At 58.1% G+C, this 56,984-nt stretch carries 53 protein-coding genes (2 of these 53 cut by a window edge); 25 read left to right on the top strand and 28 right to left on the bottom strand.

The annotated features are described in order from the left end of the window. From RBB47_RS10695 to RBB47_RS10785, 19 genes are all read right to left on the bottom strand, one after another. Positions 1–118, bottom strand: partial view of a RidA family protein gene (locus tag RBB47_RS10695; RefSeq protein WP_305985781.1) — the 5' portion only. Its footprint begins 317 nt before the window's first position; 118 of the gene's 435 nt are visible here — the first part of the coding sequence; it begins with the start codon at positions 116–118; the stop codon falls past the left edge of the window. A gap of 161 nt (positions 119–279) precedes the next feature. Continuing rightward, positions 280–1,071: a TIGR01459 family HAD-type hydrolase gene (locus RBB47_RS10700; protein WP_305985782.1), complete on the bottom strand. Its 792-nt coding sequence runs from the start codon at positions 1,069–1,071 to the stop codon at positions 280–282. Next, positions 1,068–2,321, bottom strand: coding sequence for an FGGY-family carbohydrate kinase (locus RBB47_RS10705; protein ID WP_305985783.1), 1,254 nt, complete (start codon positions 2,319–2,321; stop codon positions 1,068–1,070). Before RBB47_RS10705 ends, RBB47_RS10700 begins: the two co-directional genes overlap by 4 nt. Then, on the bottom strand, positions 2,318–3,343 hold the full coding sequence (locus RBB47_RS10710) for a class II aldolase/adducin family protein (protein WP_305985784.1): 1,026 nt from the start codon (positions 3,341–3,343) through the stop codon (positions 2,318–2,320). Before RBB47_RS10710 ends, RBB47_RS10705 begins: the two co-directional genes overlap by 4 nt. Further along, the gene (locus RBB47_RS10715) at positions 3,340–4,839 is read right to left on the bottom strand and encodes a glycerol-3-phosphate dehydrogenase (RefSeq protein WP_305985785.1); all 1,500 of its coding nucleotides are present in this window, start codon (positions 4,837–4,839) and stop codon (positions 3,340–3,342) included. Before RBB47_RS10715 ends, RBB47_RS10710 begins: the two co-directional genes overlap by 4 nt. A gap of 3 nt (positions 4,840–4,842) precedes the next feature. Then, a complete protein-coding gene (locus tag RBB47_RS10720) occupies positions 4,843–5,565 on the bottom strand; it encodes a class II aldolase/adducin family protein (protein WP_305985786.1) in 723 nt (240 codons plus the stop codon). Between the two features lie 8 nt (positions 5,566–5,573). After that, positions 5,574–6,614, bottom strand: a complete 1,041-nt coding sequence (locus RBB47_RS10725; RefSeq protein ID WP_305985787.1) for a 2-hydroxyacid dehydrogenase — start codon at positions 6,612–6,614, stop codon at positions 5,574–5,576. After that, positions 6,611–8,164 (bottom strand): FGGY-family carbohydrate kinase, encoded by a 1,554-nt coding sequence (locus tag RBB47_RS10730; protein WP_305985788.1) that lies wholly within the window; start codon positions 8,162–8,164, stop codon positions 6,611–6,613. The genes RBB47_RS10725 and RBB47_RS10730 overlap by 4 nt, the downstream gene beginning before the upstream one ends. Continuing rightward, entirely contained in the window at positions 8,154–9,269 is a 1,116-nt protein-coding gene (locus RBB47_RS10735; RefSeq protein ID WP_305985789.1) for an ABC transporter ATP-binding protein, read from the bottom strand. The genes RBB47_RS10730 and RBB47_RS10735 overlap by 11 nt, the downstream gene beginning before the upstream one ends. Further along, on the bottom strand, positions 9,266–10,363 hold the full coding sequence (locus RBB47_RS10740) for an ABC transporter ATP-binding protein (RefSeq protein ID WP_305985790.1): 1,098 nt from the start codon (positions 10,361–10,363) through the stop codon (positions 9,266–9,268). The genes RBB47_RS10735 and RBB47_RS10740 overlap by 4 nt, the downstream gene beginning before the upstream one ends. Before the next feature lie 4 nt (positions 10,364–10,367). Continuing rightward, the gene (locus tag RBB47_RS10745; RefSeq protein ID WP_305985791.1) at positions 10,368–11,225 is read right to left on the bottom strand and encodes a carbohydrate ABC transporter permease; all 858 of its coding nucleotides are present in this window, start codon (positions 11,223–11,225) and stop codon (positions 10,368–10,370) included. A gap of 2 nt (positions 11,226–11,227) precedes the next feature. Continuing rightward, positions 11,228–12,151: a carbohydrate ABC transporter permease gene (locus tag RBB47_RS10750; protein WP_305985792.1), complete on the bottom strand. Its 924-nt coding sequence runs from the start codon at positions 12,149–12,151 to the stop codon at positions 11,228–11,230. A gap of 60 nt (positions 12,152–12,211) precedes the next feature. Further along, positions 12,212–13,651 carry an extracellular solute-binding protein gene (locus RBB47_RS10755; protein WP_305985793.1) on the bottom strand — a complete coding sequence of 480 codons (1,440 nt, stop codon included), beginning with the start codon at positions 13,649–13,651 and terminating at the stop codon, positions 12,212–12,214. 27 nt (positions 13,652–13,678) lie between these two features. Then, positions 13,679–14,668 carry a sugar-binding transcriptional regulator gene (locus RBB47_RS10760; protein WP_305985794.1) on the bottom strand — a complete coding sequence of 330 codons (990 nt, stop codon included), beginning with the start codon at positions 14,666–14,668 and terminating at the stop codon, positions 13,679–13,681. Positions 14,669–15,208: 540 nt separating this feature from the next. Beyond that, positions 15,209–16,759 (bottom strand): class I adenylate-forming enzyme family protein, encoded by a 1,551-nt coding sequence (locus RBB47_RS10765; protein ID WP_305985795.1) that lies wholly within the window; start codon positions 16,757–16,759, stop codon positions 15,209–15,211. 103 nt (positions 16,760–16,862) lie between these two features. Next, on the bottom strand, positions 16,863–18,425 hold the full coding sequence (locus tag RBB47_RS10770; RefSeq protein WP_305985796.1) for a cation:proton antiporter family protein: 1,563 nt from the start codon (positions 18,423–18,425) through the stop codon (positions 16,863–16,865). 314 nt (positions 18,426–18,739) lie between these two features. Further along, complete coding sequence (locus RBB47_RS10775) at positions 18,740–20,065, bottom strand: amidase (protein WP_305985797.1); 1,326 nt, start codon at positions 20,063–20,065, stop codon at positions 18,740–18,742. Positions 20,066–20,264: 199 nt separating this feature from the next. Next, positions 20,265–21,746 carry an FGGY-family carbohydrate kinase gene (locus RBB47_RS10780; protein ID WP_305985798.1) on the bottom strand — a complete coding sequence of 494 codons (1,482 nt, stop codon included), beginning with the start codon at positions 21,744–21,746 and terminating at the stop codon, positions 20,265–20,267. Next, a complete protein-coding gene (locus RBB47_RS10785; protein WP_305985799.1) occupies positions 21,743–22,732 on the bottom strand; it encodes a sugar-binding transcriptional regulator in 990 nt (329 codons plus the stop codon). The genes RBB47_RS10780 and RBB47_RS10785 overlap by 4 nt, the downstream gene beginning before the upstream one ends. A gap of 156 nt (positions 22,733–22,888) precedes the next feature. Between RBB47_RS10785 and RBB47_RS10790 the strand changes: the two genes are divergently transcribed. The 8 genes from RBB47_RS10790 (at position 22,889) to RBB47_RS10825 (ending at position 31,386) form a co-directional block, all read left to right on the top strand. Continuing rightward, the gene (locus RBB47_RS10790; protein ID WP_305985800.1) at positions 22,889–24,199 is read left to right on the top strand and encodes a sn-glycerol-1-phosphate dehydrogenase; all 1,311 of its coding nucleotides are present in this window, start codon (positions 22,889–22,891) and stop codon (positions 24,197–24,199) included. 4 nt (positions 24,200–24,203) lie between these two features. Beyond that, positions 24,204–25,025 carry an HAD-IIB family hydrolase gene (locus RBB47_RS10795; RefSeq protein ID WP_305985801.1) on the top strand — a complete coding sequence of 274 codons (822 nt, stop codon included), beginning with the start codon at positions 24,204–24,206 and terminating at the stop codon, positions 25,023–25,025. Then, positions 25,022–26,104, top strand: a complete 1,083-nt coding sequence (locus tag RBB47_RS10800) for a class II aldolase/adducin family protein (RefSeq protein ID WP_371932768.1) — start codon at positions 25,022–25,024, stop codon at positions 26,102–26,104. Before RBB47_RS10795 ends, RBB47_RS10800 begins: the two co-directional genes overlap by 4 nt. 27 nt (positions 26,105–26,131) lie before the next feature. Next, complete coding sequence (locus tag RBB47_RS10805; RefSeq protein ID WP_305985802.1) at positions 26,132–27,028, top strand: carbohydrate ABC transporter permease; 897 nt, start codon at positions 26,132–26,134, stop codon at positions 27,026–27,028. Beyond that, positions 27,025–27,903, top strand: coding sequence for a carbohydrate ABC transporter permease (locus RBB47_RS10810; RefSeq protein ID WP_305985803.1), 879 nt, complete (start codon positions 27,025–27,027; stop codon positions 27,901–27,903). The genes RBB47_RS10805 and RBB47_RS10810 overlap by 4 nt, the downstream gene beginning before the upstream one ends. A 52-nt stretch (positions 27,904–27,955) precedes the next feature. Beyond that, positions 27,956–29,461, top strand: a complete 1,506-nt coding sequence (locus RBB47_RS10815) for an ABC transporter substrate-binding protein (RefSeq protein WP_305985804.1) — start codon at positions 27,956–27,958, stop codon at positions 29,459–29,461. Between the two features lie 69 nt (positions 29,462–29,530). Next, complete coding sequence (locus RBB47_RS10820; RefSeq protein ID WP_305985805.1) at positions 29,531–30,256, top strand: SDR family oxidoreductase; 726 nt, start codon at positions 29,531–29,533, stop codon at positions 30,254–30,256. Positions 30,257–30,270: 14 nt separating this feature from the next. Then, entirely contained in the window at positions 30,271–31,386 is a 1,116-nt protein-coding gene (locus RBB47_RS10825) for an ABC transporter ATP-binding protein (RefSeq protein WP_305985806.1), read from the top strand. Positions 31,387–31,496: 110 nt separating this feature from the next. Here the strand turns inward: RBB47_RS10825 and RBB47_RS10830 are convergent, their stop codons facing one another. From RBB47_RS10830 to RBB47_RS10860, 7 genes are all read right to left on the bottom strand, one after another. Further along, complete coding sequence (locus RBB47_RS10830; RefSeq protein ID WP_305985807.1) at positions 31,497–32,147, bottom strand: GntR family transcriptional regulator; 651 nt, start codon at positions 32,145–32,147, stop codon at positions 31,497–31,499. A 187-nt stretch (positions 32,148–32,334) separates the two neighbouring features. After that, entirely contained in the window at positions 32,335–33,150 is an 816-nt protein-coding gene (locus tag RBB47_RS10835) for an NAD(P)-dependent oxidoreductase (RefSeq protein ID WP_305985808.1), read from the bottom strand. After that, positions 33,147–34,010: a hypothetical protein gene (locus RBB47_RS10840; protein ID WP_305985809.1), complete on the bottom strand. Its 864-nt coding sequence runs from the start codon at positions 34,008–34,010 to the stop codon at positions 33,147–33,149. Before RBB47_RS10840 ends, RBB47_RS10835 begins: the two co-directional genes overlap by 4 nt. 62 nt (positions 34,011–34,072) lie before the next feature. Further along, positions 34,073–35,068: a substrate-binding domain-containing protein gene (locus RBB47_RS10845; RefSeq protein WP_305985810.1), complete on the bottom strand. Its 996-nt coding sequence runs from the start codon at positions 35,066–35,068 to the stop codon at positions 34,073–34,075. A 41-nt stretch (positions 35,069–35,109) separates the two neighbouring features. After that, entirely contained in the window at positions 35,110–36,099 is a 990-nt protein-coding gene (locus RBB47_RS10850) for an ABC transporter permease (RefSeq protein WP_305985811.1), read from the bottom strand. Beyond that, entirely contained in the window at positions 36,096–37,637 is a 1,542-nt protein-coding gene (locus RBB47_RS10855) for a sugar ABC transporter ATP-binding protein (RefSeq protein ID WP_305985812.1), read from the bottom strand. Before RBB47_RS10855 ends, RBB47_RS10850 begins: the two co-directional genes overlap by 4 nt. Beyond that, on the bottom strand, positions 37,634–38,332 hold the full coding sequence (locus tag RBB47_RS10860; protein ID WP_305985813.1) for a GntR family transcriptional regulator: 699 nt from the start codon (positions 38,330–38,332) through the stop codon (positions 37,634–37,636). Before RBB47_RS10860 ends, RBB47_RS10855 begins: the two co-directional genes overlap by 4 nt. Positions 38,333–38,457: 125 nt before the next feature. On the opposite strand from RBB47_RS10860, the gene RBB47_RS10865 reads away from it, so the two are divergent. From RBB47_RS10865 to RBB47_RS10910, 10 genes are all read left to right on the top strand, one after another. Next, on the top strand, positions 38,458–39,327 hold the full coding sequence (locus RBB47_RS10865) for an SMP-30/gluconolactonase/LRE family protein (protein WP_305985814.1): 870 nt from the start codon (positions 38,458–38,460) through the stop codon (positions 39,325–39,327). A 29-nt stretch (positions 39,328–39,356) separates the two neighbouring features. Then, on the top strand, positions 39,357–40,394 hold the full coding sequence (locus tag RBB47_RS10870; protein ID WP_305985815.1) for a sugar ABC transporter substrate-binding protein: 1,038 nt from the start codon (positions 39,357–39,359) through the stop codon (positions 40,392–40,394). An 86-nt stretch (positions 40,395–40,480) separates the two neighbouring features. After that, positions 40,481–42,016: a sugar ABC transporter ATP-binding protein gene (locus tag RBB47_RS10875; RefSeq protein WP_305985816.1), complete on the top strand. Its 1,536-nt coding sequence runs from the start codon at positions 40,481–40,483 to the stop codon at positions 42,014–42,016. Then, a complete protein-coding gene (locus RBB47_RS10880; RefSeq protein WP_305985817.1) occupies positions 42,013–42,999 on the top strand; it encodes an ABC transporter permease in 987 nt (328 codons plus the stop codon). The genes RBB47_RS10875 and RBB47_RS10880 overlap by 4 nt, the downstream gene beginning before the upstream one ends. Positions 43,000–43,002: 3 nt before the next feature. Further along, positions 43,003–43,791: an SDR family NAD(P)-dependent oxidoreductase gene (locus tag RBB47_RS10885; RefSeq protein ID WP_305985818.1), complete on the top strand. Its 789-nt coding sequence runs from the start codon at positions 43,003–43,005 to the stop codon at positions 43,789–43,791. Positions 43,792–43,816: 25 nt separating this feature from the next. After that, complete coding sequence (locus RBB47_RS10890) at positions 43,817–44,311, top strand: lactoylglutathione lyase family protein (RefSeq protein ID WP_305985819.1); 495 nt, start codon at positions 43,817–43,819, stop codon at positions 44,309–44,311. Next, complete coding sequence (locus RBB47_RS10895; protein ID WP_305985820.1) at positions 44,304–45,332, top strand: C-terminal binding protein; 1,029 nt, start codon at positions 44,304–44,306, stop codon at positions 45,330–45,332. The genes RBB47_RS10890 and RBB47_RS10895 overlap by 8 nt, the downstream gene beginning before the upstream one ends. A 15-nt stretch (positions 45,333–45,347) precedes the next feature. Continuing rightward, positions 45,348–46,019 carry an RraA family protein gene (locus RBB47_RS10900; protein WP_305985821.1) on the top strand — a complete coding sequence of 224 codons (672 nt, stop codon included), beginning with the start codon at positions 45,348–45,350 and terminating at the stop codon, positions 46,017–46,019. Then, on the top strand, positions 46,000–46,920 hold the full coding sequence (locus RBB47_RS10905; RefSeq protein ID WP_305985822.1) for a 2-dehydro-3-deoxygalactonokinase: 921 nt from the start codon (positions 46,000–46,002) through the stop codon (positions 46,918–46,920). The genes RBB47_RS10900 and RBB47_RS10905 overlap by 20 nt, the downstream gene beginning before the upstream one ends. Then, on the top strand, positions 46,917–47,552 hold the full coding sequence (locus tag RBB47_RS10910) for a 2-dehydro-3-deoxy-6-phosphogalactonate aldolase (RefSeq protein WP_305985823.1): 636 nt from the start codon (positions 46,917–46,919) through the stop codon (positions 47,550–47,552). The genes RBB47_RS10905 and RBB47_RS10910 overlap by 4 nt, the downstream gene beginning before the upstream one ends. Positions 47,553–47,585: 33 nt before the next feature. Here the strand turns inward: RBB47_RS10910 and RBB47_RS10915 are convergent, their stop codons facing one another. Then, the gene (locus RBB47_RS10915) at positions 47,586–48,263 is read right to left on the bottom strand and encodes a GntR family transcriptional regulator (RefSeq protein WP_305985824.1); all 678 of its coding nucleotides are present in this window, start codon (positions 48,261–48,263) and stop codon (positions 47,586–47,588) included. A 121-nt stretch (positions 48,264–48,384) separates the two neighbouring features. On the opposite strand from RBB47_RS10915, the gene RBB47_RS10920 reads away from it, so the two are divergent. Genes RBB47_RS10920 through RBB47_RS10940 form a run of 5 tightly spaced genes read left to right on the top strand, consistent with a single transcriptional unit; the run spans position 48,385 to position 54,532 of the window. Beyond that, entirely contained in the window at positions 48,385–49,443 is a 1,059-nt protein-coding gene (locus tag RBB47_RS10920; RefSeq protein WP_305985825.1) for a substrate-binding domain-containing protein, read from the top strand. Between the two features lie 59 nt (positions 49,444–49,502). Beyond that, positions 49,503–51,008, top strand: a complete 1,506-nt coding sequence (locus tag RBB47_RS10925) for a sugar ABC transporter ATP-binding protein (protein WP_305985826.1) — start codon at positions 49,503–49,505, stop codon at positions 51,006–51,008. Then, entirely contained in the window at positions 51,005–51,946 is a 942-nt protein-coding gene (locus tag RBB47_RS10930; protein ID WP_305985827.1) for an ABC transporter permease, read from the top strand. The genes RBB47_RS10925 and RBB47_RS10930 overlap by 4 nt, the downstream gene beginning before the upstream one ends. Positions 51,947–51,948: 2 nt before the next feature. Further along, the gene (locus RBB47_RS10935) at positions 51,949–52,941 is read left to right on the top strand and encodes an ABC transporter permease (protein ID WP_305985828.1); all 993 of its coding nucleotides are present in this window, start codon (positions 51,949–51,951) and stop codon (positions 52,939–52,941) included. A 1-nt stretch (position 52,942) separates the two neighbouring features. Next, a complete protein-coding gene (locus tag RBB47_RS10940) occupies positions 52,943–54,532 on the top strand; it encodes a GMC family oxidoreductase (RefSeq protein ID WP_305985829.1) in 1,590 nt (529 codons plus the stop codon). Between the two features lie 28 nt (positions 54,533–54,560). Here RBB47_RS10940 and RBB47_RS10945 read toward each other — a convergent pair whose 3' ends face one another. After that, positions 54,561–55,469 (bottom strand): LysR substrate-binding domain-containing protein, encoded by a 909-nt coding sequence (locus RBB47_RS10945; protein WP_305985830.1) that lies wholly within the window; start codon positions 55,467–55,469, stop codon positions 54,561–54,563. Between the two features lie 133 nt (positions 55,470–55,602). Between RBB47_RS10945 and RBB47_RS10950 the strand changes: the two genes are divergently transcribed. Continuing rightward, entirely contained in the window at positions 55,603–56,262 is a 660-nt protein-coding gene (locus tag RBB47_RS10950; protein ID WP_305985831.1) for an RraA family protein, read from the top strand. A gap of 39 nt (positions 56,263–56,301) precedes the next feature. Beyond that, positions 56,302–56,984: the 5' portion of an RraA family protein gene (locus RBB47_RS10955; protein WP_305985832.1), read on the top strand. Its footprint extends 1 nt past the window's final position; 683 of the gene's 684 nt are visible here — the first part of the coding sequence; its start codon is at positions 56,302–56,304; its stop codon straddles the right edge of the window (only 2 of its three bases are visible, at positions 56,983–56,984).

The following is a 56,984-nucleotide window of genomic DNA, read 5'->3' on the forward strand; positions in this document are numbered from 1 at the left end:
CCGGGCCGAGTGAGACTTGCCCTTTCAGATGGACCGTCTGTCCGTCTCCGGCAATGACCGCCTGGGAAAAGGGCCCGAAAGGGCTCCAGACGTTTGGAGGGTCGAAACTCTTTGCCACCTTGTGCTCTTTCTGTCGTGGAGCTTCAAAGACTAACTCGCCCTTTGGAATCCGTTCAAGCGGTGCTTGGTCTCAAGATGCAACTCTCGCGCAAACTGTCAGTGGTGTGGGTTTCAGTTGTTCAAAACTTGAAGGGGCGAAAAGGCAATAATTCTCGGCAATCACCAGGACAGGCGATGCATTGAAAAGTCGGCGTTGATGCCCTCAAGATCCGATTGAATGCCGTCCCGGATCAACAGGGTTTGGAGACCGGCTTCAATTGCGCCACCGATGTCGTGATGCGGGCTGTCTCCAATCATCAGAACACGATCCGACGAGGGGTTGCCGAGTGCAGCCAACGCCACATCGAACATCTTGCGTGCCGGTTTTCCCAGCGTTTCGACTGGTCCGCCAGATCGTGCGTAGTCCTCGGCAACCGCGCCGGGACCGAATACAATCGTTCCGTTTTCCGCGGCCAGATGATCGGGATTGACGAGGAGTGCCGGTGTCTTGTTCCGGGCATAGGGGAGCAAGTCTTCCGCATAGTCTGTACGGCTCCTGCGGGCCGGTTCCACAGCGGCGAAGACGATCATGTCTGCCTTTTCACCGTGTTTGGCGTGGATCAGGTCGAGACCGTCAAGCAGCTCGGTTTCTCCTTCCCGGGCGATTAACAAGATGGAAGAACCGGAAGGCAGTTTCTTCAGTTGATCGCGGGCAATGTCACCGGAGCTGACGACCGCCGTAAACAGTCCGCCTGGAAAACCGATGCGTTGCAAACGGTCTGCGTTGGTCTTTGCACGTTTGCCGGAATTTGTGAGGGCGACAATGGGGATGTTGTTGGCGTGCAGTCTCGTCAGCGCCTCAAGAGCACCCGGAAACGGCATCTGTCCGTCGTGAAGAACGCCGTACTGGTCGACGATGACAGCCGAAAATGCGTCTTCTATTTCGGAAAGACCACTTATCTCCCGCGTCATTGCTGCAACCACTTGTGTGCCAGCCTGGCCGAGCCGACGGCAGCGTCTTCTGAAAGCGATGGGCTCTGTTTGATTTCAAGCGTGTTTTCGCGAATGGCACGCCAAACTGGATTTCCGGCTCCGCCGCCAACCGTGCGCACTGATTTAAGAGCGGGTGCCCCGAGCTCGAACAGGCGGTCATAGCCCGTTCGTTCAATCCTGGCGATCCCTTCAAAGAGCGCCTGCAGGAAGATTGCGTCATCGTCCGGGCGGGGTTCAAGTCTGGGTGCGAGCGACGGGTCGGCGGTGGGAAAACGCTCTCCGGGCTTTGTCAAAGGGTAATAGTCGAGACCGGTAGGACGGTCAGGATCAATGCGTTTTGACAGCCCGTCCAGATCCTGCGGTTCGAAATGCGCGGCAAGGACGCCGCCGCCCGTGTTCGACGCGCCTCCGGCCAGCCACATATCACCGATCCTGTGACTGTAAATCCCGTATTCCGGCGCAAAAACAGGCTGCTCTGAAAGCAGTTTCAAAGTCAGCGTTGTCCCGAGGGCGGTAACGCCGTCGCCCGGTTCGCTGGCGCCAGTCGCCAGAAACGAAGCGCAACCATCCGTCACTCCGGCAACGAGGGGGACCCCCTTTGGTAGTCCGAAAGCTCCACTCAGTTCACCCGACCGCGTGCCGCAGGGCAGGACCGATGGCAAGAGATCTGTGTTCAGGGAAATCGAACCGAACCAGTCGGGCCATTGCCGTGCGACCGGATCATATCCGGTCTTGAGCGCATTGCTTTCGTCAGTTGGGACCGGTGCGCCTGCAAGCTGTTCGGCGATCCAATCCGCCTGGTGGACGATGCGTTCAACGCCGGAACGCTGCTGCAGGACCATTGTTCGTGCGAGTGCTGATGCCGGTCCATGAGCGGCGCTCTCTCGCGGCGCGGCTTTGCCAATCTGTTCGGGAATGGAGGGATCGTCCACCGCATCGTTGTACATGAGCGCATCGCCGACAGGTGCCCCGGATGCGTCGAGTGCGACAACCGTTCCTGATGTTCCATCAACGGAAACCGCTCCGACCTTGCTCAGGTCATGCTGCGCGGCAAGATCGCTCAAGACAGCATCAAGCGTCGCGAACCAAGAGGCCGGTGAGCGCCGGTTGTCTCCGTAATCAGACATGCTTTTCGACGCTTGGCCTATCGGACGTTGGTCACTTCCCAGCAGCGCCACCCGAACGCCCGAGGTGCCGATATCAATTCCAAGCGCGTGCGAACCTTTCATTGCGGACCTCCGGCCAGACGCGCCGTCCGTTCGTTCTCAAGGACCTGTCGGTATTTCTCGGCGTCCCAGTCAAGCAGGCTCAAGGTTTGTTCCAGGGTCAGCCGGGTCGGGGTTTCAGGAAGACGAAACACCACCTCGCCCATCATCTCGGCGAGCGCGACACAAGCCGGGCTCGCATTTTCCGGAACGGCTGCACCGCGGCAAGGGAACATGGCAAGGCTGGCCGGCGGACCCGGCGGGGGCGCAACGGGCAGGTCTGTTGCGAATGGCTCCGGGCCCAGAAAAATCACCTGATCCGGAAACAGTGCCGGACCGGTCAACGTTGCCAGAGCTTCGGGATTGAAGGCGAGGGCGGTGGTTGCCCCGCTCCCCAATGCCGACCAGCCGGTGCCTTGAAGATCCTTGACCAGTTCCGGGTCCGGATCGTGTTGAGGTACAGATCCGGTGTTGAAGTGCCGAGAGACCTTGTCCAGCCGAGCTTCGGCTTCGGCAACCGTATCGCCGACGACAATCAAACCATGATTTCCAAGGACTGCGCCGACTGCATCGGGTTGCCAGGCTTTCAGGACCTCGCGGGCAAGTTCCGCTCCGGGTTTGAAGTAAGGAACGAATACCAGTTTCAATGCGTTGAGTTCGGCGGCGGACAGCGGGGCCGTGGAGCGGGCAAGCGTTGCAACGCAATGCGTGTGCAGCACTACCGGCGCATCGAGCGCGGCGTGAAAACTGGTTTCAATCGAGGGACGCAAACCCTCTGCCAACAAGAACTCGGCAGGCTTGTCGGCGGAAGGGTCGCTGGCGCGCAATGCGGCTGCCATTGCTGCCGCGTCAACCGGTGCGAATATGTCCTGCTCCATCGCATCCGAAAGCCAGGTTCCAGAGGCCTTGACCAGCATGTCGCCGTCCGACTTGATTGAGACGTTCCCACCCGGTCCCTGGATCTGGAGCGGATCCTTCCCCAACCGTGCTGCTGTCGCGCGCAGCGCTGCGAATTCTGCAGCCTGGTGAAGGTCTGCGAGGCTCATGCTGCGCGCTCCTTTTTCAGCCAGTCTCTTACCGACAATTGCTCATCTTCGGACATGAAAAGATAGTGTTTGGAGCGACGGATCAGCATATCCTCAGCGGTTTCTGCCCACTCGTTCCGCATCATCCACTGGGCTTCACGCGCATAAAACAGTCCGCCGAAATGCTGTCCGAGGTCTGCAGGTTTTCGGGCTCCTTCCAGCAGCGCGTCGACCTCGCTGCCATAAGCGCGGGCATAATATCGCGCCAGGTTCTCAGGCAACCACGGATACCTTTCCTGGAACCCGGCAAACCAGTCCTCAAAGGAATTGCGCTGCAAGTCTCCACCGGGAAGGGCAACCTTCTTCGTCCAGGGATCCTTCATGTCCGGAAAGAAGGGTTTCAGTTTGTCGAGCGCTGCTTCGGACAGTTTTCGGTAGGTCGTCAGCTTGCCGCCGAATGCCGACAGCATTGGCGCCTTGCCATCACGGGTGTCGAGCTCAAACGCATAATCTCGCGTAACGGCCGAGGCGCCCTTGGAACTGTCATCGTCAAACAATGGCCGCACACCGGAATAGCTTGAGACGACATCGCTCACCTTGAGGTCAACCTTGAAGTAGCTGTTGAGGATATTCAAAAGATAGCAGGTTTCAGTCGCATCGATTTCGACATTCTCGGGACGATCGGAAAACGGAATGTCCGTCGTGCCGATCAGTGCCAGATCGTCAAAATAGGGATTGACGAAGATCAGCCGCTTGTCCGGAGCCTGCAGCACGTAGCCGTGGTCGCCGGACCACCAGCGCTTCAAAATGATGTGGGATCCTTTGACAAGCCGTATGCTCTTGGCCGAATTCACGCCGCCGACATTGCCGATCACCTGCTCGACCCAGGGACCGGCGGCATTGAAAATCGCTCGTGCCGACACCTCTTGCGACCCGGTTGCGCTGCGCAAGGTAACGCGCCAGAGCCCGTTTTCACGCCGTGCCGAGGTGACTGCGGTTCTTGTCCGGATTTCGGCGCCGCGTTTCGCTGCATCGACGGCGTTGAGAATGACCAGCCTGGAATCGTCGACCCACACATCGTAATAGGCAAAGGCGTGCTTGAAGGCATCCCTCACCATGTCTCCTTCCGGAGCCCTGTCCAGGCGGACCGAGGTGGTTCCGGGGATCCTCTCACGCCCACCCAGGTGATCGTAGAGAAACAGTCCCAACCGGATCAGCCAACGCGGCCGCTGTTGTGGTGAATGCGGCAGAACGAGACGGAGCGGCCAGGCGAGGTGCGGGGCCGCGTTCAAGATGACTTCGCGTTCGATCAGTGCCTCGCGCACCAATCTGAATTCGTAATATTCGAGATAGCGCAGCCCACCGTGGATGTATTTCCCGGACCGCGATGAAGTGCCCTGAGCCAGATCGTCTTTTTCGGCAAGCAGGACTTTCAGCCCCCGCCCAGCAGCATCCCGCGCGGTCCCCGCGCCGTTGATGCCACCGCCTATTATCAGAAGATCGTAGGGCGTTTCCATCGATCAGGCTTTCCTGGAAGGTTTCTTCGATTTCGCCTTCGTCTTGGGGGTGCGTTTGCGTACCTTCTTATGATCGTCCTGAACGCCATAAGAACCGAAAGCGCGTGCGGTTTCCGCGATCTGGTCATCGGAAAGAAGGACCGGTCCACCGATCAAAAGGGTGTTGTAATACTGCCGGGCGATCGTCTCCAATTCGACGGCCAGCCACATGGCTTTTTCGATATTGTCGCCAACGACAATCGAACCATGATTGGCGAGCAAACATGCGCACCGGTCCTCCAGGGCCTCCAGCGCGAAATTTGAAAGTTCTTCCGTGCCGAATGTCGCATAGGGTGCACAGCGGACATCGGTGCCGCCGAAAGCCGCCATCATGTAGTGGACCGGAGGGATCGGCTTCCGGGCAATGGCAAGAGCCGTGCAGTAGGTCGGGTGCGCGTGCACGACGGCACCGGCGTCTGACCGGTTTTTCAAAATATCAAAGTGAAACCGCCATTCGGTGGATGGCTTGAGCGGGCCGTCCCAGCTGCCATATTCGGCGTCGAACGGCATGGAGGCGATCATCTCGGGCGTCAGTGCATCGTAAGGTGTCGCTGAGGGTGTGATCAGCATCCTGCCTTCGAAGCGCGCGGAGATGTTGCCGGACGTGCCTTGATTGAGACCCGACGCATTCATGAATCTGCATTTGTCGATGATCGCCTGTCGCAGGTCTCTTTCAGCTTTTTTCATGTGTGTCCTCAGCAGGGGTTTAAAGGCGGTTCACCGGCGAGCCAGCGTCTGACTTCTTCGGCAGCTTTAGTCGCCGCAATGCGGACTGTCTTGACGGACGCTCCGGCAATGTGCGGCGTCAGCGTGACATTTGGCAGTTGAAGCAGCGGCCAATCCGGAGGGGTCGGTTCGATCGAAAATGTTTCGAGCATGGCGCCGCGCAGATGACCCTCTACGAGGACGTCATGGAGCGCGTCGTAATCCATCAACGGCCCCCGGGCGGTGTTGACGAGAACCGCACCCTTCTTCATCGACCTCAGGGTTTCGGCATTCATCATGTTGCGGGTTTCATCTGTCACCCTCGGATGAAGGCTGACAACATCGGAGCGCTCCAGCAGTTCGCCAAGATCCACCTTTTCTACCCCGTCCGCAGCATCGGCGGGCTCAAGTTGGACATATGGGTCGCAAACCAGCACCTTGGTTCCAAAGGCACGCAACAGCTTGACGACCCTCGTGCCGACCTTTCCATAACCGATGACGCCGACCGTCATGTCGGAGAGCTCGTCGCCGGCAATCTCAGCCCGGTAAAGGTCACCGCGATAGATGCCCTTTCGCAACGCATCATGGCCGGCGGTGATATTGCGTGTTTCCGTGATGATGGCCCCAATGGTGAATTCGGCGACGGCAGATGCGTTTCGGCCCGGCGTATTCACGACGGTGACACCATGATCGCGCGCCGCGGCCATATCGATATTGACGGGTCCGCCGCGCGACACTGCAACAAGTTTCAGATTGGGCAAGGCTTCAAAAATCCGGCGTGACAACGGCGCCAGATGCGTCACGAGAACCGGTGCATCGGAGACGTGCCCGATCACTTCCCCCGCCGTTCCCATGTATTCCTTGAGCCCGTCCATGCCTTCTACCGCATATCCGTGTTCCATGGGCTCGTCAGGCCAGGGTTGCTCCAGCAAATCGCAGGAAATGGTGTTGCCGCAGGCTTCGACAAGTGCGTCCTCGAACATGCTCGGCAGCATGAAACGGTCACCGATGATTGCGACCCTTGTCGTCATCGCAGCGCCCTCCGCATCGTCGACTGCGCGTCCCAGACCGGCTGCATTGCTTCGCGCGTTGCAAGGTAGGAGGCAAAAAGCGTGTCGTAGGTATCGACAAGTTGGCTGTCGGGCAACTGCGGGTCTTGCAGCACCGGGTGCACCCAGCGCCGCGTCGCATCCGCCGCGTCGACAAAGTATCCTTGTGCAATGCCTGCAATGATCACAGCCCCGGCGGCCCCAGCTTCAGGCTGCGCGACAGTGCGAACGGGTCGGTTGAGCGCTGCGGCAAGCAGTTGAACGAGCGTGTCGGAACGGGCGGCACCGCCGCTTAGCCGGATTTCGAGGGGAATCTCACCGAGTGCCGTATAGCAATCACGCGCTGCCAGGACGAGCCCGTCATAGACCGCGCGCACCAGGTCAAACCAGCCGCAACCCTGATCCAGTCCGGTCAAGCTCGCGCGTGCCGCCGGATTTGCAAATGGTCCGCGCTCGCCGGCTGAGGAAATATAGGGGTGGAAGAGCGCCGCCCCGGGCTGTGCTGCAAGTACCTTTTCATCCAGTCCGGCAAGGAGGTCGGTTCGGTTTCGGGCAACCCCTTCGCTCGCCAGCAACTCTGTTGCAACATCCAAAATCCAATCGATGTTGAGCGTTGCCGCCATATTGGTCTGCATCTGCCCATAGGCTTTGCCAGGCAAGGCCATGGTGTAACCGGAGCGGTCTTCATTCAGGGAAACTGCGTCGGCATCTGGTGCAAAGCGCATGTGCATGCCCGTCGATCCCAGAACCGAAAACCCGGGCATGGCGTCTGCGTCGTGCAACCCGGCGCCAAGGGCGGTGCAGATCACGTCCACGTATCCAAGGGAAACGGGCAGTCCCTCGGGCAGACCGGTGGCCGCCGCAGCCGCACGGGTCAGACCGTGGGCTTCAACAGATCCGTCCAGAATAGGCGGAAGGAGGTGGCGCAGATGCGACAGGCCAAGGGCGTCCAGAACGTCATCTGAGTATTCGCGCGACCTGAAGTCGCCGAAGGTGAAAACGCCTTCCGTGGGATCACTGGCCCTCACGCCGGTCAGACCCAGATAGAGCCAATCCTTGCAATGCAGAGCGGTTGCAGCCTTCTCCAAAAGGTTGGGCGTATTGCGCGTCATCCAGAGAAGCTGGGAGCGCATCTGGCAGACGTTCACGCCGGCGCCCGTGTTCCGGTAGATCGTGTCAATTCCGTGCGATGCCGTGATATCCGCGACTTCTTGCGCTGATCGCGCATCGAGCCACAACCATCCGTCGTGGATTGGATCTCCGTCCGCATCGATGAGCCAGGTGCCGTCACCTTGCCCTGTAATTCCGAGCGCCAGAACGCGGTCAGCGCCAACAGCTTCAGTGACCTCCCGGAGCACGTCCACAGTGTCAGTCCAGGTCCGCTTCATGTTCTGGACGACACCGCCGTCCGGACGCGTCTCGTAACTGTTTCGACGGCTTGCCGCTTCGAGTTGCCGGCCGTTCAGATCGAAAGCCACCGCCTTGATCACGGAGGTGCCGGCATCGACACCAATCAGCACATCACCGCTCATTGAGTTGCCCCCCGTGGCTGATGGCGCGGCCACCTGAGCTTTCAAAAATGTGCAGATCCTGAGCGGCAATCGTTATGCCGATGATTTCTCCCTCGGTGAGGGCAAGACGCTGATGTTCGACTGAAACGATCGATCCGCCGGCAAATTCCGCTGCAATGTGTGTCTGGTCACCGAGCCATTGATTGACGAAGACCTTTGCCGGCTTGCCGTTGCTGTCCAGATTGACTGCATCCGGCCGGATGCCGATCGTGACCTCTGTGCCACGATCCAAGCGCTCAACGACCGCATCGGAGAACGATGCCCTGTCGAAGTCCAGTGCGACATCGTCTTCAAGCAAAAAGTGGACTCGATCGTCTTGCAATCTCGTCTGCGCCGGGAAGACGTTCATGGGTGGTTCTCCGATGAACGTTCCGGTGAAGAGGTTTGCTGGCCGGTTCTTGAGCGCTCTTGGCGTATCAAATTGCTGCAGTTCGCCGTCTTCCATCACGGCGATGCGGTCGGCAAGCGCATTTGCTTCCGTTTGATCATGCGTCACGAGGATTGCGGTCAGGCCTCGTTCCTGAATGAAATGCTTGACGCGTCCGCGCAGCAGAGCGCGCAGTTGGGGCTCCAGCTGACCCATCGGCTCGTCGAGCAGATGCAGGTCTGCGTCCCGGATGAGGGCGCGCGCCAGGGAAACACGCTGCTGTTGCCCGCCGGACACAGAGGACGGATACCTGTCCAGAATGTCTTCGATTTCAACAAGATGGGCAACTTCCCGGACACGTTTGTCAACGTCTGACGAAGCCAGCCGGCTTCCCTTCAATGCGAACGCGATGTTTTCGTAGATTGTCAGAGGCGGGTAGAGGGAATAGCCCTCAAAGGCCATGGCAACGCCGCGCTTTGCCGGGGGCAGCGTGTCAATCTGTTTGCCGTCGAGTGAAATCGATCCACCGGTGACCGATTCAAATCCGGCAATCATTCGCAGGGTCGATGTCTTGCCACAGCCGGAGGATCCAAGCAGGGCAATGATCTCGCCCTTGTCGATGCTCAGGTCCAGGTCCTTCACCGCATGGACCACCTTCCCATAAATCTTGTTGACGCCCGCAAGGGTCAGATAGCTCATGCCGCTTGCTCCTTCTCGTCCGAAGCAGGAACGATGCGTTCGCCATTTTTACGGTCAAACAGAACGGCGCTGGTGCCTTCAACGGCAATGCACGCGGTGCCTGTCGACGGAGCGTCGGTTCCGGCCGGGCGCGATACGATGATCTCCCGCCCGCGCTTGGTCTGGGTAAGCGTGACAATTTTTTCGTTGAACGGCGTTTCCGCTTCAATCTCGACCGGAATGCCTTCATTTGCGAACCTGAGCGACTCCGGCCTCAGGCCGATGATCGCCTCACGTCCAACGGCTGCGTCATATCCGGAATTCAGGTGTACCTTCTGATCTGACAACATGACGAAAATGCCGCTCTCATCTCGTTCAGGTACCACGTCGAGAAGGTTGATCACCGGGTCGCCGAACAAGCTGGCAATGGCGGTATTCGCGGGGCGCAGGTAGACATCTTCCGGCGAGCCAATCTGGGTGATGTGGCCTCCATCCAGCACCGCAATCGTGTCCCCAAGGGCCATGGCTTCCTTGTAGTCCTGGGTCACGTAAATGACCGTCGCGCCACGTCCCGACAAAAGTCGCGGCAATTCAAGCCGCATTTCAAAGCGCAGTTTGGCGTCGACATTCCGCAAGGGGTCGTCAAGTAGCAGGATATCGGGTTCGGCAATCAGAGCGCGCGCCAGCGCCGTGCGTTGTTTCTGACCGTTGGACAGTTCCTTGGGCGCGTGTCCCAGGACATGGTCGATCTTCAGCAACTCGGTCACGCGGCGCACCGCGGTGCTGATCTGGTCCCGGGTTGATTTGCGGGCCTTCAGCGGACTTGCGATGTTTTCCTCAGCAGACATGTGCGGAAACAGCGCGAAGTTCTGAAACGCCATGCCGAGGTTCCGTTCCTCCGGCGGCAGGCCGGAGACATCCATTCCATTCAGAATGATTTGCCCAGCTTCCGGTTCGACAGCGCCTGCGATACACCGCAGCAAGACCGTTTTTCCCGCGCCAGACGGTCCGAACAGGGCAAGGGTTTTGCCCTCGGGCACCTCGAGCGAGATGTCGTCGAGCACCGCGTCGGATTTGTAGGTCTTTGTCAGCGATTTGATCTGAATACCGCTCATCAATTCAACCTTTCACTGCCCCGAGGGACAAACCCTCAACGAGGTAGCGTTGTGCGTAGAGTGCAAGAGCGAGTGTCGGCGTTATGGACAAGACGACAGCTGCCGCGATCTGTCCATATTGAATTCCACTTGCGGTCACGAAAGCCAGGGCGCCGACAGTCACCGGCTGTTTGTCGGCGCTTGCCAGCACGAGTGCAAAGATGAAGTTGTTCCAGGCGAAAATGAAGGCGAGCAGCGCGGCCGCCGCGATCCCCGGACCGGCGAGGGGGAGCGCTATCTTGCGAAATGTTGCGAACCATGAGTGTCCTGCGATGCGGTAAGCATGTTCGATGTCTTGCGGGATGTCTTCGAAATAACCGCGCACGATCCAAAGGATCAGCGGAAGACAGATCAGCTGGTAAACCCAGATCAGTCCGAGATAGGTGTCCGCCAGACCGATCTGCTGGAAATACATGGTTAAGGGCAGCAGCACCAATAGCGGCGGCGCAAATCGAAAGCTCAGCAGGGTGAATGCAATGTCTTCCGATCCGCGAAACTTGTGACGGGCGAAGGCGTAGGCCGCCGGCACACCGAGGATGAGCGCGACGGTGACGGACCCCACGGACAAGATGATTGAGTTCATCAGGTTGTTCATGAACTCGATGCCCATCGAGGCGACGTTGCTGTCCAACCGGCCGGCAATGATCGCCGCATAGTTTGAAAAGGTCGGTTCAAACACCATGGACGGGGGAGAGCGCAGGATCGTTTCGTTGGTCTGCAGGCTCATGAGCACGATCCAGAAGATCGGGAACATGAAGAAGATCACGATCGCTGTCAGGGCAACGCCCCGCAAAACCCGTTCGAGTGGAGAGTAGTGGTGCACGGTCAAGCCTCCCCTCTGGCGCGCTCGCGCAAACGGAGCCAGTTCTTGATGAAGAGATTGGACAGGAAGAATGTGATCGCCCACAGGATCAGCAGCAATGCGGCGGAACGGCCGACATTGGTGGACTGGAAGAAGTTCAGGTAAGCCTCGACCTGGAACACCATCAACCGGTCACCGGGGCCGCCCTGGGTCATCGCGTAAATGATGTCGAACTGCTGTATGGAGTCGAGCAGTCGGAACAGCGAGGCCGTCAGGATATACGGCAAGAGCATCGGCAAAGTGATGCGCCAGAACTGCTGCAGCCGTGGAACACCGTCAAGCGCCGCCGCCTCGAAGGGCTGCGTCGGGAGGGATCTCAACCCGGCGAGAAGCAGGATCATGATGAATGGCGTGTAGACCCAGATATCGACGAGCACAACAGTCAGAAGGGCCGTCGAGGGATCTGACCCCCATCGCATGTTTTCAAACCCGAGCACCTGGGCGAAATAGCTCAGGATGCCAAAATTCGGGTTCGTCATCAGCTTGAACATCAAAGCGGCGAGTGCAGGTGCCGTCATCAGCGGCAGAAGCAGCATGATGGAAATGAAGTTGTTGAACCGCGTGCGCTTTTGAAGAAGCAGGGCGATCCCAAGGCCAAGCAGAAGCTCCAGGCCAACCGTAAGTGCCGCGTAGACAAGACTAACCTGGAGCGTGTTCCAGAAGGAGGGATCCGTCAGGAAATTGAGGTAGTTCTCTCCCCAATTCATGCCCCTGTTCCAGGGCTGTGACAAACGGTACCGCTGCAGCGAGAACCAGACCGCCGTGAAGAACGGTATCAGGATCCCGATGCACACCAGAAGGGCTGGCAGGCTCAGAAGATAGGGAAAAAGCTTGCTCGGGATCCGGAAGCGCGCAGGCGCGACACGGACCGCGGTATCGTTGGCCATGACGAAAACCTAGAGAGGTAAAGGGAGGCGGGCCCCGTTGAGCCCGCCCATAGTTTGAAGTTAGCCTAGTCCGGCTTCCTTCAGCTGCCTGTCCACGCTGGTTGCAAGCTGATCAAGTCCCTCGTCGACGGGAACTTCATTGGCAACCATCTTCTGAAGCGTTGCCGCCCATTCGGTCGTCAGGTCAAAGAACAGCGGCTGTGCCGTGAACTTGATTGACGCGCCTGGTGCCGAGACGTCATGCATCTCGACATATCCGGGATAGGAGTTCGCCAGGCGATCCCGGAACCCGGCGTCTTCCCATACGGACGAGCGTACCGGGTTGACGAAGTCCATCTTGGTTGCGCCGAAGAGGCCGTGTTCAGGCCCGGACGCCCACTGCATGAAGTACCAGGTTGCGTCGAGGTCTTTTGAGAACTTCGACATGGCGAGCGACCAGATCCAGATATTCGGCGTGGGTGCGCCGTTTCCGGAAGCTGCAAACGGTGCATAGGCGAGCTGCCCGGCCATTGCGTTGTCGCCGCCGTTCATGAAGTAGCCGAGAATGTCGGCGTCGTAGATCATGGCGGACTTGCCTGCACCCAGATCGGTGCCGACCTGGTACCAGGTGTGGGTCGACCAATCCGCGGCACCCGATTCCTGGATCATCTTCACCCATTTGGCATGGAAGTCCTTGGACCCGGCCGTGTTCATGGCTGCTGACAACTTGCCGTCGTCGCTGACATTGAGATCGTGTTCGCCAAGATTTGCGTATGCCGACAGGAAGCCCGGGTGAATGGTTGCCCAGCTTCTAGAGCCACGGACACCTATACCGTAAACCCCGTCATTGCCGGCTTGCAGTTTCGCGGCCGTCTCAATCAGCTCGTCGAGATTGGTCGGAAGCGAAGCCTGTGCTTTTTCAAGCATGGATGCGTTGAAGGCCAGGTTGTTCTGCTCGTAGCCCCACGGGATACACCATTGCTTGGCATCGGCAGACCCGAGTTCCCCGCCCGGTTTGCCGTTCCAGGCGCATGACTTGCGCACGCCTTCGAGCATGTCGGACCAATTGTAGTTCGGGTTTGTCTTGGACGTGTCGTTGATCCATTCATTGTGGTCCACGATCCAGCCTGCCGGGCCGTAGGTCCAGGTCATGTAGGCGCCGGTCATGAAGGCATCGTATTCGCTGGACCCGGAGGACAGCGCGGCAGTTACCTTGTCGAAATAGACGTCTTCCGGAAAGATGTCGTAGGAGACCTCCATGCCCGTCAATTGCTTGAAATTGTCGAGATTGGCGATCATTGCGTCCGTGTAGGGATGCTTGTTCAAAAGCAGCTTGATCGACTTGCCATTGTGCTTTTTCCAGTCGAAGTCCGCGGCAAGCGCCTGCGTAGCAGCCGCGTTCACGAGAACGCTGGCGCTGGCGGCAGTCACACCCAGCGCCGACAGAGACCGGAGCAGGCTGCGACGGCTCATCTGGCCTCTCATGTAAGCATTTACGAGGTCTTTCTCTTTTTCATACATAGACTTTCCTCCCAGATCGCCCGCGGTTTAGGCAGCGCCGGCGACGCGACCGTCGCTCAGACCTTCGACAAGACTGCGGGCAGCTGCCTCGTCGATAATCAAACCTGTTAAAAGCCCGCTGGAAAGCGCGGCTTTGATGGCCTCGACCTTGCCGAGACCTCCTGCAATCGCGACCACTTCACGGCCACGCAAATCGTTCAGGGGCAGGGCCATGGCCCGTCCGTCCAAGGACGTGGAAATCTGGTTGCCATCCACGTCCAGAAACTGGCCGAGTATCTCGGCCGCAGCGCCCCGTTGTGTCAGTTCTTCGGTGATGTTCGCCTGGCCGACAGCCAGGGACCCGGTCGACGTCTTCAGATCGCCAATCCCGACAACGGCCAATTCGCAATCCTGCATGCGCGCAAAGGCATCGCGCAGCATCGATTGGGAGGCCAGAACAGCTTTGTCTTCCGGTGAGTTTGCGAACAGGGGGGCCGGCATCAGATAAGATTCCGCACCGGTCATCTGTGCCAGCCGATGGATCACATCATAGGGATTGGCTGCAAGCGACCGGGTCAAACCGCCAAGCAGCGAAACGAATATCGTGCCGTTGACCGACCGTCTCTGCATGGCTTCGACCGACGCGGCAATCGTCCTGCCGTGACTGACCCCAATTGTCCTGTAGGCGCCTTTTTCCAAAAGATGCCCGAGCCAGTGGCCGCCGAGAGCCCCCAGGGCACGAAGCGGGATCGGGTCGGGTTCGCCCAGATCCATCGCCACCCGGCACATGGTCAGGCCGAATGTCTCGATCAGCGTGTTTTCCAGTTCCACGCATGGCGCAGCTGTCGCATCAACCGAAATATGAACAAAGCCGAGGCCCTGCGCCTTGACGATGAGCCTGTGGGCACGCGTGCCCGAGACGCCCAGTCGTATGGCGACTTCCGACTGCGTCAAGCCGCCCACGAAGTGGAGCCAGGCGGCGCGGGCCGCCATCTCGGTTTCTTCCTGAAGTTTTGACGTGGATGCACCTTTCGCCAACAGCTTCCCCTCGGTTCACGACAAAAATGCAATTTATTCCATTTCTGAAATTATTTTCAGAATCGCATTGATCGTCAATCAAAAAACGTTGTGCGCTGCAAAGAGCAACGCCCTTGGATCTGTCCTTTTTCAAGCTGAGGGAGAGCGGTTTCGGTGCGTGGTTTTCAAGGCGCGACCGAAGATAAGCCCGTTTCTTGAATGACTTGCCATGCCGGGAGTGAACCCGGAAAGATCGCAGGAAGCGGGTTGCCCTTAGCGCAGGAAAATCGCGGCGAAGGGATTTGTTGCGCGACGGATCGCCAACGTCACGGAGGCGGAAACCAGAAAACTGAAGCCTTCGCCTTCACGGTTCCAAAGGGTCTGGTCGGCTGTTTTTCGTGTCAGGCCACACACTGAATTCCGGAGTGGCGGAACTCAAAGGCGCCTCGGAAGAGGCGTGTCCGCTGCCCCTGATTGCAGCTTTGAAGTTCATTTAAAGGAGAGATGGTCGTGTGCGAGATTTATTGGTCTGGTGCTCGTCAATAACAGGCTGAAAGAGCGCTAGCTGTGATCGTGTGCTTCTTCCGCCAGTCTCTTCAGGGTCACCCGGTCGACCTTGCCAGTTGGGTTTAAGGGAATCTCGTCAAGAAAGCGGATTTCTTCCGGTGCCTTGTAGCCGATCTGTTCTTGTGCGAATGCAATCAGTTCAATGTCGCTGGGCGACGTGCCGTCTTTGGCGACGACATAAGCACGCACGTTTTCACCATGCACCAGATCGTGCACGCCGATTACGCCCGCATACGCAACACTTGGATGCAGAAGCAGAGCGTCTTCGACCTCCTGCGGGAATATGTTCAGGCTGTTGTGGATGATGATCTGCTTCTTGCGTCCACGAAAGTACAGGTAACCGTCTTCGTCAGCATGCATGATATCGCCGCTGTCGAACCATTCGCCGTCGAAGACTTTTTCCGTCGCAACAGGGTCGTTCCAATATCCCAGCATCCGGCTTTTCGTCCGCATCCAGACGACACCCGGTTCGCCGGGAGAGACTTCCTTGCCGTTCTCGTCCCGGATTGAGATGTCGAACCCCGCCACCGGCCGGCCTGCCGAGCCCGGAACGATGCGCGCGGATGGCGGGTTCAGCGTTGCCAACCCCATCTCCGAACATCCATAGCCTTCGTCGATGGGTATTCCGGTCAGATCCAGAAATTCAGTCTCAAGCTCTATCGGAACCTTGTCGCTTCCCGACCGCACCAGTCTGAGCGATGCAAAATCCTCACGTGTCGCATGACCATCGCGCAGGAGATTAAAGAGCGCGCAGGGCAACATGCACAGGACCGTCGGTTTTTCCACGCGCATCAGCGGAACGATTTCTTCAGCGCCATAAGCGCGTGCGACGATCGCCTGACCACCCAGCGACAGAACGGAGAAAGAGAACAGAATGCCGCCAATATGCGACAGCGACGAGCCGGGCAGAACCCGGTCCTCAACGGTCATTTCGAAACCTGCGGCACAGCTTGCGAACATGTATGAAATCGACTCGCGGCTGTGCGTCACCCCTTTGGCCGGCCCGGTGCTGCCGGAGGTGAACAGCATGAAGACCGGCGTGTCGGCGGGCAGGTTTGCCGGTGCGGCCGCTTTACCTTTCCGTTCGATCCATTCTTCAAACGTTGGATAGGGTCCGATACCCCGCCACTCGAAACTCAGCAATCCTGCCATCTCACGAGATTGCGTTGCCTGGAGAATGTCTGCTTCGCGTTCCGCATGGAAAAGCATGAACCTTGCTCCGCTCGCATCAAGCGCGCGTTCGATTTCAATCGGGGTGTTCCTGTAATTCAGCGGAACAGCGATGAGACCTGCTTTGAAACAAGCAATGTAGTGAACCAAGAGAGCGCCCCGGTTTGGCATGAGGGAGGCGATGCGGTCGCCCGTCTTCAAGCCGCGGTCGAGATATTGCGCACACAGGTTGTCGCTGGCTTCATCCAGCTCACGAAAGGTCCAGGTTTGCTGCAGCGACACGACCGCCTTTTCATCGGGTTTGAGGGTCAGACCGGCATGCAGCAACTTGTCCAAGGAAACGACGTCATCGAGCGGGTTACCGGAAATAGGCATTACGATTCTGGTGCTCTCTGTCTCTTGACGACGCGAAGGAAAGCCAGCTGCGGTCCGTTCGAAACCAAGCAGCTTGTTTCCGCTGCATTCATTAGTCCGTGCCCTAGGCGTCTTGGACCACGGCCGGTTCTATTGCGTGTGCTGCAAGGCTTTGACCTGCCTCCTGCATCGTCAGATAGGTTTGGTCAGCCCCCGCATCGGTAATTTGCTGAACATGATCAGCATGCAGCGCATGGCTGACAATTGTTCCGGAAAAACCGCTTGCGCGCAGCATACGGGCCGCGATCAGCTTGGCTTCAAGATCATCCATGGCCAGGACCGCAGCCGAAATGTCCTTCAAATCCACGCCGCGCCAGAAATTGCTGTCTTCTGCATCGGCAAAGATCACGTTTCGCCCAGCCTCTGCATGCCCCTGGACCTTGTAGACATCCGCGTCGAGACCAATCGGCCGGTGGCCCCTTTCAACCAATGCGGCATAGGCGGCGGTTCCGGTCCGACCCATCCCGAACACCATGACATCGGCGTCGCCGAGTTCCTTGGGCTGTTCGTCCGGATGGCGTGCCTTCAGTTCAAACCGCTGAAGCTGAGGTTCGAAACGTTCGAAGATCGGATGGGCGAAGCGGTTCAGCGGTGCGGCAATCAAAAACGAGACCGAAACCGCAATGGCCAGCGGAACAAGATAATCCTGCGCAGCGGGAATGCCCGCAGCCACGATCAGGCCGAATTCGCTATATGCCGTCAACGACAGCGCTGTCACGAAAGAGGTCCGCGCCCTGAGCTTGAACGCAATCAACACGAAGAAGAACAGAGCACCCTTGAGCGGCAGGAGAAGGCCAAGCACAAGCGCAAAGGTGACCGAGTTCCAGTCAGGCAAACCGGACATACCAATGGAAAGAAAGAAGCCGATCAGAAAGACTTCCTTGAGCGCCCAAAGCGAGTTCGACAGCTCTCCGGCGCGCGGGTGGCCCGACAGCAGAAGTCCCATGACCAGGGCACCGATCTCGCCTTTCAGGCCGATGATCTCGAAACCGACCCCGCCAATGACGAGACTGAGCATCATGCCGGTCAGCAAAAGAACCTCGTCATGTCCTGCCAGGTCCAGCAACCGGAACAGAAGCGGCCTCAAGAGAGGGGTAGCGAAGATCAGAAGTGCCCAGGGGCCCGGCAGTTTGCCTGCGAAGACTGCCAGGACCACGAGCGCGATAATGTCCTGAACAATCAGGATGCCAATGGCTGTCCTGCCGTGAAATGTCCCCAACTCGCGCTTCGCTTCGAGGATCTTTGCAGACAGCACCGTTGACGAGAAGGCAAGGGCGATGCCGATGAGCAGGGCGCCCATCCATTCGGACGTGAAGAGCAGCCAGACAATTGGTGTGAACAAGGCAATCGAAATGGCGAAATGAATCAGCGCACCGCCAATCACCTGAGGTTCGGTGATTTGACGCACTTTCAGTTTCAATCCGATTGTGAAGAGCAGCATCAGAACACCGAGTTCTGCGACATACTCGAGGATTGGACCTGTTTCGACAGGCATGCCGAAACCTGGGCCGACAAAATTGATGAAGAAGCCGGCGGCCAGGAAACCGACCAGTGGCGGGAGACCGACTTGCCGCACAAGAAGCCCGAAGACGAAGGCCGTTCCGATAGCGAAAACTTCAAAGTGCATTATCGTCTCACTTGCTGTTTCGTTGCCTTACGGAATGCAAGCCACTTGGAATAATGTCCGGATAAGTTTTTTTCTTGCGGGTCATCTTGCCAGAAGCGTGCGCGGCCCGACAGAAATCAGCTATCGCGATTAACAGCTTTTACGGCAGATTTGGCGCTTTCGGCCAAGAACCGGCTGTTTGAGAACCTGCAGCTGCTCATTCGCCCCCTCGCGATCGCCGAAAAGGCGTTTGACGTGGACGGGGCGGTGTTCTGACTCGAGCGAATCTCAAGCTACATCATCAGGAAACTGCGTGGGGCCATTGAAACTCTGCTTTAGATGGATGGACGCGCTTCGTGCCACTTGGTCCGACGCTGAAACAGGTGTGCCAGGTCGAGCAAGGCGGGTTCCATGTAGTGGCGGCTGACAATCTGCAAGCCAATCGGAAGACCGTCCCGGGTCTGCCCGCAAGGTAAACTGATCGCCGGGTTCCCAGACAGATTGAAGCCACATGTGAAAGGAATGAGCGTGCCCAATTCCTTTGACGGATCGAAATCCGCCAACGACATGGCTGCACGCGGTGTGGTCGGTGTGAGCAGAAAGTGTGTGTTGGCCGCAGCAAAGGCAGCCGAAATTTCTCTCCGCAATTGAGAGCGTATACGGATAGCTTTCGAGAGCTGATCTGCAGGGATTGCCAGTCCGGTTTCAATCATGTCTGCAACGGCAGGTGAAAAGCTGTCTCTCCGTTCGACGAGCGTTGTCGCGTTGGCGGGCGCCAGTTCTGCGGAAAAGAGCGTGACGATCGCATCGATAGCCTTCGTGAGCGTTGGCAGCTCGCATTCAATGATCTCAGATCCCTCTTGGCGGAAAACGTCGCAGGCCGCTGAAAATGCGGCTTCGATGTCCGGATCGAGTGGGTGAACGTCGGCCAGCGCCTTAAGAGTGGCAGGGCCGAGAACGGCAATCCGGTCGCGGTTTTGTGGACTTTCGTCTTGAAATGGACGAGCTTGCAACGTGGCAGCGTCCCAGGGATCAGGAGGAGAAAGAACAGAAAGAATTTGCGCGATCTCTTCAGCCGATCTTGCAATGATTCCGACATGATCAATTGATGTTGCCGATGCCTGGCGCATAACGCCGTGCAAACTGATAAGTCCCCAGGTTGGTTTGAGGCCTGTCGTGCCGGTCATCGCTGCCGGAATACGCACAGAACCTGCAGCATCAGTACCCAGGGCGAAACGTGCGGATCCAACGGCGACCGAGACGCCGGCTCCCGCACTGGACCCTCCAGGATAGCAGGCGAGATTCCACGGATTGCGCGTTGGCGGTTGATCGAACCCACACGTCAGCTCATGGGCAATCTGCGTTCCAACGAGTGTACCGCCGGCGGAACGAAGCCGCGCTACGACAGTGGCATCAGATGTCGCAATGCGATCTTTGTAGGCTTGCGAGCCGCCTGACGTCGCAACGCCGGCTACGTCAAACACCTCTTTGACCGCGAAGGGCCAACCAAATATCGGAGAACTTTCAGGATTGGCGTCGGCGGCGTTAGCTGTAGCTTGTGCCTCGCGTTCCAACAAGTGTTTGTAGGCGTGGACCTTGTCTTCGGTACGAGCGACCGCGTCTAGGGCACCCGCAAGCTGTCTTGTGGCAGTCTCTGACATGGCTTTTTCCTAGGTTCATCGCCAGCAATTGGAAAGATTGGCGATCCGGAATGGTGTCAGCGTCGTCCAAGGTTGCAGCCATGTCCATCATATTTTTGCGTTCGCGGAAGCAATGACCTCGCTCTTCAATGATGTCGTCACAAGTGTCGGATCTCACCCCGCTTTGGGTCCGGCGTTCGCGCTCTTTGGCAGTCGCGTGTCACTGACTGTTGTGCTCCGGTCGATAACTTGCAAATTGCCGGGCTGAGAGCGCATTCCAGGTGTCTCGCATCTGCGGGTCCGGTATCACCGTTTCTCCTTCATCGCTCATTTCAGCGGCAGCGGTGTCGAGGGTTTCAAACCAGCCTGCTCCATGGGCGGCGCTCATGGCCGCCCCAAGTGAAGACGCTTCGAGGCTTTGCGAGATATGGACCGGCAAACCGGTGGCGTCGGCAAACATCCGGGTCCAAAGGGGACTGTTTCCGCCGCCGCCGACTGCGACAATCTTTTCGATTTTCAGGCCGTTTTCCTTCATTGCCGTTATCGTGCGCGCGCTTTCCAGCGTCATTGCCTCCAGGACTGCCCGGTAAAGGTGGCCAAGTCCGTGATTGGGCGACAAACCGTTGAAGCTGGCACGGGCCCCCGTGTCCCAGTGAGGATCCATGCAGCCGGTCAGATAAGGGCAGACCGTGACCCCCTCCGATCCGACCGGGATCCGAGCGGCTTCAGCTTCCAGTTTTGAAAAGACGGAAGGGTCGTCCCGCCCACCGGCGAATGTGTCGACAAACCAGTTGATCAGGAAGGCGCCTGCGCGTTGGCATCCTTCCAGGAAATAACCGTTGCCGGTTGGTGATGTCATGGTGCGCCAGTTGAGGCTGATCATCGGGTCAGGTGCCCAGGCTCCGGTGATGAGAGCTGTTCCAAGATTGAGGTAGACAACGCCCTCACGGGCGCCGTTTACGCCAAGTCCAGCGCATTGCCCGTCGCCGCCGGCGGCAACGAGCGGCAATCCTTCCGGCAAACCGGTCTGGGCGGCAGCGTCTGCCGTCACCGTGCCCGTCTGTGTTCCGGGACGTGCGAGCGTTCCAAGCTGATCGGGCCGGATCCTCAAGTGATCAAGAAACTCCTTGGACCATGCCATCTGTTCGATATCGAGCAGGCCAAAGGGGTCCGCACTTGTCCAGCTGGAGGTCCAGTTGCCGGTGAGGCGCCCGGTCAGGAAACAATGGACATCGGTCACCTTCGCAGCCCGCTCCATCACATCTGGCTGGTTGCGGCGGAACCATGACAACCTGAAGATCACGGGTGTTATGTCGACGGGCTTTCCAGACACACTATGCAGCAAATCCCTGCCGATCTCTCCGCTCAAAAGCTCGACTTCCTCGCGCGCCCTTTCGTCGAGCCAGACGACGGCGGGCCGCATACCATTTCCCTGTTCGTCCAGAAACGCGACCGTCTCGCGTTGATTGGAAATTGCAAGGGCGGCGACACGGGACACATCTATTTCACCCGCCAGCTCTCGCAAGGCCGTGCGCGCAGCGCTCCACCAGTCTTCGACATCCTGTTCGACCCAGCCGGGTTGCGGTTGCGACAAGGGAATGGAGGCGCGCCCTTCAGCAACCGGCGTTCCATTTCTTGTCCAGGCGACGGCTTTGGTCGATTGCGTGGAACTGTCGAGCCCGATGACCAGATCCTTCGTCATATATCCTCCCTCAACAATGCTTCTGCAGTTGCCTTGTCCGTCACCAGATCGGTGACATATCCTCCGGTCAGGCAAGCGTGTAGCGCCTGCAGTTTTTCGCTGCCGCCGGCAACGCAAATACGTTCCGGGACAGCTTTGAGATCCTGAAGCTCCATTCCAATCTGACGCCCGGAAAGCGGTCCTTGCAAGGCATCTCCCCTCGCATCGATGAAGCGGCCGATCACGATGCCGGCAGCGCCCGCCTTCATGTACTCCTCTACGGAGGGTTGGATGAGATTGTTGCCGTCCGCCCATCGCGTGTCGTCATTGAGTTCACCAACTCCGAAGACGACGGTTGAGCAGCTGTGAACGCGCTCGAAATGACGTCTCAGGGACGGCTCGCGAAGCAGTGCGGTGCGAAGATCGGACGTGGTGACGACAGCGGGTGCATGGAAGTTATGGCACTTTGCGCCAAGGCGATTTGCAATGAACAGCGTGCACGCTTCTGGCGACGTAACATCGTCGCCAAGCGAGCTTCCCGAAACCTGAACCACGCGAAGGCTCTCCTGACTTCGTTCAGGCAGTGCGTTCGCGAGCTCCAGCATTGTACGGCCCCACGCGACGCCGAGCGTCATGTCCTTGCGCAGGCGTGACAGGAGTATCTGCGCACCTGCTATCCCGAGGCGCTTTCGCAGCAGTGTCGGATCGTTGTCTTCGTCACCAATTTCAGGCGCGATAAATGTACCTTTCAGGTTAAAGCGCGCTGCAAGCTTTTTGCTCAGATCGGCCTGCTCCAGAAGGCCGGGCGCCAGACTGATGGTCACAAGACCCCGCTTGCGCGCATCCGCAAGATAATTGGCGACAGACGCGCGCGAGACCCCCAACGCCTTGGCGACTTCCGCCTGCGTCCGGGCTTCGGCGTAGTAGAGCCAGGTTGCCCAAGCCGTCGTGTCCTCGACGAACTTAACGTTTCCCCCGCTTGAGCCTTCAGTTTGCTGGTCTGACATTGTCGTGCTTTCGCCTTTGCGATCCTGGGAGTCTGAAATTCGATTTGACAAATGTCAATAGATGCTGTCATTTGTCATTCGTGGTTTGAAAGGTTTGGTATGCCCTCAATAAGTCATCAGACTCCCTCTTTACCAGAGCGACCGGCAAACGGTTGGATGGAGCATATTGAGGACGTTTACCTGGGCCGATGGACAAACCCGGAGACTGGCGAGACCGGGCCACGGGCACCAGTCGACAAAATTCTAATTTCTGAATCAATTGACGGAGCAGAAGCGGAACTCGTGCGCTCCGTGGGCATCGGCGATTCAACCGCGATGGTCGCCGATGCCAACACTTGGGACGCTGCCGGTTCGCGGATTGCGAACAACCTGGCGAATGCCGGTGTCACGGTCAGCGAAATACTCCTCGACGGGAAGCCGCATGCGACCGTCAAGGCGGCGGATGAGTTGGCGTCCAGGCTTCAAAACTTTTCGTCCGTCATCGCGGTGGGCTCCGGAACGGTGAACGACCTGACCAAATACGTCACCGCGAAGGACGGCCGTCCTTACTGCGTCTTCGGAACGGCCGCCTCCATGGACGGCTACGCCTCGACAACAGCTTCCATGGGATTGCCGAGCGGGTTGAAAATCTCCTTGCCTGCCCATGCACCCAAGGGTGTTTTTCTGGATCTCAATGTGATTTCCGCCGCGCCGAGCAGGATGGCCGCCGCAGGGTTCGGGGACTGCCTGTGCAACAGCGTTGCAAGGATTGATTGGTGGATGTCGCACAAGCTCCTGGGAAGTCAATTTTGGATGGAGCCCTACCTGATCTGCGAGCCTGACGCAGGCATGCTTGAAACCCATGCGGCAGGCTTGAAGCAGGGGGACATGACGGCAGTCGGATATCTCGTCAGATCGCTGGTCCTGTCCGGACTGGGAGTGGCGTTCACCAAGGTGTCGAACCATGGCTCGATGGGGGAGCACCAGATTTCCCATTATATCGACTGTTTCGCCGGCGACCGGCACTCGGGAACACTTCATGGCGAGCAGGTGGGTGTCGCGACCCTGACCATGGGCCGGATTCAGAACTGGTTCCTGGGCCAGGAGAGGCCTCCCGAGGTCCGGCCGACCCAAGTGGACGGAGAGGATATGGCGCGCCGGATGGGACCGGAAATCGCCGCGCAATGTGAGGAGGAGTACCGGAAGAAGGCGCTTGATGAGGACGGAGCTGCCCGGCTCAATGAACGCCTTCAAGAAATCTGGCCTCAGATACGTGCGGATTGCCAGAAGCTCGTGGATCCGGTCGATAACATGCTGGCGAAACTCCATGAGGTTGGCGGCGCGACGAGCGGGCGCGAGCTTGGCTTGCCGCCGGAATTCTACCGCGAGGCGGTTCGCCATGCGCACGAGATGCGCAACCGGTTTTCCTTTGCAGACCTTGCCTGCGACGCGGGCCTTCTTGACGAATTTGCGGGCAGGGAGGTTTGACACGATGAAGCCGTTGGCCTCCATGCCACAGGAAATTGCTGCTTCCGTCCACACGGTCATGGCGGATATCGACGACACGCTGACAAGCGATGGACGTCTTCCTGCCAAGGCGTATTCGGCGCTGGAGAATTTGAAGGAAGCAGGCTTTCGGGTCGCGGCCATTACCGGCCGCCCTGCCGGATGGTGCGATATGATTGCCCGCTTCTGGCCGGTTGACGGTGTCGTCGGTGAAAACGGTGCTTTCTACTACGCCTATGACGGCATCGCGCGAAAAATGAAACGGGTTTTCGCGGCTACAGACGTTGTGCGTCAGACCAACAAGAGGCGCTACGAGGAACTTGCGGCACGGATCCTTGATGAGGTTCCCGGAGCTGCTGTCTCGGCAGATCAGTCGTTCCGCGAGGCCGACCTTGCCATAGACTTTTGCGAGGATGTCCCACCGCTACGCAGTGAGGACGTGGACCGCATCAAAGCCATTTTCGAAGAAGAGGGTGCGGTTGCAAAAGTGTCTTCCATCCATGTGAACGGCTGGTACGGCAGCTATGACAAGCTGACCATGACGCGCAGGTTTGCAGCCGATGTTCTGAACCTGGATCTCGACGGTGAAAAGAACCGGATCGTCTTTTGCGGCGACAGCCCCAATGACGCGCCGATGTTTGGTTTCTTTCCGAATGCCTGCGGGGTCGCAAACGTTCTGGACTTCAAGGGAAGGATCGACACGGAACCCGGCTGGATTGCGACCGAACGGGGCGGGGAAGGGTTCGCCGAGCTGGCGAACACTCTGATTGCAGCAAAAAATGTTTCAGGCAGGAGAATGAGCGCATGAAGAAGGCCGAACAGGCATTGCGCGAGGAGATCATCACCCGATGCCGGGAGATGAATTCAAGCGGCATCAACCAGGGAACATCCGGGAACATCTCGGTCCGGTTCGAAGACAGGATGCTGATATCCCCCTCGGCGACGCCCTATGACCAGATGACGCCCGAAATGATCGCGTCGGTTGGCCTTGAAGATACGAGCGGTCGCTACGAGGGGCCCTTGAAACCGTCAACGGAGTGGAGATTTCACCAGAAGCTGCTGCGCGGCCGTCCGGACGCAGGTGCGGTGGTCCATGCTCATCCGACCTACTGCACGACGCTCGCGATCGCGCGCAAGGAAATCCCTTCCTGTCACTACATGATTGCTGCGTTTGGTGGAAACAATGTGCGGTGCGCAGGTTATGCCACATTTGGGTCGGAGGAACTGTCGAAGCTCGCGATCGATGCGATGACCGACAGGACCGCATGCCTTCTTGCCAACCACGGCATGATCGCCGTGGGGGAAAATCTTGCCAAGGCGATGTGGCGTGCCATCGAACTGGAGACCATCGCAAAGCAATATTACCTTTCTCTCGCGATTGGCGGCCCGGTGCTTTTGAGCGATGCGGCCATTGACGATACGCATCGCGGGTTTGCCGGCTACGGACTTCAGGACGACAAAGGGCAAGACAAACCGAAACCCAAGCCTCGTGCTGCCAAGAAACCGGCTGCCAAGACGGCAGCCGCCAAAAAGCCGGCGGCCAAAGCGGCATCCGCCAAGAAGCCTGCGGGCAAGACGGCCGCAGCCAAGCAGCCAGCGGGCAAGACGGCAGCCACCAAAAAGCCTGCGGGCAAGGCGGCAGCAGTCAAGCAGCCAGCGGCTAAGTCGGCAGCCGCCAAAAAGCCAGCGGCCAAAACAGCTGCAACCAGGAAACCTGCGGCCAAAGCGGCGGCGTCCAAAAAACCGCCCGTAGCGGAGAAGCCTGCTGCGAAGACGTCGGCCAAGAAACCCGCTGCCAAGGCGGCTGCAGCCAGGAAGCCAGCGGCCAAGACGGCCGCGGTCGAAAAGCCTGCGGCAGCCAAGAAACCACCGGCCAGAAAGACGTAGCGGCGCCATGTTCACGGGAGGATCAGCATGGCGTTCGTAAGAACCCGAGGATTGCAAGGCTACATAACGGGCGACAGCCCGGTGCCGTGGCTTGCGCCGCTGGTTGCCATGCTCGTGGTCTTCACGATCTATCCGCTGTTCTACAACATCTGGCTCTCGTTTCACGAATACGCTCCGTTCAAGCGGCAGCTGGTCTATGTGGGCACGGAGAACTGGAGCACCCTCGTTAATGATCCGAGGTTCTGGGAAGCGCTGTCCGTCACATTCACTTATTTTTTCGTCCTTCTGGCGATCCAGGTCGTGCTGGGGATGATCATTGCGTTGCTCCTGGATTCCGACGAGCCGGGTTTTGGATTGCTGCGCGGGCTGCTCACGCTCACGCTCGTGATCCCGCCCGCCATCACCGGCATGATGTTCCTTCTCATGGAAGATCCTGAATTCGGTGTTTTGACCTACATCCTCGAAGCCATGGGAATTTTGAGCGGCCAGGATCCGATCCTTGCAACGAGTTCGACCGCGCTTGCAGGCGTGATGCTCGCCGATATCTGGCAATGGACGCCCTTCATGGTTCTGATTTTCCTTGCTGGGCTGAGGTCGCTTCCCCAGGAGCCCTATGAAGCCGCCATGCTCGACGGGGCGTCTGCGTTCCAGACATTCCGCCGCATAACGTTGCCCATGATGTCCAAGGTCATCGCGGTTGCCGTCCTCATCCGGGGCATCGATCTGTTCCGGGCGTTCGACTACATGTTCGTGATGACATCCGGCGGTCCGGGAACGTCGACCTATACGCTTTCCCTCTACGCCTGGCAGCAGACGTTCAGCTTCATCAAGTGGGGATACGGGGCAACGCTGAGCCTTGTCAGTCTTGTGCTGATCCTGGTGATTGCCAACCTCTTTATCTGGATTGCGAAGGTGCGCTGGTGATTGTCGAGAGCAAATATCGGCGCTATTCGCGCATGGCTGCGGCGTGGTTGATCACTGCGCTGTTCGTGTTCCCGCTCTATTACTGGGGCACCACGGCCTTCAAGGACGCCAAGGAGATCTTTTCCGTTCCGCCGACGGTCTGGTCTTTCTCACCGACCCTCAAGAATTTCGAGGAAGTGTTTGGCATTTCCTTCGGCTTCCTGCGCCAGCAGGAAGTGCTGCCCGGTGGCGGAAATTTCTACATGGCGCCGCGCTTGTGGGACTCCATCGTCGTTGCGGTGTTTTCGACCGCGCTTGCGATCGCGATCTCCACGTTTGCCGCCTATGCGCTCAGCCGGATGGATTTCCGGGGGCGGCATCACTTCGTCGCCTGGGTTCTGTCAACCAGGATGATGCCTCCCGTCGCGGTCGCGATCCCGATGTTCTTTATCTACAAGGACATCGGGCTGATGGATTCCTATACCGGCATCATCCTGATTCACGCGCTGATGAACCTGCCGCTTGCGGTTCTGCTGCTCAAGAGTTTCTTCGACGACATTCCACGAGAGATCGATGAAAGCGCCATTGTCGACGGTGCGTCGCGCTGGAAGATCTTCCGCCGCATCATATTGCCGATGGCGAAGGGCGGCATCGCGGCAACTGCAGTCCTTTGTTTCATCTTTTCCTGGACGGAGTTCATTTTCGTTCTGACCCTTACACAGACGGGTCTGAAAACCGTGCCGGTCGTGTCGTCGAGCTTCGTCACGTCCACAGGTACCGCCTGGGGCAACATGGCAGCCTTGGGAGTGGCTGCCATGGCCCCGGCATTCATCTTCATCCTGCTGGTCCAGAAACAGCTGGTCCGCGGGCTGACACTCGGTTCCCTCAAGCAATAGGAGCAACAGACTTTACGGGACCATCTTTCACGTATCACGGGAGGAGTTAGTCATGAGAGATACAGACAGAAAGCAATATCTGGCCAAAGTGGTGGACGCCTTCGTCCATCGGCGCATGGGGCGACGGGATTTCATGCGAAATGCCGGCCTGCTCGGATTGAGCGCTGCGGCCTTCGGTGCGGGCATGCGCCGGCCCTTCGGTCTGGGTTCGATGCCGTTGGCGAATGCTGCCGACGATCTTCGGCCGTCCGACGAGGTGCTGAAATGGGTTAAGGACGTGTCCGGCCCCTTCAAGGGCACGACTCTCAAGCTCGCCACCGAATCCACGCCACCTTCGAATGCGATCAACAGCCAGTTGAAGAAATATTTCGAAGAAGCTTCGGGCATGACCGTCGAAATCGAAGTGCTGCCGCTGGAGCAGGTGCTTCAGAAAATGACCCTGGATATCGCGTCTCAGCTCGGGACGTATGACCTTTACTACATCGACCAGAGCTGGGCGGCTTCGGTGAGCCAGGATGTCTTCGATCCGCGTGAGCAGATCGAGAACAAGCCGGATCTCGCGATGCCGGACTACAATATCGATGACTTCCTGCCGGCGCTTGTTGACGGCATCGCCAAGTATGAAGATCGCTGGGTCGGCGTTCCCTACGATATTCCGATCTTCATCATGATGTACCGGAAGGACATCTGGGAAGAAATGGGCTTCAATGCCCCGTCCTCGCTCGAGGAATACTACCAGCAGGCCAAGGCGATCACCGACGCCAAGGGCCCGGACCTCTACGGTTCCACAGGCCAGATGAAGTCCGGTCACTACAGTCTTGAATGCGACTGGACGGCTTGGCTCTGGGGCCATGGCGGCTCGATCTTCAACGCGGACGGAAAATTCTCGGGCAACGACGAATACGGCCTTGAAGCGATGGACTACTGGACCAAGCTCTGGAAGACCATGCCTCCGGGCGTGACGGGCTGGACTTGGGACGGCCAGGGGCAGTCCGTTGCCCAGGGCGTTGCCGCATCCATGATGAGCTGGGGTGAGTTCTTCCCCTATTTCGACGATCCGTCGGCCACGAAGGTGTCCGGTCTCATGGAAGCCGTCCGCTGTCCGCCTCCGGTACGCGATCTTCGCACGGTTGAACAGACCGGGTTCGGAGAGATCCCCGGTGTCGGACACCAGGGCGGTTCCTCGCTTGCTGTGTCGAAAAACTCCAAGAACCCGGATGCTGCCTGGATCTTCATGCAGTGGGCGACGAGCTACGACACGCAGGTCCTTATCACCGCACTTGGCGGCGGTACCGGCCCAACCCGCGAAAGCGTCTACGACGATCCGCGCATCATCGCCAACAACCGCGTCGGTCCGGGAACCACCCGTCACCTCAACGTTGTGCGCGATACAATTGCAATGGACATGGGATCGGAACCGGATCTGCCGCAATGGGCGGAACTCTCGAACGACACGATCCCTGTCAGGCTCGGCAAGTACTTTGCCGGTGACTACGGATCGCCGAAGGAAGCAATGGACGACATTGCGGTTTCCGTCGACAAGATCGTTTCGGGTTAACGGACCTTCGCAAGACAGAACGGGAAGGGTGGCGACACCCTTCCCGTCACTCAGTGTAGGGAGGATCCCGTGACAACCAAACCTCTTGTCGCAATCACCGGAGCGAGTTCCGGGATCGGTGAAGCAACCGCGCGTGCGTTTTCTGAAGCCGGTCATCCGGTCCTGTTGATGGCGCGCCGGATGGACCGGATGGAAGCGCTCGGACTTCCGAATGCTGTCATCCGCCAGGTTGATGTCCGTGACCGGGCGGCTATTGCGGCTGCGGTCCGGGACGCGGAGGACAGTTATGGACCGGTGGACATGATGTTCGCCAATGCGGGCATCGCACGCCTTGCAGATATCGGCCGTCAGCCTCCCGAAGAGTGGGACGAGATGATCGACATCAACACCAAGGGTGTGATGAATACCGTTCACGCAGTCATGAAGGGCATGATGGACCGCAAACGCGGTACACTTGTCATGATGAGTTCGATTGCTGGCCGCAAGGTCTATCCCGATCACACCGTTTATTGCGGGACGAAGTATTTCGTGCACGCTGTCTCGGAAAGCCTGCGTGAATACCTGTCTTCACACGACGTGCGCGTCATTGTCGTGTCACCGGGCGTGATCGAGACCGAAGTGCTTTCCGGTGTGCTGGATGAGGAAACGCTTGCAAATTACAAGACCAACAAGGTCAAGATGGGAGGAGGCATCGGTGCGGACATTGTCGCGGACTTGATACTCAATGCCTATCAGCTGCCGCAAAAGGCTCTGGTTCAGGAAATCTGCCTGACACCGACGCGGCAAACCTACTAAGGAAATCAGCTTTTATGGCAGAAGTCGCCTATCACAATATCTGCAAGTCATACGGATCGGTTGAAGTCATGCGTGACTTGTCGCTGTCGATTCATGACGGTGAATTTGTCGTGCTGCTCGGGGCATCCGGCTGCGGCAAGACCACGCTGCTCAGAATGACGGCGGGGCTGGAAAACATAACCGGCGGCGAACTGACCATTGACGGCAAAGTGATGAACGAGGTGCATCCGCGTGACCGCGACATCGCGATGGTGTTCCAGAACTATGCGCTCTATCCGACGATGAAGGTGTTCGACAACATTGCCTTCAGCCTGGAGGTAAAGCGCCTCAGCAAGGACGAAATCAAGCGGAAGGTCAACGAGGCGGCTGCCGTTTTGAATCTGACCGACTATCTGGACCGGTACCCGCGTGAGCTGTCCGGCGGACAGCGGCAAAGAGTTGCCATGGGCAGGGCCATGGTCCGGGACGCAAAGGTGTTTCTGTTCGATGAGCCGCTGTCGAACCTCGACGCCAAACTCCGGGCGCATATGCGCGTTGAAATCCGCCAGCTACACGAACGTCTCAAGGCGACAACGATCTACGTCACGCATGACCAGATCGAGGCGATGACGATGGCGGACAAGATCGTGCTGATGAAAGGCGGCAAGATCGAGCAGGTCGGAACACCGGACGACCTTTACGACCGGCCGGCAACCCGGTTTGCCGCGGATTTTATCGGGTCACCCTCGATGAACTTCATCGAGGGCGAAATCACGTCTCAGGACGGACGGCCGCATTTCGTCGGTCCGCATATCAACCTGCCACTGGATGCCGAATTGAAGGCCGAAACGGGCCAGAAGGTTATCTGTGGTTTGAGGCCGCCCGACCTTGTTGCGACACAGAGCGGTGAAATCACGGGCACGGTCAAGCTGATCGAGAAAACCGGTGCCGATGTGAATATCCACGTTGAATTGAGCGAGACGGCAAGCCTTGTTGCGACGATGGCCAGGGACAATGGCGCAACAGCGGGAGATCCCATCGATTTGACGATACCGCCAAACGCGGTTCACCTATTCGATGCTGCAACCGAACAACGCCTGCTGCTTGAAAAGTCGCCGGTTGTGCTGGAGCAACGGCGAACGCGTTCCTGAGTGAAACAGTTGCTTCCGGCAAGTCAGGGTGCGCGGGCCCCTGGATACGGGTCAAGACATACCCATTTGCTCGCACAGTCGATAAGCGTCGCCGTGTTGGCGACATCCGCTCATTCGGAAGTTGCCTGGACGTAGGAATCTCTGGTGCGGGCAATATGGCGTTCGAGGATTGACCGGAGCTCTGGCAAGTCGTTTCCGTTGCAGGCGTCCTTCAACTCAAAGTGCTCTTCGTATGAGAGCTTCGTGTGCAACGGCAATGCGGCCATATGTGTGCGCAGCGCTGCAATCTTGCCTTCATAGCGTTCATAACTTGCGGACAGATACTCATTGCCGCAATGCTTGAAGGCCAGCCTGTGAAAGGCCGTGTCGAGGTCAAGATACGTCTGGATTTCGCCTGCATCCATGGCCTTTGTCATGCTGGCGACAATGTCTGACATGTCGGTCAAGAGACCCTCGTGACTTCGCGCCATGGCAAGCTCGAATGCGGCGAATTCGATCGTCATCCGGAAATCGCAGATCTGTTCGACCTCGTCTTCGGTGAGCGTGAAGACCTTTGCACCTTTCTGAGGCTCGATCTGGACAAGGCCCTCCTCGCGCAGTTGTGCAAGGGCTTCCCGCACGGGTGTCTTGGAAACCTGAAGCTCGTCCGAAATGCTTCGTTCGGAAAGCGATTGGCCCATGGCCAGGCGTCCGCTGACAATTCGGTCCCTGAGATTCTCCAGGACCAAATCGCGAAGTGACTTGGGACGTTCGATCACCATTCCAATGAAACCTTGGCGCGCAAAAAGTCGTTCAGATTGTTATCTGGTATTGCAGATCGCACGGTTTGGAAAGATCAAACGTGACTTGTCCCGTCTTAAGAGCTTTCGACTTTTGGCGCATGGACACCAGGCCAAATCGACAAAGACGGACAAGTCTGTTTCCCGGGAGCGGTCGAGCTGGTTCTCATTACCAGTCTGCTGCGATGGCTTTGAAACGGTCTGGAATTGTTTCTGTCACAGTCTTCAGGACGAGGGATTTCAGTTTCATGGGCAAGGTCACCTCGGCCGACCAACCATCCTCGGGCTTGTACCCGATCAGGTTCCTGGTTGGTTCAAGGTCCCAGCGCATTCCCGGATTGTCAGACATCAGGTTCAAGACCGCGTAGGGCAGGTCGGTTGCAGCGATCGCGCACTTCATGCCCTGGAGATAATCGCGGTCGCTGAGCCACATTTCCTGGCCCCAGCGTCCCATGGCCATGTGCCGCCCGGGCCTGTTTTCATGCGTCCATTGGGTCCAGCCTATTCTCAGGCAAATGACCGAGAGGCCGTGTTCGGACGCGAAATATTCACCGACCCGTTCGCCGAACAGCTTTGAAACGCCATAGGCATTGACCGGTTTCGGGTCGAGGGAAGGGGCAAGTTTTTCCGACGAAAACCGGTACCCGCCCTGAACCCAGTTCGAGCTGGCGAACACGACCCGCTTCACACCGTTCTGCGAGGCCGCGTGGTAAAGATTCAGCGTCGCATTCATGTTGTTTGCAACAGACGATCCCCAGCTTGCGCCCGGGTCGCGATCGGCAGCCAGATGTACAACGGCATCGGCTCCTGAAAGGTGCTTTGTCCAGTCACCCATCTTTGAAAAGTCGGCGACGTGGCAATCTGGACTGTCCGTTTCCCGGATATCGAGGCCCACCGGATGCCAGTCCGTATGGGCTTTTATGTCGTCATAAAGCTTGCCGCCAAGATGCCCCGAGGCGCCGGTGATCACAACGCGCTTGCTCATGGTGCTGTCTCCTGGATCCGGTACTTGACAGAAAATGTTGCCGTTTCGCCCGGCAACAATTTCCGGGCCGGTGCGTGCCACTCGAGCTCTGCATAGTCGTAGTCGGCTGAATTGTAGACTTCCAGCGCGTGTCCGTGGGCATAGTCTTGCCGATCCGAGAGCAACGACGCTTCAGCGGTCAGGGTGAGCGTGCCGGTCTTGCCGCCTAAGACAATCTCGGCGACGCGACCGGCGGGATGCGTCCCAATCTTGAATTCATCTGCTGAAACACAGTCGACCGAGAGGTGCCCGGTTGAGCTTGTGACAGCCCGCCCCGGGTTGCCCATCATGACTTTGCAGCTGTCCGGTCCGGGAACCTTGCAAGAGATCCTGACCGGGCGAAGAACCATCATCACAGACCAGATTCCGCAGTAGCGATCTGTCTTCGAACAGTTGATCATTTCATGCTCGACCAACCAACCGGTCCCCTCGCTTTCAAGAGCGACCGTGCGCACGATCTGAAGTCCGCTCGCGGGACAGATGCCGCTGGTCATGCGAACTTTCGTGTCAGACAGGTTCAAGCATTCGTATGGACCGGAATCGAGTACCGGATGCGGACCAGCTTCCGGCCACCCGCTTTCCGGTGCCACCCAGGTCTTTTCTCCGCCCCATAGCGGAAACGGCAGATGTTTGGCCCTGGTTGGAACCTTGCTGAGATCCGACAGGTCCGGTTGAAACTCCAGGGAATCCGGGTTTTCAAACAGAAGAGGTTCACCCCGAAAATGCACGTTCATGACACGCCCGCCGATCCCGGGAAGCAGTGATAGCTTCACAGTGCCGTTGGAGAGAATGATGTGCTGCCAGAGGCCTGGATCAGTCATGGTGTTGCTGGACGCATTTCAAACGGTTGGCACGCGGGGAGACGTCCCCGCGTGCCCTTTGCCTAGATGTGCTTGAATTGATCGACGTTTTCCTTGGTGATCGTCATGACGCCGGTCACCACCTGCTCCGGCAGGGGATTGATTTCAGCAGCTTTCCAGTCAGGCACCACCTTCAGGCCTTCCGTGTTCTGCCAGTGCATCATGTGGATGGCGAGATAGGCCTCGAGGTAAGACTTCTGGGCAACCGCGCCATGGATCGTACCGTCCTCGATGTAGGGCAGCATGTCGTCATTGCGGTCCATTGCGACGATCTTGATATCGCCGACACGACCAGCTTCGTTGACGGCGATCGCTGCTCCCTTGCCGCTGTCACCGTCGGTCCCACCGATGCCGACGATATCCGGATGCGCCTGGATGCCTTGGAGATAGGCGGTCGGAGCATAGGATGGATCGGCGCGGTCGTTGACGACATCAACCACCTCGATACCGGGGTACTTTTCCTTGAAGATCGCCTTGTAACCCTCGACGCGTTCGAGCGTGGACGGGGCAGGGAACGTGCCGAGAAGAACCTTGCCCTTGCCGCCGATCGCCTGGGCGAGCAGCTCGCCGCCGACTTTGCCCGCTTCGAAGCCGTTGATGCCGAGGAACGAGGAGCGCGGGCTTTGCGGCACGTCGCCAATGCAAGTCGTGACCGGAATTCCCACTTCAACAGCGCGTTCGATACCCGGTGCCAGGGTTGCCGGATCCCCTGGGAAGATCAGGATGCCTGCCGGACGGCGTGCAATCAGCTCGTCGAGCTGGCGAGCCTGGCCCGCAGTGTCAAAGTCCAGCGGACCGGTGAATGTCGTCTTGATATTGAGGATCTCCTCCAGATCCTCCAGTGCAGCCCTGTGGTCGACCCAGAAGGGTACTTGCGTGACGATGGACAGGAAGACGTATTCCTTGCCCGCGCCCTGGGCCAAGGCCTCGCTGGAAAATGTCGGCAGGCTCAGCCCGGCAAGGCCGAGCCCTCCCGCGCCGGCCAAAAGGTTTCTGCGATTAACGTTGATGCTGGTCATAGGGTCCTCCCGGTTGATGTGACCAAAGTAAAAAAGGTGAGTTAGGCGGACTGGCGCCGCACGAGCATGTCGAGCGCAACCGCACAGACCAGGACGGCCCCGATAACGATCATTTGCCAGTAGATGGAAACGGCCAGCATGGTCATGGCGTTGTTGATGAGAGCGACGAAAACCACCCCGAGAAAAGCGCCGAGGATCGTACCTTCGCCGCCGCGCAAGGAGGCGCCGCCAATGACGGCTGCTGCCAGAACCTGTAGCTCAAGGGCGTTGCCTGCGGTTGGGGTGCCGCTCATCAGGCGGGACGCCAGGAGGACACCCGCCAGCGCGGCCAAAGTGCCGGTCAATATGTAGGCGATGATCCGGACCCGGTTGACGGCAATACCTGACAGCATGGCGGCCTTTTCATTGGCGCCGATAAAGTAGATCTGCCGGAAAAACCGGGTGTGGCGCACGGCGAGATCGAACAGGACGATCAGCGACAATGTCAGGATCACCAGAAGCGGGATGCCGAACAGGCTCGCCTTGCCGATGTAACCGAATGCAGGCGGCAGGCTGCTGACTGAAAATCCTTCCGTCAGGACCAGGGCAATACCGCGGGCAATCGACATTGTTCCCAATGTCGCAACGAGCGGATTAATGCCGATAACCGTTATGAGAATGCCGTTCGCAAGGCCTGCGACCGCACCCAGCACCAGCCCCAGAACGACCGCGACCGGTATCGGAACACCGGCCAGGAGCAACAAGGCGACAACCGTGCTGGACAGCGCCATGACGGACCCGACGGAAAGGTCGAAGCCACCGGAGGCGAGCAGAATGGCCATGCCGATCACGATGATCGCCGTTGGCGTCATGCCAACAGCGACCGCCCTGAAATTGCTGGCGCTCAGGAAATAGGGTGTGACGAAGGACATAACCACGACAATCCCGAGGATCATCAGCAGCAGGGTGATTTCGCGGGTATGCAGGCAAGCGGATATCACCTTGCTCATAAGCGAAGGCGCGTCTTGTTTGTCTAGGGTTTGCAGGCTCATTGAATGGCACTCCGCTCGACTTCATGAAGGGTGTTTTGGGGTGCGGCCTCGACACCGGCCGCAAGGTTCAAAATGGAGTCGTCGGTGGCCATTTCCGCGCCGATTTCACCGACCAGCCGGCCTTCGCGGACGACAATGATGCGGTCAGTCAGCGTTGCAAGCTCTGGAAAATCGGAAGACACGACCAGAACGGCCATGCCGTCCGCGGCCTTCTTGCGCAGTTCATCGTGAATTTGAAACTTGGCCCCGACATCGACACCCTTTGTCGGTTCGTCGATGATCAGAATGTCAGGTTCGGTCTCGAGCCATTTTGCCAGCATGATCTTCTGCTGATTGCCGCCGGACAAAAACCGGATGTTGGTATCCTGGCTTGCCGCCTTTACCGAAAACCGTTCGATTGCGTTCTGCGTCGCCTGCCGGGCGGATGCCGTGCTGAAGATACCGTGTGTGGTGTGCTTCTTCAGGCTGGCGGCGACGAGATTGTCGCGGACCGAGTGATCGAGAAACAGGCCGTCGGTTTTTCGCTCTTCAGGCACATATCCGATCCCTGCCTTCATCGCGCCGGACAAGGAGCGCAGATCAACGGGTGCGCCCTTGATTTTCAGAACGCCGTCGCGCGCTGTAAACAGTCCGGCCAGCGCTTTGGCGATGACACTACGCCGCGATCCCATCAATCCGGCAAGGCCGACAATTTCGCCGCTCCTGAGCGTCAACGAGATGTCCTCAAAAACGCCGGGAAACGACAAGGCCTCCGCTTCCAGAAAAACGTCTCCGATCGCATCGGATGCATGCTTCACGCTTGCCGGGACATGGCCGCCAATCATCTCCGTGACAACTTCGTTTTCACTGGTTTCAGATGTCTTGTGCGTGCTGATTTTGCGGCCGTCGCGCAGAACGGTGACCCGATCGGCAATGCTGAAGATTTCCGACATGTGGTGGCTGACATAAATGATGCCTATGCCGCGCCTGGTGAGATCGCGCAGGATCGTGAACAGCGCGTCGACTTCATCAGGCGTCAGCGCGGAAGTCGGCTCATCCAGAAGAATGACCCTGGAATTCAACGAGAGTGCCTTGGCGATCTCAACGACCTGGCGCGTGCTTATCGGCAGCTTGTCGACCGGTGCTGTCACGTCGATCGACAAATTGAACTCACCAAGTAGCGTTTCGGCGCGCCGACGAAGCTTCTTCCAGTCGACGATGCCGAAGGTTGCCGGCGCATGGCCCGCGAAGATGTTTTCGGCAACAGACAGTCCGCCGGCCAGGCTGAGTTCCTGAAAGACGCACCCGATTCCAAGATTTTGCGCATGGGCGGGGTTGTCGATGACGGTCTTTTTGCCGGACAAGGAGATGGATCCGGCATCCGGCTGATGCAGCCCGTACATCATTCCAAGACATGTCGACTTGCCGGCGCCGTTTTCACCGACAAGTGCGTGAATTTCGCCGGGTAACAACTCGAAATCGACGTGGTTTATGACCTTGTTCGAACCAAAACTCTTGCTGACGGTCTGAAGCTCGATAAGCGGGGTCTTTTTGCTCATTTTGTCCCCGCTTTACCATTCGGGTGCGAGTCTGCTGCCGCAATGTCGGTGATTTCGGCGGTATAGGTCGTGCGGGTCCGGTCGATATGCTGGTTCAGGATTCGAACCGTTTCTTCAACGGAGCCGCTGCGGATCGAGGCCAGGATTGCCTCGTGTTCCTGCATGGAAAGCTGCGTATGCGAGGGCTTGACCGCCAAATGGGTGCGCAAGGCCGCGATCTTGCCGGCATATCTGCGGTAGGTTTCGACAAAGTATGAATTGCCGCAATATTTGAAGAAGGTCATGTGGAACTCGGAATCGAGATCCAGGTAACGTTTGACGTCGCCCTTGTTCAGGCGCTCCCGCATCTCATTGACGATCTCCGAGATTTCAAACAGGACATCGTTGGGGTGGCGGGTGATCGCCAGCTTGACGGCTGCCGTCTCGATCGGTTGCCGGAAGTCACAGATGTCCGCGACCTCATCGCCGCCGAGCGTGAAGACGAATGCGCCCCGCTGCGGGAAAATCTGCACGAGGCCTTCTGACCGCAGCTGAGCCAATGCCTCGCGAACAGGTGTTTTGGAAACCTGCAGGCGTTCAGCCAGCTGCCGCTCGGAAATGGCTTCTCCCAGCTTGAGGTCCCCCCGCACGATCAGATCACGCAGGTGATCGCGTACCGTTTCCGTCAGCAATTTCGGACGTTCAAAACCAGTCATTTTCCTCCCCCCTCAAATTTGAGGCTTGCTACAATATGAAATCTGGTATATCAGATGTCAATAACGATTGTGCCGGCGTTGAAAGAACGCAGGACACAAGTGCGAAAGTTGGGAGGTTCGCCGAAATGCAGGCCGAGTTGCTGCTCGATTGCAAGAACGAACATGGCGAGGGCGTCTTTTGGGATGCGCTTTCGAACCAGCTCTGGTGGACGGATATCCACGGCCAGAAGCTCTGGCACTATGATCCGGAAACCGGCAAAGCGGCTCACATCGACATGCCCCGGCGCGTCGCCTGTTTCGCGCCGCGCAAGACGGGCGGCCACATCGTTGCCTTCGACCAGACGATCGCCCTTTTTGACCTGGAAACCGGCGCCACCGAAATAATCCACGAGTTCGAACCCGAAAATGCGGACACCCGTCTGAATGACGGCAGAACGGACCGTCAGGGCCGTCTCGTTGTCGGCGGCATGAACGAGGGCTCCGGCGTTGCAGATTCGACGGTTCTGCGCGTCGATGCGGACCTCTCCGTCACGCGCCTGATCGACGGGGTGGCGTGCGCGAACTCGACCTGTTTCAGCGCCACCGGCGACACGATGTATTTCGCCGATACGCCTGAAAAGACCGTCCGTGCTTACCCTTACAATGCCGAGAGTGGCGAGATCGGGCAGCCGGAAATCCATTGCGACATGCGCGACGAACCGGGGCTGCCGGACGGATCCTGCGTGGACGCGGAAGGCGGGGTCTGGAACGCGGAATGGGAAGGTCGCCGCGTGGTCAGGATCGCGCCGAACGGAAAGATCGACCGCGTGATTGAAGTTCCGGTCTGGAAGCCGACGTGCTGTGCCTTCGGCGGACCGGACCTCGACACGCTGTTCATCACGACATCGCGATTGGCGAGCTCTCAGGAGGTTCTCGACGCAGAACCTGCCTCAGGAGGGTTGTTCGCCGTCAAACCAGGCGTCAGGGGCGTGGAAGACGTTCCTTTCGCCGGATGATTTTTCACCAACACCCCGGGAGGAGACACATGAAAAATCTCGTGAAATCAATCGCATTTGGTGCCAGCCTCGCTGTAATGAGTGCTGGAGCGTCCGTTGCAAGTGACTATCCGGCGTCCGTGCCGCTCCAGGACGGAGCACAGGCGGGGATGGATACGATCAAGCCGGTGAACGACACGTTCCGGATTGCCTACATGCCGCCGGCAACCGAGTTCAACTACTACATCGCGATCGGCGAAGGCGTCAAAAAGGTCGCCGCCGAAAAAGGTGTCGAAGTCTTCATGCTGGCACCCCAAAGCGGCGCTGATATCAACGGCCAGATGGGCATGATCCAGGACGTTCTGACCCAGGACGTGGACGCGATCATCTTTGGCACGCACGACGAATTCGCTGCTGCACCTCTGCTCAAGAAGGCGGTCGACAAGGGCGTCGCGGTTGTCATGATCAACTCCGACATTCCGAACTTCCCGACCCCCATCCACGGCGTTGTCGGTTATGCGCAGCGCAAGGGCACGCACAAGATTGCCGACTGGGCGATCGAGAAAGCTGATGGTCAACCCGTCAAGGTGGGCATCATTGAAGGGCAGCCCGGATACCACTCGACAGAACGTGTCGGCGGCTTCCTCGATGGCATCAAGGACGCGGAAAACTTTGAAGTGGTCGTCTCCATCGACGGCAAGTGGAATGTGGAAGGCGGCAACACGGCCGGCATGGACATTCTCCAGTCGCATCCCGATGTCGACATGCTCTTTGCCGCCAACGACTACATGGCGATCGGTGCCTCCTATGCGGCCAAGGCCATGGGCCGGCGTGACCTGACCATTCTCGGAAACGACGGCGACACGTCGGGCCTTGAAGAAATCGCGGCAGGCAACTTCACCGCAACGGTCAACACCGTTCCTTTCCTGATGGGTCAGGCGGCCATGCACGCCACGCTGGATGCGCTGAATGGAACGTTCGAAGGCGGATGGATCGAGATCCCGACGACCATTATCGACGAGAGCAATGTGGTTCAGGTGCTTCAGGAGCCTGAGAAGCTCTACCCGCAGCCTTCCAAGTCCTACTGATCCACAAACAACGCGGCCGCGTGGCGTCTTCGGACGCCACCGGTCCCAGGTTGGTTGTGAAAGCCGAACTTATCCGGGCCAAAACGATGACGTCGATTTCTGAAATCAAAGAGCCGCTTTGGGAAGTGATTGATCTTGTTAAGCGCTATCCGGGCGTCCTTGCCAATGATCATGTTTCATTGAAGCTGTTCGAGGGTTCCATCCACGGTTTGCTGGGCGAAAACGGTTGCGGCAAGTCAACCCTTATCAAGATGTTGTCCGGAGTGCAGCCACCCGATGCCGGCCGTATCAGGTGCCGGGGCGAAGACGTTCAGCTTCACAGCCCGACGGATGCGCGCGCCAAGGGAATAGCAACCGTCTTCCAGGAGTTTTCGATTGTCCCGTCTCTGACGGTCGCTGAAAACATTTTCCTCGGCAGGCTGCCCACAGGCAGGTTCGGCGGTGTCGACTGGACCGTGATGAACCGTGAGGCGAAATCCGTTCTTGCGGAAATGGAAGTCGATCTCGATCCAGAAGACATCACGGGCAATCTGTCCGTTGCCGAGCAGCAGCTCGTTGAAATCGCCAAGGCGCTGGCCTCGGACGCACGCATGATCATCCTGGACGAACCGACAGCGGCGCTCGGCCTGTCGGAAATCGATCATCTGCACAAGCTTTTGCGGCGGATGCGCGAAAAGGGATGCGCCATTCTTTATGTTTCGCACCGGCTGGATGAGGTCGAAAGGATTGTCGATGAAGTCACGATCCTGCGCGGTGGCCAGGTGGTGCGGGCCAGCGGTGAAACAGAGATTTCGGTCGACAACATCGTCGCTGCGATGATCGGCGAGGATGTCGGCGAACACTATCCCAAGACCGACAATTCCCGTGAAGAGATTGTCCTTGAGGCCCATGGTCTGACAACAGCCAAGGGTGTTTCGGGCGCATCCTTTTCAGTGCGGGCGGGTGAGGTTTTGGGTCTTGGCGGCGTCCTGGGGTCCGGGCGCACGGAGATTGCGCTCGGCTTGTTCGGCGCTGACCCGCTTCTGGAAGGTGAGGTCAGGATCCACGGCAAGCCGGTCAAGATCAAGAGCCCTATGGATGCCATCCGCGCAGGGATGGCGCTGGTATCTGAAAACAGGAAATTCGACGGCCTGTTTCCCAATTTCGCTGCCGGCGGCAACATCACGACGGCAGGGCTCTCAAACATAACCCGAGCCGGCTTCCTCGATCTTTCGACCGAGGACAAGGTGACTGCCGAGTACATCCAGAAGCTGGAGATCTCTCCGCAGGCCGATTCCAAGACGATCAACCTCTTGTCGGGCGGCAATCAGCAAAAGGTGATCCTTGCCCGCTGGCTGTTCTGCAATGCCGACATTCTGATTTTCGACGAACCGACGCAGGGTATCGATGTCGGTGCCAAACTTGCGGTCTACCGGCTGATCAACGAACTGACCGCCCAGGGCAAGTCGATCATTCTGATCAGTTCAGATCACGATGAACTTCTGGCCATGAGCGACCGGATTGCGACCGTCCAGCACGGAACCGTCACCGGTATCGCCAAGGCATCCGAGCTTTCGCATGTCGACCTTGTGAAAGCATCTTCCGACGAGGCAACCCACAAATTACAGGAGTCGGCGGCATGAAACGCATATTCGACGCGCAACTGCTCGGCCCGGCGATCGCCCTGATCGTCATTGCAACACTTGTCGCCTTGACGACAGACCGGTTTCTCAATCCGGGGAACCTGTCCAACCTGTCTCTTCAGGTCAGCATCGTGGCGCTGATCGCGATCGGTTCGACGATCGTCATCATCACGGCCGGAATTGACCTGAGTGCAGGGTCCATGGTCGCGCTTTTGACCATGTTGCTGGCCGAAATGCTCAAGTTCATGGGCCTGCCGTTGCCGCTTGCGATTCTGCTCGTTCTGGGCTGCGGTCTGGCACTCGGCCTGACCAACGGGGTGCTGACGGCCTATCTGCGCATCCCGTCCTTCATTACGACGCTGGCCGGTCTGATCGCCTTCCGCGGTCTGGCGCTGCTCTTCAACAACGGCTCCCCGATCTTCTCGCTCGACCCGAACCTGGAGCCGCTGTTTTACGGTTCCCTCTTGGGGATTCCCCTGCCGTTCTACTATCTGGTCTTCTTCTACGGTCTTGCCGCCGTGGTGATGAACTATTCCAAGCTCGGCCGTGAAATCTATGCCATCGGCGGCAATCCCTCGGCGGCCGCCCTCTCCGGGATCAACGTACGGCGCGTCCAGACCTACGCATTCGCCATCGCCGGCTTCATGACTGCGATTGGTGCCGTCCTGATGGCAGCACGGTTGAACTCCGGATCACCGAATTACGGACAGACCCTTGAGCTGCAGGCCATCGCGGCGGCCGTGGTCGGCGGGGCAAGTCTTGCCGGCGGGCGCGGCAATGTGCTTGCCACGCTTATCGGCTCACTGACCATTGTTGTCGTTCAAAATGCGCTCAACCTGAACGCAGTCCCGACATCGGTTCAGAACATCGTCCTTGGCATGATCATTCTTGCTGCCGTCGGCGTCGACATGTGGCGGAACGAACTCTCGAGCAAGATCGGCGCGCTGTTTTCGTTTTCGTCCGCCAAACAACGGGGAGCATAGGCAATGGATCTCGAACTCCAGGGAAAACGTGTCCTCGTAACGGGCTCCGGTGCAGGCATCGGCAAAGCGACGGCCAAGGCGTTTCTGGAAGAAGGTGCCAGCGTCATCGTCAACGGTTTGACGCCGCAGGAGGTTGAAGCCTGTGTTCAGGACCTTGGCCAGATCGGAGATGTCAGCGGTTTGTCGGCCGACCTGACAAAAACCGAAGATGCCGAAAAGCTTTTCGCGTTTGCCGCCGGTCCCGGGCCGGTGGACATCCTGGTGAACAACGTCGGCATCTTTTCCGTCAAGGCGTTTGAAGACCTGACTGACGAGGAATGGCTTTCCTACTTCAATATCAACGTCTTGAGTGCGGTGCGCATGAGCCGGCTCATTCTTCCTGGAATGCTGCAAAAGAATGCGGGCGCCATCGTCAATCTTGCCAGCGAAGCGGCGGTCAAGCCGTTGCCGCAGATGGTTCATTACTCGGTCACCAAGACCGCAATGCTGGGGCTGACCCGTGGCATGGCGGAACTAACCAAGGGCACGAAGGTTCGCGTGAACTCAGTGCTTCCCGGACCGACCTGGACAGAGGGCGTCCAGAATTATTTCGAAGGTCTTGCCGATCAAAAGGCCGAGCCCATCGACGAGATCGTCTCGAATTATTTCCAGCACGACGAACCGACATCTCTCATTCAGAGGTTCGTTGAACCCGACGAAGTGGCGCGAATGATTGCATTTGTCGCCGCATCCGGTGCGGCCAACGGTGCGGGTTACCGCATCGAGGGCGGCATCATTCGAAGCATCGTCTGAACACCGAAAGACAACGGAGCAAATTATGCCAGCACTCACCTTTTCTCACATCGGCATCACCGTCCCGGACCTTGAGAAAGCCGTTGAGTTCTACACGAAAGCATTTGGCTTTTATCTGATCATGGGCGCGACCGAGATCAAGCACGACGACAGCGCGATCGGCCAGATGTGCGACGACGTCTTCGGCGAAGGCTGGGGATCGTTCCGCATTGCCCACCTGAGCACGGGAGACGGCATAGGCATCGAGCTTTTCGAGTTTCCGAACACCGAGCAGGAAGAGAACCCCTTCGAATACTGGCGTCCCGGGCTGTTTCATTTCTGCCTGCAGGACGAGGACCTGGAGGCGCGCGTCAAGGTCATCGAAAGCCTCGGCGGACGGCAGCGCATGAAGGAGGTGCGCCGGTACTATCCAGGCGAAAAGCCGTATCGCATGGTCTATTGCGAAGATCCGTTCGGCAACATCATCGAGCTCTACAGCCACTCGTACGAACTCACCTATTCGGCGGGCGCTTATGTCTGATGTTCCGGAAAAACCGTGGCGCGATGACCGGCCCAAGGTGGTGATCACCGATTTCGATTTCGGTGACATCGACGTGGAACGGGAAATTCTCGAAGCCGTGGGAGCCGAGGTCGTCGGGCTGCAGAGCAAGCAGGAGGAAGACCTCTTCGAGGCTGCGCGCGACAGTGCGGCCATGATCAATCAGTATGCGCGTATCGGACGGGCGACGATCTCACGGATGCAGAAATGCGAAGTGATCGCGCGCTACGGTGTCGGCGTCGACATCGTTGACGTCGAGGCTGCAACCGAACGCGGCATCCTGGTCACCAATGTGCAGGACTACTGTACCGAGGAGGTCGCCGACCACGCCATTGCGCTGTGGCTCACGCTTGCCCGGAAGCTGCCCGACTACGACCGGGCCACCCACAACGGGATCTGGCGCTGGCAGAGCGGACAGCCGGTCAATCGGATACGTGGGCGGACAATGGGTGTCGTGTCGCTTGGCAAGATCGGCAAGGCGATTGCCACACGGGCGCGCGCTTTCGGAGCCAGGATTATCGCCTACGACCCGTTCCTGCCCGAGGCCGTGGCCAGAGAGCAAGATGTTGAGCTGGTCTCGAAAGACGAGCTGCTGAGACGCAGCGACTACGTCCTTATGCAGGCCCCGATGACCCCGCAAACGCGGCACTTCCTCTCCGATGCGGAGTTTGCCCAAATGAAGCCGGGGGCGATACTGGTCAACACGGGCCGGGGGCCGACTGTCGACAATGCTGCGCTTTACAGGGCCTTGAGCGAGGGACGGCTGGCCGCCGCGGGTCTTGACGATCCGGAAGAGGAACCAGCGAAACGGGCCACGTGGAACCCGGCAGACAATCCCCTGTTCAGCTTGCCGAACGTCCTGGTCACGCCGCACGCTGCTTACTATTCAGAAGAGTCGATCACGGCAGCACGCACCATCGCCGCGACCCAGGTCGCCAAGGTTCTCACGAAGCGTGAGCCGGATTATCCGGTGAATTTGTCAGCGCTCAGTCTTTCCGCATAGCACAGGAAATTAGGAATGCTTAAAGAGTTCAACGATTTCGAACGCCGCCCGGATCTCCTGGAGAAGTTCGACGACGTCGTGAAGTGCTACTCCGCAACGGCTGTGTTTGCCGATGTGCAATACCGCACAGGCGTCATGGACAGTGGGATCAAACCGGCCTTCAGGGCAAAGGTCACCGGTCAGGCGATTACGGTGCAGTTGTCCAAGGGTGATCTTGTCGATCCTCTCAAGGCGTTGGAGATGGGCCAACCCGGCGACATTATCGTCGTCGATGCCGGTGGTGATCCGAACACCTCCGTTTGCGGTGGCCTGATGGGCGGACTGGCTCAGAACCGCGGCATTCGCGCCATGATCGTCGACGGTGCCGGGCGGGATACCGACGAGCTGGAGGACATCGGCTGGCCGATCTGGACCCGCGCGATCACGCCGCGCGGAACCCACACCATGTTTTCCGGCCGCAAGGAAGAACTTTCCATCAACGTGCCGATCCAGTGTGGCGGCATTGTTGTCAAACCCGGCGACTTCATCGTGGCTGACCTGATGGGTGTCACGGTTATTCCGCTGGAACGGGCCGAGGAGGCCGTCCAGCAGGCCCGAGAGCAGGCGGATCGGGAAGAAGAGACCCGCAAATGGGTTGCGAAGGGGAAGACCGTCGAGGATTTGCTCAATGAATTCGGTCGTATCTGACGCCGCCCTGATTGGAATGGACTGGGGGACATCCTCCTTGCGCGCCTTCCTGATCGGAATGGACGGCGAAGTGCTGGACGTGATTTCCACCTCCCTGGGAATCATGCACGTGGAAGACCGGGATTTCGACTCGGTCTTCCACGATCTCTTAAAGGCCTGGCTTGCCGAGAAAACGCTGCCGGTCATTGCATCCGGCATGATTACGAGCCGCAACGGTTGGGTGGAAACGCCCTACGTCCAGGTGCCCTCGGGCATTGAGGAACTCGCATCCGCGCTGGTAACGCACGAAACATCGAAGGGTGTTCAGCTGAAATTCGTGACCGGCATGACCACCGAGCACGATGGCGCCCCGGACGTCATGCGCGGTGAGGAGACCCAGATTGTCGGCGCGTCGGCAGCCGGACTGGGCGACGGCGTTTATGTCATGCCGGGCACGCACAGCAAGTGGATCACCGTTTCGGACGGCCGGATCGGCGATTACATGACCTACATGACCGGCGAGTTGTTCGGCACTTTGAAGACGCACACAATTCTGGGCACCCTGATGGAAGACGGTCCCTTCAACGAGACGGGATTCCGGTTGGGCGTAAAGTCGGGACTGTCCTCAAAGGGGAACCTCCTGCACGAACTCTTCCATGTCCGGACGTTGCCCCTGTTCGGCAAGATTTCGGAAGAAATGTCTGCAGACTATCTGTCCGGCATGCTGATCGGGGCGGAAGTGAAATTTGCCGCCAAATCCTTGAAGGCTGACCAGACCGTGACAATCGTCGGCCGGGGAGACCTGGCAGACCGCTACGAAATCGCCTTGGGCGTCGCTGACCTGGCAAGCCGGAGAGCACCGGACAACATTGTTGCGAGAGGCCATTTCCTGATCGCCAAGTCTGCCGGGCTGATTTCATGAAGCCATGGACCGAAGCGCTGGCGGATAATCCGCTGATCGCGATCTTGCGCGGCCTCACACCTGAGACCGCGCTCGATGTTGCCGGGGTGCTTGTTGAATCCGGTTTTCGCATCCTTGAAGTCCCGCTGAATTCACCCCGGCCAATGACATCAATCTCCGAAATCGCAAAGAGATATGGAGATGAAATTGTTGTTGGAGCAGGAACAGTTCTGTCACCGGGCGATGTCGACGCTGTCGTCGATGCAGGTGGACAGCTGATCGTGGCGCCGAACATGAAACCGGACGTTGGGGGCAGGGCGGTCAAGCTTGGCGCCAAATGGTGCCCGGGTGTCTTCTCGCCGACCGAAGCATTCGACGCGCTGGACTGTGGCGCGTCCGTCCTGAAGTTCTTTCCCGCCGAGATGGTGCCGCCGAAGGCGATATCAGCAATGCGCGCGGTCTTGCCAAAAGATGCCGTGGTTGCTGCGGTCGGTGGCATCACGCCGGAGACGATGGTTGACTATTATCGCGCCGGTTCAAACAGTTTCGGTCTCGGCTCAGCGCTTTACAAACCAGACTATATGCTCGCGGATATCGCAGACCGCGCAACAACGTTCGTAGAGGCTTTCAGGGCGCTGAAGCACAGCCAATAAGTGTTGGCTTGATGACTCGGCCGCCTCCTGGCGTCACCCCGATGTCGCCTCCGTTTCCGTAACCAGCTCTTCATAGACTTCCGACCCGCGATAGATCTGCTTCTTGAGGACGGCTCGGGCCTTGCGGTCCTGTCCGTCTTTCAAGCCTTGCAGAATTGCACCGTGCTCCGACAGAGACAAATCCGTTCGCAGGTGTCCGCGCGAGAGATGCGTCCGTATCGTCGCGACCTTGCTGGCCGCCATCTGATAGGCGGCTTTGACATAAGGGTTTTCAGCCCGCTCAAAGAAAGCGGCATGGAAGGCGGTATCGAGTTCCAGATATCGCTTGAAGTTGCCGGTCTCATGGGTTGTTCGCATCTCTGCGAAAATTCTTTCCAGATCCGCAATCAGGTGATCCCTGTTGTGCTGCAGGGCCATGTCCAGGGCTAGGCTCTCCATTGCATGGCGGAAGTCGCAGAGCTGAGTGACGCCTTCGCGCTCTAGCGTAAATACGAAAAAGCCGCGCTGAGGAAAGCTGATCACCAAACCTTCTCTTGAAAGAAGAGACAGGCCCTCTCGGATCGGTGTCTTGCTGATCCCCAGACGCTTGGTTAATTGCGCCTCGGGCAGCGCTTCGCCGAGCCCGAACTCACCCTCGATGATGGCCTTTCGAATGGCATCCGCCGCACCTTCACTCAGTGCCGCGGGCCGCTTGATAGTCGTGCTTTCCATGAGTTTCGCACCGTGCCTTGTCTCGTTTCAAACAAGATACAAGAAAACAATTGCGATGCAATATTCGATCTGGTATGTCAGATAGCAGATCGAATATAAGAGTGAAATAGTGGAGGAGCTTATGAAACGACTCTTTGTAAAATTGGCTGTGGCGGCGACGCTGATGGGCAGTGCTGCAAATGCCGAGGTGTTCCTGATGGACGGCATGGTGCCGCGTGACGGGGACAACCGGGTCATTGAGGCCGGGAAATACGCAAAAGACGGGCCCTGGAAGATCGGCTTCAGCATTTGGGGCTTCGGCAACACCTGGATGATCCAGATGGCCGAAGAGGCGCGTTATGCGGCCGAGCAAAACGAGAATGTCGGTGAGTTCATCTTCACCAACGCCGATTCAAATCCCACCAAGCAGATTGCCGACATCGAGGATCTGATTGCACAAGGCGTCGATGCCTTGGTGATTGCGCCAATCTCCTTGAGTGCCGTGTCGCCGGTGATTGACAAGGCACATGAACTGGGAATTCCAACGGTTGTTCATTCAACGGCTGTCGATACCGACAACTACACCGTGGATATCCAGGGAGACCCACATCACTTTGGCAAAGTCATGGGCGACTTCCTGGTCGACGAGCTGAAGGGCGAAGGCAATATCTGGGTGCTGCGTGGTCAGGCCGGCGTTTCGGAAGACCTCTTTCGCTACGAAGGTCTGCTGATGGCGCTGGAAGGCCAGGAAGGCATCACGATTTCGTCCGAGCAGCACGGCGACTGGGCCTACGACAAAGGCAAGCAGGTTTGCGAGAGCCTGGCGTTGAGCGACCCGAACCCGTCCGGCATCTGGTCCTCAGGCGCGGCCATGACCCATGCCTGTATGGATGTGTTCGCTGAGCTAGGACTGGAGATGCCGCCGATGTCCGGTGAAGGCAACAATGGTTTCTTCAAAGTCTGGAAAGCCTCGGGCGCAAAGTCGATGGCAGCTGTTTTCCCGCCTGCTCAAGGTGCTGCTGCTGTTCGTGCCGCTGCCGCTCTTTTGGCTGGTGAAGAAATGATGCACCGCTATGTCGGCCGGCCAGATCCGATCCTGCAGCCGGATCTTGATAAGTATCTCCGGGAAGACTTGAACGAAAACCTCTGGTTCCCGTCTTCGCTTCCCGAGGAAAAGCTGCAGGAAATCTACGGTCAATAATCGACGTCCGATGCGGCGGGCAGACCCGCCGCATCGTTTGCTGACTTTGGGAGGACGGCATGATCCGCGTCGAAAACCTGACAAAATCGTTTGGGCCTGTGGTGTGCCTCGATCAGGTGTCTGTAACCTGCGAAGACGGTTCCGTGCACGCGTTGACCGGTGAAAACGGCGCCGGCAAATCCACGCTGATGAAGCTCATTGGCGGGGTCATCAAACCGGACAGCGGAAAGATGTTCCTTGACGGGGACGAGGTTCAGTTCGCAACGCCGCGGGAAGCGCTCTTCGGCGGTATTTCAACCGTTTTCCAGGAGTTTTCCCTGATTGAAAACATGAGCGTTGCGGAGTCGATTTTCCTCGGTCACGAACGTGTTTCGGGCGGGCTCTTGCGCAAATCCGAAATGTTTGAAGAAACCGAGCGGGTGCTCGATCACGTTGGGCTTGGGATTTCGCCGAAGCGGTTGATCTCAACGCTGTCGGTTGCTGAGCAGCAAATGGTCGAAATCGCTCGCGGCGTTTCTGCCAATGCAAAAGTGTTCATCTTTGACGAGCCGACGGCCGCCCTTGGCGATGAAGATGTCAAAAAGCTCAAAAGGCTCATTCGGGAGCTGCAGAGAGCGGGGAAGAACATTTTTTATGTCTCGCACCGTTTGGAAGAAATTTTCGACCTGTGTGACACGATCACCGTCTTGAAAGACGGTGCGCATGTCACCACAAAACCGGCTGCCGACCTCTGCGTTGACACACTTGTCTCTCTTATGGTCGGGCGTGAAATGGGCGATTGGTTTCCGTCCGGAAACCCGCCTCAGAGCGATCTCTCGGTTCAGGTTCGCGAGCTGAGACCTGCTTCCGATGCGCCAGAAGTGTCGTTTGACGTCCGCAAGGGTGAGATCCTTGGCCTGGCAGGCCTTGAAGGGCAGGGGCAACAGGAGATCCTGCGTGCCCTTGCCGGAGTTTATCCAGAGACCACCGGTTCAATGGTTTCTTGGAATGACGTCACCGAAGTGCAGCACCGGCTCGACGCGGGCGTTGGGTCCCAGGTCATGAAGGGCGTCGCCTTCGTGCCAGAAGATCGCAAGAAGGAAGGGCTGTACCTGACCCTGCCCATCGACCAGAACATCGCGCTGGGCCAGCACCAGAAAAACGGGTTCCTAAGGTTCGTCCGGAAGACCCGCGACAAAGTTCAAGCGCTTATGGGTCAGATGAATGTTGCCGCTTCCGGGCCGGGCCAATTGGTCGAAACGCTGTCGGGTGGCAACCAGCAAAAGGTGATGCTGGGCCGATGGTTCTTGTCCGACGCACATGTGTTTCTGATTGAAGAACCGACGCGTGGTGTCGATATCGGCGCCAAAGCCGAGATCTATCAACTCTTGCGGGATTTCGTGGGTGGAGGGCGCTCCGTAATTGTCCTGTCGCGCGAGATGAACGAAATCATCGGCCTTTGCGATCGCATTCTTGTGGTCCGTGCTGGTGAGATCGTCGCCGAGATGGACCCTGAGACCGCAACCGAACACAGCATCCTGCGCGCCGCGATTACCGGCGATCCAACACAGGAGATGGCGGCATGAAACTTCCCGCGTTGGGCATATCGACAACATCGCGCAAGGGAGGACAAAACCTGTCGCTCCTGATTGTGCTGATCGTGGCGATTGGCCTGTCCGTTTCGACCCAGGAGTTCCTGAGTGGTGAAAACACCCACAATCTTGTTGTGCAGATTACACCGCTCTTGCTCGTGGCGCTCGGTCAGGCTGTCGTTGTTTTAACGGGCGGTCTGGATGTATCCGTTGGGGCTGTAATCGGCCTGTCAGCGGTGATTATTACGTTGCCGATTGATCCGAACCTGGCCTTGGCTCTGGTTGTTGCTTCAGCGCTTGTGATTGGCGTCGTCAACGGTCTTGCGGTTGGGGCACTTGGCATCCACCCGATCATCGCCACGTTGTCGACCAGCACCATCGTGACAGGCATCGCCCTGACTTTGCGCCCGACACCCGGCGGAGATGTGCCACTTTGGCTGGACCGACTGGTAGGCACGGATGTGTTCGGGTTGCCGGTTGAGTTGTTCTGGAGCCTTGCAGCAATTGCCATTGGTCTGGCCTTGCTTCAACGCTCACGCCTCGGCTTGCAGATCCACGCTATCGGCGGGTCGCAGAGCAACGCGCGTCTTGCCGGCATCAAGGTGCTGCGAACGCAGGTTCTGGCCTACGTCATCTGTTCGATGTTTGCGGCGGCAGCGGGGCTGTTTCTGGCGAGCCGCATCTCGGACGGAGATGCGATTGTTGGCTTGCCGTTCACGCTGATGTCGATCACTGCCGTGGCACTCGGCGGCGTTCAGTTCACGGGTGGACTTGGCAGCGCCACAGGGGTTCTTTTCGGTTGCCTTTTGCTCGGGTTTCTCAGCAACGGCATGAACCTGTTGAACGTCTCGCCTTTCCTGCAATCGATTGTAAGTGGCCTGCTGCTTCTGATCGCGATCGCGTTCACACGGCGCAAGACCATAGGGATCTGAAGATGACCGTGACAGAAATGTCGAGTGTGCCCCGCGAACCGCGAAAGAACACTAACACCCTGCATCAGATCGGGCGGGTCCTGAACCTGCCACCGTCCGTCTACGTCGTGATCGGGCTGGTGCTCCTGTCGATCTACATGGTGCCCGTTCTGACCAAAACACCGTTTCAGATGGTGATCCTGCGACAGGCTGCACCTATTGGGCTGGTTGTCTGTGCACAGCTTCTCGTGATGCGAACGAAATCGATCGATCTTTCGGTTGGTGGCATTTTCATTCTCATGAACTACATGGTCACCAGTTCCTTCTTCACAAGTTTGAACCCGGTCGCGGCCCTTGCGGTGCCAATGGCGGCCGCAATCCTCATCGGGGCAATCAACGGCTTCTTCATCGCCCGGCTTCGCGCCTCTGCTGTCGTGGTCACCCTGGCGATGGGGGCGATCCTTCTGGGTCTGGTCCTATTTCTGAGCAGCGGCCGTCCTCCAGGGTCCGCCGGTGATTTTGTGCGCTTCCTGGGTGTCGGCAAGGTCGGCATTATCCCAGTTGCGGTCATCATCTGGTTGGGCCTTGCCGTGTTGCTTGAGATTTTCCTTCGTCGAAGCATTTATGGGCGTTTCGTCAGTGTCATCGGCTCGAACCCGACAGCAGCGGGACTTTCGGGCGTACCGGTCGAAAAGACCCTCTTCTTTACGCACGTGCTGGCTGGAGCCTTTGCAGGGTTGGGCGGCATCCTTCTCGCCGGTTACATCGGAATGGGGTCGGTCAAAATCGGCACCGATATCGTCATGATTTCAATTGCCGGTGTGATCCTGGGTGGCATCACGTTTGGCGGTGGGCGCAAGTCAATCTACGGGGCCATCCTCGCAGCCTATGCACTTGCCTACATCTTCAACCTGATGACCGCATTGAAGCTTGGTGAGCCGGCTAAGCTGATCGTGCAGGGTGTTGTGATTTTTGCTGCCTCTGCCATCGCAAGCTACAACTTGAAGCGCAATTGAGATGGACAGTTTTGACCACATCGTCGTGGGTTCAGGCCCTGCGGGCAGCTTGATCGCGCATCATCTCGTTACCGAAAAACGCGCCAAGGTGTTGTTGCTGGAAGCCGGGCCGGAAGACAAGGGTATCTTGTTCCGCATTCCGGCAGGCTTTTTGAAGTATTACGTCACCAATCAGAACTACTGGCCATATCGGGGAGTGGTCGAAGAGTCCCTCGTAAACAGGGCGCCGAGAATGCAGAACGGGAAGGTGCTCGGGGGCGGGTCCTCGGTAAACGCCATGGTTCACATCCGCGGCACGCGTGCCGACTATGATGACTGGGCCCAGGCAACCGGCATGAATGACCTGAATGGCGACACCATGTTCGAGCTCATGTCCGGTCTTGAGAACAATGCCGTTTTCGGGGGAGAAGGGCATGGCAATGGCGGGCCGCTTCATGTGTCAAACCAGACCCATATCGATGCGCTGTCACAGGCCTTTGTCGCGGCTGCGCAGAATGGCGGATTGCCGTACAATCCCGACTTCAATTCTGATGGCCAGAACGGTGTCGGGTTCTATCAGCTCAACACCAAGGGTGTCCGCCGATGGAGCGCAGTCGATGCCTTTTTGCGGCCCTTAAGCAAGGATCCGAATCTCAAGATCGTGACTGATGCGCATGTCGAGCGCGTTCTGTTTCAGGGAAAAGAAGCGAAAGGCATCCGCTACCGCAAATCCGGTGAAGCGGTCGAGGTGAGCGCTTCCAAATCCGTGATCCTCGCAGCAGGCGCAATCGGCTCGCCCAAGATCCTGATGCAGTCCGGCATCGGTGACGGGTCGGCACTACGTGAGCTTGGCATCGATGTCACACATGACAACGCCAATGTCGGCGCCAATCTGATTGATCATTGCGAGGCGCCCGTCGCAGCCTACACAAAGGCGCGGATGGGATATTACGGCATGGATTCAGGCTGGCGCAGTTGGTTGGCCGGGATGCAGTACCTGGCTTTTGGCACCGGTCCGGCAGCATCGAACGGTGTTGAGGCGGGTGGCTTCATGAGTACCACAGGCGATACGGCGCGCCCCGACATTCAGGTGTTTTCGGTTCCCGGCATCTATGTGGACAAAGACGTCACCGACGTGAAGCCTGGGCCGGGGATAACGCTCAATGCCTGTTTGCTGCGTCCAAAATCCCGTGGTTGGGTCCGGCTCCTCGACAAGGATCCAGACACGCTGCCGGAGATCCGCACGAACTTTCTGGCTGAAGACGACGATTTGGAAACGCTCGTTGTGGCGCTGCGCTCGCTACGGGCCCTGTTCGATCAGGAACCGCTCAAAGGCCTCATTCACAAGGAAGCGCTGCCGGGCCGCGAGGTGGAAGACGATCAGGACTTCAAGGCACATATCCGGCGCTTCACGAAGACAGTTTATCATCCCATGGGCACCTGCCGGATCGGGCCTGTCGGGGACGACAATGCCGTCACTGATCCGGAATTCTCAGTACAGGGTGTGAACGGGTTGAAAGTGATCGACGCTTCGGTTTTTCCGGGACCTGTCAGCGGGAACACCAGCATGGCGGTCTATGCCCTTGCCAAGTATGCCTGCCGGAAACTCTGAAGCGGGTCTTGCGCGATCAGCCGGGTCCTTATTTCTTCGTTCGAGTAGGAACAAGATCAAGGATCGCGGTGACCATCGGGTTATAACTTTTGGCGTTCCACGCGATGGCTGCCGTAACGACCGGGATATTCTCCTTCAGAGGCCGGACGGCAACATTTTCAGGTGCAAGCCGCTCGACGGTGGCCGGAACGAGAGCGACGCCCTGTCCACAACTGACGTATGCCACTTGCGAGGCAACTGATCTGACTTCGTATTGAAACCTTGGAGAAAACCCGCTCGCCCGGCACCAGGAGACGAGCATGTCAAAATAGACCGGGCTTACCTCTCGGGCGAAAATGACCATCGGTTCGTTCTCCAGGTGTTTCAGAGACAGGACCTTTTTTCTGGCCAGTTCGCTGGAAGCAGGAAGCGCCACCGCCAGACGGGCTTCTTCAAGCGCCTTCCATGAGATATCTCCCTCGATATCGCCCTCAAGGCGGCCAAATGCCAGATCGAGCTCTCCTGCTTGCAACGCTGGAATTGCTTCCACCGTATCGATTTCCTGAATGAAGATTTTTAGATTCGGGTATTTTTTTGAGACTTCATCCAAAAGATCGGGGATGGTTTCAAGCATCGCGGATGTAATGGCGCCAACGCGCAGGATTCCGGTTTGACCCGAGGCAACCTCCCGGACTTCAGCTTCCAGTTTTGAAACCTGATCTGCAAATCGTCTTATTGAAGGAAGTATGGCCTGACCAGCAGGGCTCAACCTGGTGCCGCGTCTGGAGCGTTCGAAAAGCGCCAGGCCCAAGGATTGTTCCAGGACCTGGATCTGCTTTGTCAGAGGTGGTTGTGACATTCCCAGTTTCTGAGCCGCGCGGCCAAAGTGCTCTTCTTCAGCAACAGCCAAGAACATCCAGAGTTGCTTGACGAGCCTGAAGTCAATCGTGGCTGACATTGCGCAAAACCCCTCTGCGTGGAAGAAGTGGTTTCTGATATCAAAACTGTATCACAGAGATAGATTTATAGAATTTTGAATAATAAGAAAACCTTGTCAGACTTGCGGCTCCTGCTTCGACGGAAGAGACCACATGTCTGATACGGATTTGCTGAAACGGTTGGAAGTTCTTGATACGAATACGATTTCTGATGCCTTGGACTTCTTGAACATGAATGGTGCGACCGTCGGCATCACGCCGCTTTGGGACTGTCCAAAAGTTGTGGGTCGAGCCAGCACGATCCAGCTTGGTCCCAAAAGGGAGGCGAAGCCGACCGTTCATCTGATTTCGCCTGTAATCGATACAGTGACCACGGATGATCGTGTTCTCGTCATCGCAGGCGGCGTAGACGGCGTTTCCTGCTGGGGCGACATTCTCGCCAACGCCGCCAAGGCAAAAGGCGTGAGGGCGTCCATCATCGATGGCATGAGCCGCGACATCGAGGGCAGTGAGGCGATCTCCTATCCTGTCTATGGCAAAGGCCTCACAATGATCAGCGCCCGGAACCGCGTCATTCAATACGCCTCCGGGGAACCAGTGAAGATGGCCGGCGTTACGGTGAAGCAGGACGATTACGTGATTGCGGATCGCTGCGGAACGGTTTTTGTCGAAGCTGAAAGAATTGCCGAGGTGCTTGACCTCGCAGAACGCATCGATCGCCGCCAGAGCGGAATGGTGGAAGCTGTGCGTCAGGGCAGGTCTGTGGCCGAAGTCATGCATGACAAAGAATTTGAAGCCATCCAGACAAGGTGATCCCGCGCTTAAGAACCCGATCAATCAGGACTGTTGGTCATGACAGATAATCCCCACAAAGCATTGCCGGAGGACCAGGACCTTGTGGAGCTGTTCCAGGGCCTGGACACAGCAGGTGTTTCAGATGCTCTTGATAAACTCGGCCTTCATGGTCAGGCGCTCGGCATCTTGCCGCTCGATAACTACAAGGAAGCCATCATTGGCCCGGCCTTTACCGTGAAGTACGTGCCGGCTGCATCCCCAGCCGGTACGGTCGGCGATTTCATCGACGATGTTGCCGAAGGCGACGTGGTCGTCCTGGACAATGATGGCCGGACAGATTGTACCGTGTGGGGCGATATCATGACCCAGTACGCGGGCCTGCGTGGCATTGCGGGTACGGTTATTGACGGCGTGTGCCGCGACGTCTCAAAAGCGCTCGGTGATGGCTATCCGATGTTTACGGCAGGACGGTTCATGCGCACAGGCAAGGACCGCGTTCAAGTCGACACCGTCGGCAGCCCCGTCGGCATTGGCACTGCGCGTGTCGAAAACAGGGATATTGTCATCGCTGATGCCAGCGGTGTTGTGTTCGTCCCTCGCGGACGTGCCCGAGACGTCGCTGCTGCCGCACGGGAAATTGAAACGGTGGAAGAAACGATCCGTGCGCAAATCGCTCAGGGCAAGTCCATTCGCGAGGCGAGAACCGCCACTGGTTACCACACCCTTCAACGCAAAAACTG

The organism is Roseibium sp. MMSF_3544 (assembly GCF_030732845.1).
Lineage (GTDB): Bacteria > Pseudomonadota > Alphaproteobacteria > Rhizobiales > Stappiaceae > Roseibium.

Excerpts from the sequence above, each read along its gene's own strand:
- RBB47_RS10700 (WP_305985782.1), bottom strand. The coding sequence starts at position 1,071 with ATGACGCGGGAGATAAGTGGTCTTTCCGAAATAGAAGACGCATTTTCG.
- RBB47_RS10705 (WP_305985783.1), bottom strand. The coding sequence starts at position 2,321 with ATGAAAGGTTCGCACGCGCTTGGAATTGATATCGGCACCTCGGGCGTT.
- RBB47_RS10710 (WP_305985784.1), bottom strand. The coding sequence starts at position 3,343 with ATGAGCCTCGCAGACCTTCACCAGGCTGCAGAATTCGCAGCGCTGCGC.
- RBB47_RS10715 (WP_305985785.1), bottom strand. The coding sequence starts at position 4,839 with ATGGAAACGCCCTACGATCTTCTGATAATAGGCGGTGGCATCAACGGC.
- RBB47_RS10720 (WP_305985786.1), bottom strand. The coding sequence starts at position 5,565 with ATGAAAAAAGCTGAAAGAGACCTGCGACAGGCGATCATCGACAAATGC.
- RBB47_RS10725 (WP_305985787.1), bottom strand. The coding sequence starts at position 6,614 with ATGACGACAAGGGTCGCAATCATCGGTGACCGTTTCATGCTGCCGAGC.
- RBB47_RS10730 (WP_305985788.1), bottom strand. The coding sequence starts at position 8,164 with ATGAGCGGTGATGTGCTGATTGGTGTCGATGCCGGCACCTCCGTGATC.
- RBB47_RS10735 (WP_305985789.1), bottom strand. The coding sequence starts at position 9,269 with ATGAGCTATCTGACCCTTGCGGGCGTCAACAAGATTTATGGGAAGGTG.
- RBB47_RS10740 (WP_305985790.1), bottom strand. The coding sequence starts at position 10,363 with ATGAGCGGTATTCAGATCAAATCGCTGACAAAGACCTACAAATCCGAC.
- RBB47_RS10750 (WP_305985792.1), bottom strand. The coding sequence starts at position 12,151 with ATGGCCAACGATACCGCGGTCCGTGTCGCGCCTGCGCGCTTCCGGATC.
- RBB47_RS10755 (WP_305985793.1), bottom strand. The coding sequence starts at position 13,651 with ATGTATGAAAAAGAGAAAGACCTCGTAAATGCTTACATGAGAGGCCAG.
- RBB47_RS10765 (WP_305985795.1), bottom strand. The coding sequence starts at position 16,759 with ATGCCTATTTCCGGTAACCCGCTCGATGACGTCGTTTCCTTGGACAAG.
- RBB47_RS10770 (WP_305985796.1), bottom strand. The coding sequence starts at position 18,425 with ATGCACTTTGAAGTTTTCGCTATCGGAACGGCCTTCGTCTTCGGGCTT.
- RBB47_RS10775 (WP_305985797.1), bottom strand. The coding sequence starts at position 20,065 with ATGTCAGAGACTGCCACAAGACAGCTTGCGGGTGCCCTAGACGCGGTC.
- RBB47_RS10780 (WP_305985798.1), bottom strand. The coding sequence starts at position 21,746 with ATGACGAAGGATCTGGTCATCGGGCTCGACAGTTCCACGCAATCGACC.
- RBB47_RS10785 (WP_305985799.1), bottom strand. The coding sequence starts at position 22,732 with ATGTCAGACCAGCAAACTGAAGGCTCAAGCGGGGGAAACGTTAAGTTC.
- RBB47_RS10790 (WP_305985800.1), top strand. The coding sequence starts at position 22,889 with ATGGAGCATATTGAGGACGTTTACCTGGGCCGATGGACAAACCCGGAG.
- RBB47_RS10795 (WP_305985801.1), top strand. The coding sequence starts at position 24,204 with ATGAAGCCGTTGGCCTCCATGCCACAGGAAATTGCTGCTTCCGTCCAC.
- RBB47_RS10800 (WP_371932768.1), top strand. The coding sequence starts at position 25,022 with ATGAAGAAGGCCGAACAGGCATTGCGCGAGGAGATCATCACCCGATGC.
- RBB47_RS10805 (WP_305985802.1), top strand. The coding sequence starts at position 26,132 with ATGGCGTTCGTAAGAACCCGAGGATTGCAAGGCTACATAACGGGCGAC.
- RBB47_RS10815 (WP_305985804.1), top strand. The coding sequence starts at position 27,956 with ATGAGAGATACAGACAGAAAGCAATATCTGGCCAAAGTGGTGGACGCC.
- RBB47_RS10825 (WP_305985806.1), top strand. The coding sequence starts at position 30,271 with ATGGCAGAAGTCGCCTATCACAATATCTGCAAGTCATACGGATCGGTT.
- RBB47_RS10830 (WP_305985807.1), bottom strand. The coding sequence starts at position 32,147 with ATGGTGATCGAACGTCCCAAGTCACTTCGCGATTTGGTCCTGGAGAAT.
- RBB47_RS10835 (WP_305985808.1), bottom strand. The coding sequence starts at position 33,150 with ATGAGCAAGCGCGTTGTGATCACCGGCGCCTCGGGGCATCTTGGCGGC.
- RBB47_RS10840 (WP_305985809.1), bottom strand. The coding sequence starts at position 34,010 with ATGACTGATCCAGGCCTCTGGCAGCACATCATTCTCTCCAACGGCACT.
- RBB47_RS10845 (WP_305985810.1), bottom strand. The coding sequence starts at position 35,068 with ATGACCAGCATCAACGTTAATCGCAGAAACCTTTTGGCCGGCGCGGGA.
- RBB47_RS10850 (WP_305985811.1), bottom strand. The coding sequence starts at position 36,099 with ATGAGCCTGCAAACCCTAGACAAACAAGACGCGCCTTCGCTTATGAGC.
- RBB47_RS10855 (WP_305985812.1), bottom strand. The coding sequence starts at position 37,637 with ATGAGCAAAAAGACCCCGCTTATCGAGCTTCAGACCGTCAGCAAGAGT.
- RBB47_RS10860 (WP_305985813.1), bottom strand. The coding sequence starts at position 38,332 with ATGACTGGTTTTGAACGTCCGAAATTGCTGACGGAAACGGTACGCGAT.
- RBB47_RS10865 (WP_305985814.1), top strand. The coding sequence starts at position 38,458 with ATGCAGGCCGAGTTGCTGCTCGATTGCAAGAACGAACATGGCGAGGGC.
- RBB47_RS10870 (WP_305985815.1), top strand. The coding sequence starts at position 39,357 with ATGAAAAATCTCGTGAAATCAATCGCATTTGGTGCCAGCCTCGCTGTA.
- RBB47_RS10875 (WP_305985816.1), top strand. The coding sequence starts at position 40,481 with ATGACGTCGATTTCTGAAATCAAAGAGCCGCTTTGGGAAGTGATTGAT.
- RBB47_RS10880 (WP_305985817.1), top strand. The coding sequence starts at position 42,013 with ATGAAACGCATATTCGACGCGCAACTGCTCGGCCCGGCGATCGCCCTG.
- RBB47_RS10885 (WP_305985818.1), top strand. The coding sequence starts at position 43,003 with ATGGATCTCGAACTCCAGGGAAAACGTGTCCTCGTAACGGGCTCCGGT.
- RBB47_RS10890 (WP_305985819.1), top strand. The coding sequence starts at position 43,817 with ATGCCAGCACTCACCTTTTCTCACATCGGCATCACCGTCCCGGACCTT.
- RBB47_RS10895 (WP_305985820.1), top strand. The coding sequence starts at position 44,304 with ATGTCTGATGTTCCGGAAAAACCGTGGCGCGATGACCGGCCCAAGGTG.
- RBB47_RS10900 (WP_305985821.1), top strand. The coding sequence starts at position 45,348 with ATGCTTAAAGAGTTCAACGATTTCGAACGCCGCCCGGATCTCCTGGAG.
- RBB47_RS10905 (WP_305985822.1), top strand. The coding sequence starts at position 46,000 with ATGAATTCGGTCGTATCTGACGCCGCCCTGATTGGAATGGACTGGGGG.
- RBB47_RS10910 (WP_305985823.1), top strand. The coding sequence starts at position 46,917 with ATGAAGCCATGGACCGAAGCGCTGGCGGATAATCCGCTGATCGCGATC.
- RBB47_RS10915 (WP_305985824.1), bottom strand. The coding sequence starts at position 48,263 with ATGGAAAGCACGACTATCAAGCGGCCCGCGGCACTGAGTGAAGGTGCG.
- RBB47_RS10920 (WP_305985825.1), top strand. The coding sequence starts at position 48,385 with ATGAAACGACTCTTTGTAAAATTGGCTGTGGCGGCGACGCTGATGGGC.
- RBB47_RS10925 (WP_305985826.1), top strand. The coding sequence starts at position 49,503 with ATGATCCGCGTCGAAAACCTGACAAAATCGTTTGGGCCTGTGGTGTGC.
- RBB47_RS10930 (WP_305985827.1), top strand. The coding sequence starts at position 51,005 with ATGAAACTTCCCGCGTTGGGCATATCGACAACATCGCGCAAGGGAGGA.
- RBB47_RS10935 (WP_305985828.1), top strand. The coding sequence starts at position 51,949 with ATGACCGTGACAGAAATGTCGAGTGTGCCCCGCGAACCGCGAAAGAAC.
- RBB47_RS10940 (WP_305985829.1), top strand. The coding sequence starts at position 52,943 with ATGGACAGTTTTGACCACATCGTCGTGGGTTCAGGCCCTGCGGGCAGC.
- RBB47_RS10945 (WP_305985830.1), bottom strand. The coding sequence starts at position 55,469 with ATGTCAGCCACGATTGACTTCAGGCTCGTCAAGCAACTCTGGATGTTC.
- RBB47_RS10950 (WP_305985831.1), top strand. The coding sequence starts at position 55,603 with ATGTCTGATACGGATTTGCTGAAACGGTTGGAAGTTCTTGATACGAAT.